The sequence below is a fragment of the Faecousia intestinalis genome (assembly GCF_040096185.1).
In the GTDB taxonomy this organism is placed as follows: Bacteria; Bacillota; Clostridia; order Oscillospirales; family Oscillospiraceae; genus JAZOXB01.
This window is the reverse complement of the sequence record NZ_JBBMFF010000187.1, coordinates 1-47,008: the sequence shown is the minus strand read 5'-3', so window position 1 is coordinate 47,008 and position 47,008 is coordinate 1. Positions and strand designations below refer to the sequence as shown.

Below are 47,008 nucleotides of genomic sequence, written 5' to 3'. Positions count from 1 at the left end.
ATGAAGCATCAGATCATTGTGCGCTATTCCAACCGCGCAGACCGCAGCCTGCCGCTGACGCTGCACCTGCGCAAGTGCATCGCCGCTGCGCTGGAGGCCGAGCATGTGAACGTTCCCTGCGAGATCAACGTGCTCGTCACGGATGACGCGGGCATCCGCGCCATCAACCGCGCCATGCGGAACATTGACCGCGAGACAGATGTGCTGTCTTTTCCGATGTTCCAGTTCACGCCGGGGCAGTTTCCGGAGGACGTGCAGGAGGACATCGATCCGCAGACCGGTCTGCTGCCGCTGGGCGATATGGCTATCTCGCTCGAGCGTGCGCGGGATCAGGCCAAGCGCTTCGGCAATTCGCTCCGCCGCGAGACGGGCTATCTGACGATCCACTCCATCCTGCACCTGCTGGGCTATGACCACATGGACGAGGGCGAGATGAAGCGCCAGATGCGCACGCGCGAGGAGATCATCGCCGGGCAGCTCGGTCTGCAGCGATGAGCGTCGTATTCCGCCGCGCCAGCCCGGAGGACGCGCGCCTGCTGGCCGAAACGCGCCGCCGCGCGTGGGATACGACCTACCGCGGCATCTATCCCGATGCCATGATCGACGAATATGACCTCGAGGCCCATACGGCGCGCGACGCTGCCCGCATCGCCGACCCGGCGAACGCGGTGTTCCTTGCCATGGACGGGGCGGAATGCGTGGGCTATTTTACATACGGACCGTACACCTACGGACGCTATAAGGACTTTGCACTCTGCCTCAACTCGCTGTATTTTTTGCCGGGCTACCGGCGGACGGGCCTTGGCAGGCGCGCCTTTGCGCAGCTGACCGAATTCTGCCGCGAGCGCGGCATCCAGAAGTTTTTCTGCGGCTGCAATTGCCACAATCTGCCCGCGCAGGCATTTTACCGCGCCCTGGGCGGCGTGGTCGGCGCAGTGCACGGCGGCCATGCGGACCGGGCCGAGGACCAAATGTATTTTGAATTTCAGACTGTCAAAAAACCTGCCCAGCCGAAAGTTTCGGAGGGAAGGAAAGTGTGAAAGAAAACCGTCAGGGTGTCCTTTCGCGTTCAATCACCCGCCGCAGCGGCAGAATTGCAAAATCATGCTGCAAAATTTGATTTTGCAATTCTGAAAGCAGCTTGGCGGAAATGTCCGAAAGGACATTTTAACAAGCTGATTTTGAATTTACCATAGGAGAAGAACCATGAGCCAGAAATCTGCCATGATCACGATCGTGGGGCGGCCGAACGTCGGCAAATCGACGCTCATCAACCACCTCGTGGGCGAAAAGATCGCCATTGTTTCCCACAAGCCGCAGACGACGCGCAACCGCATCTGCGGCATCGTCACGCACGATGACACGCAGCTCGTGTTCGTCGACACGCCGGGCTTCCATAAGCCGCGCACGCGCCTCGGCGACTATATGAACAATGTCGTGCACGACTCCGTCGCCGATGTGGATGCCGCGCTGCTGCTCGTCGAGCCCGTCGCGCACATCGGCCCGCAGGAGGAAGAGCTGCTCGGCCAGCTTCGCGCCGCGCATGCGCCGGTCATCCTCGTTATCAACAAGATCGACACGGTCGAGAAGGAGAATCTGCTTGCCGTCATCGCGGCCTATGCCGCAAAATTTGAGTTCGACGCCGTCGTTCCGGTGTCCGCGAAGTTCGGCGACGGTATCCCTGACCTGCTGCGGGAGTGCGCCCGCCACGCGGCCGACAGCCCGTTCCTGTTCCCGGATGATATGACGACGGACCAGCCGGAGCGGCAGGTCATGGCGGAGATCATCCGCGAAAAGCTGCTGTGGAACCTCGAGCGTGAAATTCCGCACGGCACGGCCGTTGAGATCACGAAATTTTCGGAGCGCGACAGCGGCGTCATCGACATCGACGCGACGATCTACTGCGAGAAGGCCAGCCACAAGGGCATCATCATCGGCAAGAACGGCTCCATGCTGAAAAAGATCAGCACGGAGGCGCGCGAGGACTGCGAGCGCTTTATGGGCACGAAGGTCTTTTTGCAGACGTGGGTCAAGGTCAAGGAGAACTGGCGCGACAGTCAGACCATGATCCGTAACTTTGGCTACGAATAATTGCGCAAAGCAGGCTTATCCTAAGGACAGCCCGTTTGCAAAAAACGGAGCACCGATGACAGGAGGCCTGCTGCATGACGAGAGAACAGCTTTGGAGCATATTTTGGGAGACGGGCGCGCCGGAGGCATGGCTGCTGTATCGGCAGGAGCCGGCGCGCGGCGAGGCCTCAGCGGGGCGGTGAGCCGTCCCGCAAAGCCTTGCAGGAGGTCGGAGCATGTACATCAAAACAGACGGCATCGTCCTGCGCGAGGTCGCCTATCAGGACAGCGATAAGCTGCTGACCGTGCTGACGCGCGAATACGGCAAGCTGACTGTGCGGGCGCGCGGCGTCCGCAGCAGCCGCAGCCGCAGCAAGGCGGCCTGCCAGCTGCTGGCCTATTCCGAGTTCACGCTGCTTGAGCGCGGCGGGCGCTATGCCGTTACGGAGGCCACGGCAAAGGAGATGTTTCCGGAGCTGCGGAACGATCTGGAGCTTTTGTCGCTGGCGTCCTATTTTGCGCAGGCCGCGGACGTGCTCAGCCCGGAGGGCGAGGAGAATCCGCCGTTCGTATCACTGCTGCTCAACGCTCTCTATGCGCTCGGCAGGCTCGGCCTGCCGCAGAAGCTCGTCAAGGCGGCCTTCGAGCTGCGCGCCATGTGCCTGAGCGGCTATGAGCCGGACCTGCGCGGCTGCGCCGTGTGCGGAGCGCCGGAGCCGGACCGCTTCAATATCTCACAGGGCGTGCTGCAGTGCGCTGCCTGCCGCACGGAGGAAGAGAACGACATCCGTCTTCCCATGAGTGCCGGGACGCGTGCCGCCCTGCGTTATCTGGACTCTGCGCCGCCTTCGCGCGTATTCTCGTTCCGGCTTGCGGAGCCGTCGCTCTCTGAGCTGGGGCAGATCACGGAGAGCTATCTCTGCACGCGATTGGAGCGCGGCTTTTCCACGCTGGATTTCTATAAATCTCTATTTCTTTGAATCCATATCTGAGGTACCTGTACCATGACAGAACTGTACGAAAAATCCCTGCGCAAGCTGGAGCTGGACAACGTGCTGGCCCAGCTTGCCGACTGCGCGAACTCCGAGGACGGTAAGGACCGCTGCCGCGCCCTGCTGCCGCTGGACGATGCGGAGGAGATCTGCCTGCTCCAGCAGCAGACGACGGCGGCCTGCGGCATGATCGTCCGCAAGGGCGCGCCGGGCTTCCATGAGCTCAAGCCCGTGGCAGCCAGCCTCGAGCGCGCTGACCGCGGCGGCTGCCTGACGCCGGTGGAGCTGCTGCGCATTGCGGGTGTGCTGCGCTGCATCCGCAATGTCAAGGCCTATTACAGCGAGGACGGCGAGCCGACCGTGCTGGACGTCTATTTTCAGGAGCTTTCGCCGAATCGCTATCTTGAGGAGAAGATCACGAACTCCATCCTCTCCGAGGAGGAGATCGCCGACGCGGCCAGCAGCGAGCTGGCGGATATCCGCCGCCATATGCGCATCCAGAGCGCAAAGGTCAAGGATTCGCTGCAGAAGATCATCTCCTCGCCGAGTTTTTCCAAGTATTTGCGCGACCCGATCATCACGCTGCGCGGCGACCGCTATGTCGTGCCGGTCAAGAGTGAATACAAGAGCGAAATTCCCGGTCTGGTCCACGATGTGTCCTCGACGGGCAGCACGTTCTTCATCGAGCCGATGTCCGCCGTCAATGCGAACAACGCCCTGCGTGAGCTGCTGATCCGCGAGAAGAAGGAGATCGAGCGCATTCTGGCCGCACTGTCGGCCGAGGCGGCCTCGTTCCGCGAGGGCATCTGCCACAGCTATGAGATGCTCGTGCAGCTCGACTGTATCTTTGCCCGCGCGCGCCTGTCGCACAAGATGGACGGCATGGAGCCGGAAATTCGCACGAACGCCAGTCTGGAGCTCGTGCGGGCGCGCCATCCGCTCATCGACCGCAAGAAGGTCGTTCCCGTCTCGCTGCGGCTCGGCTCGGATTTCGACACGCTCATCATCACCGGCCCAAACACCGGCGGCAAGACCGTCACGCTCAAGACCATCGGCCTTCTGACGCTGATGGCGGAGTGCGGCCTGCACATTCCGGCGGACCACGGCAGCGCCATTTCCGTCTTCCGGCAGGTGCTGGCGGACATCGGCGACGAGCAGTCCATTGAGCAGTCGCTGTCCACCTTCTCCGCCCACATGAAGAATATCGTCGACATCGTCGCTGACTGTGACCGCGACACGCTTGTGCTGTTTGACGAGCTGGGCGCGGGCACGGACCCGGCCGAGGGTGCGGCGCTCGCCAATGCGCTCATCGAGTTCTGCCGCCAGTGCGGCAGCCGCGTGGCTGCCACGACGCACTATGCCGAGCTGAAACTCTATGCCATGCGCACGGAGGGCGTCATGAACGCCTCGTGCGAGTTCGACGTGGAGACGCTGCGGCCGACCTACCGCCTGCTCATCGGCATCCCCGGCAAATCGAACGCCTTTGCCATTTCCCGCCGCCTCGGCCTGCCGGAGCCGATCATCGACAAGGCAAAGAGCCTTGTGAACGAAAACGACCGCAACTTTGAGGACGTCCTGAACCAACTCGAGCAGCAGCGCCAGCAGATGGAAGCCGCAAAGCTCGAGGCCGAGCGCCTGCGCCAGGAAACGGAGCAGATGAAGGAGAAGTCCGAGGCCTATTACGCCGAGATCAAGCGCGAACGCGAAAAAGCCGTGCGCGCGGCCCGCGCCGAGGCGCAGAGCATCATCGACGATGCCCGCCGCACCTCGAACGAGGTCGCAGACGAGCTGAAGCAGCTGCGCAAGCAGCTGCGGGAAAACGCGGACGTGCAGGGCTCGAACGCGAAGCAGACCGAGCTGCGCCGCAGACTCAACGAGGCAGAAGACCGCCTTGCCGGGCACGACGACACGCCGAAGCCGCGTCCGCAGGCGGCGCGTGCCATCCGCGTCGGCGACACAGTCGAGCTTGTCCGCTTCGGCACCCGAGCGAGCGTGCTGGCCATCAACAAGGACGGCTCTTATCTGCTGCAGGCCGGGATCATGAAGGTCACGGCGCAGCCGGACGAGGTATATCTCATTGAGGAGACGAAGCAGCAGGCCAAGAAGATCATCGAGCGCAGCCAGCGCGCCTTCCGCAGCGCGGGCGCCTCAACGGAGCTGGACCTGCGCGGCATGTCGGCTGACGAGGCCATTGCTACGCTGGATATCTTCCTCGATAACGCCATGATGGCCAATCTCGCCTCCGTGCGTATCATCCACGGCAAGGGCACGGGCGTCCTGCGCAAGGCCGTGCAGGACGAGCTGAAGCGCAATCGCTGCGTGAAGCGCTACCGCCTCGGCGTCTACGGCGAGGGCGAGGACGGTGTGACCATCGCCGAGCTGGCTTGACGGGAAATCCCGGTAAACTTGAGAAAATGGTTGACAAATGCCCCTGTTTTGTTATACTCTAAGAGAAGCATATCACCTCGCGCAGCCTCAAATTTGAAGGAGTGACACAGGATGTATACAGAAAAATCGGTGGTCAAGTGTGAGTCTGGTCTGCACAACAGACAGGCTACGTTTTTCATTCAGAAGGCCAATGAATTCCGTTCCAGCATCTGGATCGAGGTCGACGACCGGAAGATCAATGCCAAGAGCCTGCTGGGCGTACTCTCCATGGCCATCACCACGGGCACGGAGGTCACGCTGATCGCCGAAGGCCCGGACGAGGAAGCGGCAGTCAAGACGCTGGCGCAGATGCTCGTCAAGGATATTTTCTGATCCGCTCAACATGAACGGCTGCCCCAAACGCACGGAATCGGCGGCGTTTGGGGCAGCTTTCTCGTCAGAATGGAGCAAGCATGACCCGTGAGGAATTGAAGCAGGCCGCGCTGTCGCTGCCCTATGAGCCGGGCGTTTATCTGATGAAAAACGCCGCCGGGACCGTGATCTACGTCGGCAAGGCAAAAAAACTGAAAAACCGCGTCAGCCAGTATTTTCAGGATACGGCGGCGCACAATGCAAAAACGCGCAAAATGGTGTCGAATGTCGATCATTTCGAGACGATCGCCGCCGCGACGGAGTTCGAGGCGCTCGTGCTCGAATGCTCGCTCATCAAGCACTATATGCCGAAATACAACATCCTGCTCAAGGACGACAAGGGCTACCCCTACCTGCGTGTCGACCTGCGTGAGGCCTATCCCGTCATCACGCTGGCCACGCGCGTCACGGACGACGGCGCGCGCTATTTCGGCCCCTACGGAAGCCGAGGGCGCACGCAGCAGGTCATCGACGCTCTGCGTACGACGTTCCGCCTGCCGGGCTGCTCCAAAAAATTCCCGCGCGACATCGGCAGGGAGCGGCCCTGCCTGAACTATCAGATGGAGCGCTGCGACGGCTGGTGCAGGCCCTGCATGCAGCAGGCGGACTATCACGCGCGGCTGGAGCAGGCCGTCCTTCTGCTCGAGGGCAAGCACCAGAGCCTGTGTCAGGAGCTGCAGGAGAAGATGGAGACTGCAGCCGAGGAGCTGCGCTTTGAGCGTGCTGCGGAATACCGCGACCGTCTGCGCGCCATTGAGCTGCTCGGGCAGAAGCAGCTCGTCACGGCAGGCACGATGGCGGACACCGACGTCATCGGCTGGTACCAGACGGAGGCGAAAGCCTGCTTCGCGGTGCTGCACTTTATCAAGGGCAACCTCATGGATAAGGACTATGAGGTCCTGCCTGTGCCGGAGGAGCCGGACGACGCGCTGTCGTCGCTCGTCAAGCAGTACTATCTGACGCGAAAGGCCGCGCCGCGCCGCATATTCCTCCCGGCGGAGATGGACGATGCCGCACTGTTCGAGGAGCTTCTGCTGCAGGAGCTCGGCAAGCATGTGCTCATCCGCACGCCGCAACGCGGCTACGGCCGCAGGCTCGTGGAGCTGGCGGAGAAAAACGCCCGCGAGGAGGCCGAGCGCGCTACCTCAAAGGCAGAGCGCCTGAGCGGCACGCTCGTGCTGCTGCAGAGCATGCTCGGTCTGCGCGAACCGCCACGCCGCCTCGAGGCCTATGATATTTCCAACATTGCCGGGACGGATATCGTCGCCTCCATGACGGTCTTCGAGGACGGCAAGCCGAAAAAGAGCGATTACAAGCGCTTTCAGGTGCGCGGCCTGACGGATCAGGACGACTACGCCTCCATGCGGCAGGTGCTCTGCCGCCGCTTCCGTCATTATCTCGACGGCGACAGCGGCTTTTCCGAGCGCCCGGACGCCCTGCTCATCGACGGCGGTGCCGTGCACGCCGAGACGGTCCGCGCCGCCCTGTCCGAAATGGGTGTTTTTCTGCCGATCTTCGGCATGGTCAAGGATAACCGCCACCGCACGCGCGCCCTTGTTACGCCGGACGGGCAGGAGATCAGCATCCAGAGCAATCCGGCGGTGTTTGCCCTCATCGGCCGCATCCAGGAGGAGACACACCGCTTCGCCATTACCTATCAGCGCACCCTGCGCAGCCGCCATGTGCGCGGCTCGCAGCTCGACGCCATCCCCGGCATCGGGGAAAAGCGCCGCAATCAGCTCCTGCGCCGCTTCCGCTCGCTCGCGGCCATCCGCGCCGCCAGCCGGGAGGAGCTGCAGGAGGTGCTGCCCGCGCCGCAGGCGCAGGCGGTCTATGACCATTTTCACGGACAGGAGCAAACACAGCCATGAGAGTTATCACCGGAACGGCGCGCGGCACAAAGCTGAAAACGCCGGAGGGCATGCTCACGCGCCCGACGACGGACCGCGTGAAGGAAGCCCTGTTCAACATCATCCAGTTCGACATCGCGGGCGACGTGCTCGACCTGTTCGCCGGAACGGGTCAGCTCGGCATCGAGGCGCTCAGCCGCGGAGCCTCACGCGCCGTTTTTGTCGACCACCGGCAGGATGCCGCGGCCCTTGTGCGCGAGAATCTGCGCCGCACGCATTTTGAAGACAGGGGAGAGGTCGTCTGCACGGATTTCACACAGTATCTTGCGCGGTGCAGGCGGAAATTCCGCCTGATCTTCCTCGACCCGCCCTATGCAGAAAAATCCCTCGAAACAGCGATTCAGCGCCTATCGGAAATTGACATTTTGTCGGATGGTGGTATAATTATCACAGAAAGACCCCTCGGCAAACCGCTTGCGGAGGAATTTCCGGGCTTGACCCGCTCAAAAGACTATCATTACGGAAAAACGACCATCACCCTGCTCCGCAAGACCGGGGCGGGCGGCGGCAACGATTAGGAGGCAATATCATGAACGAACACGGCATTGAAGAATTGATCGGCACCCTGTATGAAATGGTGCAGGACGCACGCTCCGTGCCGTTCAGCAGCGATAAGTGCGCTGTTGAGCGCGAAAAGGTCCTCGACCTGCTCGACGAGATCAGCAACCAGCTCCCCGGCGAGCTGAAGCAGGCAAAGACCATCGTGGACTCCCGCAGCGAGCTCATTACGAACGCAAAGCGCGAGGCAGAGAATATCATGAAGTCCGCGCAGGCACAGGCCCGCCAGCTCGTCTCGCAGGAGGCCATCTATCTCGAGGCCAAGAATCAGGCCAACGATATGGTGCGCGCCGCGCAGGATAAGATCAAGGAGCTCAAGAAGGTCACGAACGACTACGTCGACGATTCCCTGCGCCGCACGGAGGAGGCCGTCGCCGAGGCTCTGAGCGAGATCCGCAATTCCCGCTCGAAGTTCCGCGCCCTCGTCAATCCGCAGGCCAAGAACAACTCCGCGATCATCGAAGACGTGTAAACCGGCGCCATGAGCCGGAACCGTATTCTCATTACCGCCGTCGCGGCTGCGCTCCTTGTGGTCTGCGGCATCGGCATTTTCTTCGCATCCAACCGCGACCATGCGGCAGAGCGCGCCGACGAGTGGACCATGCAGGGCATGACCCTCGCACCGGACGGCTCGGCCACGCCGTGCACCGTGCGCATCGCGGGCACGTCCCGCTCCTATTTGCTCGGCGGCAGAGTCGGCGCGTTCGAGACGGGGACGGACGGCGGCATCTATGTCGACGGCACGCGCATCTGCTCCGGCGTCATCCTGCCGGACGACGCCTTTGACCCGTGGCTCACGATGCAGGCGGATACCGATCCGTTCTGGATCGCAGCCGACGGCAGCACGCTCGTCCTGCCGCTTCCCGGCATGCAGTCGCTCGTCGTCGCTCCGGCAGAGTCAGAGCAGGCGGCGCAGGAGCTTTTACAGTCGCTGCAGGAAGCGCTCCCGGATGAGACAAAAAACGCGATCTCCCCTTATCTCAAGTGACCCGTGGTTAACGATTACCCGTTTTATGCTGAAAGGGAAGGTGCTATATGAAAACCTCAGAAAACAGAAAGCATGCAGCTGCCATTGCCGCAGCCTGTATTGCGCTTGCCGCGCTCGTGGTTCTCGGGACCGTGATCATTTCGTATTGGAACACGCCGATTGCAAAGACGGAAAGCCGGACGATGCAGGCGATGCTTCTGCAGGAGGATGGCTCCGCGGAGCCTTGTACCGTCCTCATCAGCGGCATTTCGTATCACTACCTTTTCCGGAATCACGCGGATTCCTTTGAAGCTACCGAGCCGGGCGGCGTATTCGTAAACGGCAGCCGCATCATGGACAGCCTGATCCTGCCGTCGGACATCGACTCGGATTGGATGTTCTGGCAGGACGATATGCTCTGGTGCGACGCGGCCGGAGAGCAGTTCATCGCACTGCTGCACCGCGGCGCGGAGGGCGGGTTTGCAGAGACCGGCACGCCGGTGCTCGTCATCGCCCCGGCGGAGACGAAGCAGGAAGCGCAGGCCCTTCTGCAGTCCCTGCGGGAGACGCGTGCAGACGATGCGGAAACGCAGCGCCTGATCGAACCGTTTTTGAAATAACCGGACGACACAGCGCCCCGTCCCATTGGGGCGGGGCGTTCGTGAGCTTTCCCGGTCGTGTTATTCCGAGGAGCGAAGCGACGTGGGAATCTCGTGAAGCAGGCTTCGGATTCGCCCCGGCTTGCCAAAATCCGCAGCCGATCCTGCGAGATTGCCACGGCCCCTCGCGGGGCCTCGCAATGACAAATTTGACAGTCTGAGCTTATGACTTTAATTCCATATTTTAGGAGGCTGAAATGACGGAACTGGAACGTTATCAGCAGTGGTGCGAGCGGGCGCCGCTGAATGAGGCCGGGCGCGCTGCGCTGGCCGCCATGCAGAACGACGAGACGGAGCGCAAGGGCTGCTTCGGCGCGGAGCTGCAGTTCGGTACCGCGGGCATCCGCGGCATTATGGGCATCGGCACGAATCGCCTGAACGACTTCACCGTTCGCCGCACGGCGCAGGGCCTTGCCGCATGGCTGACCTCGACGGAGCTGCCGCAGCGCTGCGCCATCGGCTATGACTCCCGCCACAACTCCCGCCGCTATGCGGAGCTGTGCGCCGTAGCCCTCGCGGAGCGCGGCGTGCATGTCTATGTCTATCATGAGCTGGCCCCGACGCCGATGCTCTCGTTTGCCGTGCGCCAGCTTGGCTGCGGCTGCGGCATCGTCGTTTCCGCCAGCCACAATGCGGGCATCTACAACGGCATCAAGTGCTACGGCCCGGACGGCTGCCAGATGACGGACGAGCCGGCGGCCCGCGTGTTTGCCGAGATCGAGAAAATCCCGTATTTCCTCCCGGCGGAAAAGAGCTTTGAGGACTTCCTTGCGGAGGGCGGCGTGGAATTCATCGCGCCGGAGCTGTGGGAGCGCTACTATGAGACCGTTCTCGGCGAGCGCCTTGCCACTGTCCCGTCCGATAACCTGAATCTGCTCTACACGCCGCTGTGCGGCACGGGCAACAAGCCGGTCCGCACCGTGCTCGGCCGCATCGGCGTGAACGTCGCCGTCGTCCCCGCACAGGAAAAGCCGGACGGCGATTTCAAGACCTGCGAATATCCGAACCCGGAGACGGACGCCGCGCTGAACGAGAGCTACAAGATCGCGCGCGAGACGCACCCGGACCTCATCCTCGGCACGGACCCGGACTGCGACCGCGTGGCCGTGGCCGTCCCGGTGGAAGGCGGCTTCCGCAAGCTCAGCGGCAACGAGCTGGGCTGCCTGCTGCTGGACTACATCCTCGGCACGATGCAGAAGGCTGGCACGCTCCCGGCAGACCCCGTCGCCGTGCGCAGCATCGTCTCGACCCCGATGGCAGACAAGATCGCCGCAAGCTACGGCGTGAAGATGCGCAGGGTCCTCACGGGCTTCAAGTACATCGGCGGTGAGATCCTCGCCCTCGAGCAGAAGCACGAGGAAAACCGCTTCGTCTTCGGCTTTGAGGAGAGCTGCGGTTACCTCAAGGGAACGTATGCCCGCGATAAGGACGCCGTCGTTGCCTCCATGCTGACTTGCGACCTCGCCGCCGCGCTCAAGCGTGAGGGAACGAATCTGGCCGAGCACATGGACGCGCTCTACAGCCGCTTCGGCTGGCATGAGGCGCGCGTGCTGAGCTGCGAGCTGCAGGGCCCGGACGCCATGGAAATTTCCGCTGGCTTTATGGCGCAGATGCGCCGCGAGCTGCCGAAGGCCGTGTGCGGCATCGCCGTCACGTCCGTCACGGACTATCAGGCGCGCGTCACGCGCGATCTCGTCCACGGCACGGAGGAAGCGGTCACGCTGCCGAAGTCCAATGTGCTCGTGCTTCAGCTCGGCGAGAAGGGTACGGTCATCCTGCGTCCGTCCGGCACGGAGCCGAAGGTCAAGATTTATCTGACCGCCGTTGACACCGACCGCGCGGCAGCCATGAAGCTGCTGGACGATATGGCCGCCGAAATGAGCGGCTATCTGCCCAAAAACGCTTGACAACCGGCCGGTTTTCGGCTATCATAACCGCATAGTGAAAACGCATGGAAGAAGAGGAGTATCCCATCCGCGCGCTGCAGAGAGGGGGCGGCTGCTGAAAGCCCCTGCGCAGGTCGGGAGAAGGTCGCTTCGGAGCGGGCGTGCCGAACCTGCAGTAGGCCGCACGGGTGCTCCCGTTACAGAGCCAGAGTGCCCGCCCATGGCGGGAATTCAGGTGGTACCACGGTAATCTGCATCGCCCTGAGCATATTATGAAGCTCAGGGCGATTTTTATCGTCAAAAAGGAGAAGACTATGAAAGAACTGCCAAAGACCTACGAGCCGCGCGACGTTGAGGACCGGCTCTACAAATTCTGGGTAGACAACGGCTATTTCCATGCCGAGCGCGACCCGGACAAGAAGCCCTTTACCATCGTCATGCCGCCCCCCAATGTCACAGGCCAGCTCCACATGGGCCATGCCATGGAAGCCGCCATGCAGGACGTGCTCATCCGCTTCAAGCGCATGCAGGGCTATTCCGCCCTCTGGATCCCCGGTGTGGACCATGCCGGTATCGCCACGCAGATCCGCGTGGAGGAGGAGCTGCGCAAGGAGGGCAAGACCCGTTATGACCTCGGCCGCGAGAAGTTCCTCGAGCGCGTCTGGGCCTGGAAGCATCAGTACGGCGACCGTATCGTCGAGCAGCAGAAGCGCCTCGGCGCGTCCTGCGACTGGGACCGTGCCCGCTTCACGATGGACGAGGGCTGCTCGAAGGCCGTCCGCGAGGTGTTCGTGAACCTGTATGAGCAGGGCCTTATCTACAAGGGCAGCCGCATCATCAACTGGTGCCCGCACTGCGTCACGGCCCTGTCCGATTCCGAGGTCGAATATGTCGACAAGCCCGGCCATCTGTGGCATGTGCGCTATCCGCTGGCAGACGGCTCCGGCGAGGTCATCATCGCGACGACCCGGCCCGAGACCATGCTCGGCGACTCCGGCGTGTGCGTCAATCCAAATGACGAGCGCTACAAGGACATCGTCGGCAAGAACGTCATCCTGCCGCTCGTCGGCAAGGAGATCCCCGTCGTGGCGGACGACTATGCCGAAATGGACTTCGGCACCGGCTGCGTCAAGATGACGCCGGCTCACGACCCGAACGACTTTGAGGTCGGCCAGCGCCACAACCTCGAGGTCATCCGCGTCCTCGACGACAAGGGCGTCGTCAACGAGAACGGCGGCAAATATCAGGGCCTCGACCGCTATGAGGCGCGCAAGCAGATCGTCGCTGACCTCGAGGCGCAGGGCTACCTCGTCAAGGTCGAGCCGTATAACCACAATGTCGGCACCTGCTACCGCTGCCACCGCGACGTCGAGCCGATCATTTCCGCTCAGTGGTTTGTAAAGATGAAGCCGCTGGCCGAAGAGGCGCTGCGCGTCGTGAACGACGGCGAGACGAAGTTCGTGCCGGAGCGCTTCACGAAAATTTATACGAACTGGATGGAGAACGTCCGCGACTGGTGCATCTCCCGTCAGCTGTGGTGGGGCCATCAGATCCCGGCGTGGTACTGCGCCGACTGCGGCCATATGACCGTTTCCCGCGAGGATGCGACCTGTTGCGAAAAGTGTGGCAGCAAGCATATCACCCGCGATGAGGACGTGCTTGACACCTGGTTCTCCTCGGCGCTTTGGCCGTTCGAGACCCTCGGCTGGCCGGACACGAATGCGGAGGATTTTCAGTATTTCTATCCGACGGACGTGCTCGTGACGGGCTATGACATCATCTTCTTCTGGGTCGCGCGCATGATCTTCTCGGCCTGCAAGCAGACGGGCCGCCCGCCGTTCCACACCGTGCTGATTCACGGCCTTGTCCGCGACGACAAGGGCCGCAAGATGTCCAAGTCCCTCGGCAACGGCATCGATCCGCTCGAGATGATCGACCGCTACGGCTCGGACGCCCTGCGCATGAACATGCTCACGTCCAATTCGCCCGGCAACGACATGCGCTTCTATATCGAGCGCTGCGAGGCCATGCGCAACTTTGCCAATAAGCTCTGGAACGCCAGCCGCTATGTCATGATGAACCTCAGCATCGACAAAAACGAGCTGCCCGCCCTGTCCGAGCTCGAGACGTCCGACAAGTGGATCCTCTCGAAGCTCAATACGCTCATTGCCGACGTTACGGAGAACCTCGACAAGTATGAGCTCGGCGTCGCCGTCCAGAAGATCTATGACTTCATCTGGGACAGCTACTGCGACTGGTATATCGAGCTGACGAAGGCCCGCCTCTATGGCGAGGACGAGGCTCAGAAGCGCTCTGCCCAGCAGGTGCTGCTGTATGTGCTCGACCAGATCCTGCGCCTGATGCACCCGTTCATGCCGTTCATCACAGAGGAAATCTGGCAGGCCATCCCGCACGAGGGCGAGGCGCTGATCGTCGCCGCTTGGCCGAAGTTCCGCGAGGATCTCTGCTTCCAGGCGGAGGAGGATGGCATGGAGAGTATCATGCAGGCCATCCGCGCCGTGCGCAACCGCCGTGCCGAGATGAACGTGCCGCCCGCGCGCCGCACGACGCTTTATATCGTCACGGAGAAGCAGGACCTGTTCTCTGCCGGTATCCCGTTCATCACCCGTCTGGCCTATGCCGAGCGCGTCGTCGTCCTGGCTGAGGAGCCGGAGGGGCATGGCTCCATGGTGTCCTGCGTGACGCACGACGCCAAGCTGTTCCTGCCGATGGAGGAGCTTGTGGATGTGGACAAGGAGCTTGCCCGCATCGCCAAAGAGAAGGAGAAGGTTCAGAAGGGCCTTGCCGGTGTGCAGGCCAAGCTTGGCAATCCGGGCTTTGCCGCAAAGGCACCGGAGCAGGTCGTCCGCGCAGAGCAGGAGAAGGCCGAAAAGTACGCCGCCCTGCTGCGTCAGCTCGAGGAGAGCGAAGCACGGCTGAAGGATCTCTGATTTTTATCGACCGCCATTTCGGGGCTGCCGCATGGATTTGCGGCAGCTCCGTTTTTTGGGCTTTATTTCTGGAACGAGTTGGTGTATAATTTATCCTGAATGAATGGCGGCCTGCCGCCAGACAGGAAGGATGACGTTGATGGAGAATTTCGACGCGGAGCAGCCGATGGAGGACCTGCAGGAGCAGACTCCGAAGAAGGAACCGAAAAATCCGCTCTATGACTGCTACTCGCTTTTGCATGACCTTGTCTATATTCTGGCCGCGATCACGATCGTGTTTGTGTTCTTTGTCCGTCTCGTCGGCGTGGACGGACCGTCCATGATGCCGACGCTGCAGGACGGCGACTATGTGGCACTGCTGAGCAATCTGTTTATGGGCGACCTCGAGCAGGGCGACGTCATCGTCGCGCGCAAGGAGAGCTTTGAAAACGGCGAGCCGATCGTCAAGCGCGTTATTGCAACGGAGGGTCAGACTGTGGATATCCTCTACGACGGCAACGGCTATGGCACGGTCTACGTCGACGGCGAGCCGCTGGACGAGCCCTATATCTTGGAACCGATGGTGCTGCCCTACTATGACCGCACGAGCTTCCCCGTGACCGTGGACGAGGGCTGCCTCGTCGTGATGGGCGATAACCGCAACCGTTCTGCCGACAGCCGCTATGCCTCCATTGGGCAGATCGAGGAATCACAGGTCATCGGCAAGGTGCTGTGCATTCTGTTCCCAGGCTGCGGCGAGAGCAGCTCGCGGGACTTTGGACGGATCGGAGCGGTGGACAATGGATGAACGCATGAATATCCAGTGGTATCCGGGCCACATGACCAAGACGCGGCGGAATATGGAGGCTGACCTCAAGCTCGTGGACGCCGTCTGCGAGATCGTGGACGCGCGCATCCCGTTTTCCAGCCGGAACCCGGACATTGACGCTATCTGCGGGCAGAAGCCCCGCATGATGATCCTCAACCGCATCGATCTGGCCGATCCGGCCGCTACGGACGTCTGGCAGAATTACTGGCAGGCGCAGGGCATGACCGTTGTGCGCACGGACTGCAAGAGCCGCCGCGGCATCGACCGCTTCGTGCCCGCCGTCCGCTCCATGCTGGCGGAGAAGCTGCAGCGCTATGCGGACAAGGGTCAGACCGGCCGCGCACTGAAGCTGATGATCGTCGGCATCCCGAACGTGGGAAAATCGACCTTCATCAATCAGATCGCCGGGCGCAAGGGCGCAAAGGCGGAGAACCGCCCCGGCGTCACGCGCGGCAAGCAGTGGGTCACGGTGGACAGCGGCCTTCTGCTGCTCGACACGCCGGGCATCCTCTGGCCGAAATTCGACGATGAGGAGGTCGGCCGCAGGCTGGCCTATACCGGCGCGGTCAAGGACGACGTACTGGATGTGGAGACGCTGGCCTGCCATCTGGCGGCCATGCTCTGGGCGCGTTACCCCGAGGCCATGCGCGCCCGCTATAAGCTCGACCCGCCGGAGGACGCCTCCGGCTATGATCTGCTGACCGAGGCGGGCCGCCGCCGCGGCTTCCTGCTGGCGCGCGGCGAGATCGACACGGAGCGCATGGCGCGTGTGCTGCTGGAGGAATACCGCAGCTGTAAGATCGGCCGCTTTACGCTGGAGGACCCTCCGGAAAGGACAGAGGCATGCGCTACGAACTGATTCGCGAGATCTTCAATCTCTGCAGCAACAACCAGATGCGCGACGTGTTCGTCAGTGAGGTGGAGACCTCGGACCCGGAGGCCGTCGCGCGGACATACTGCCGCGGTAAGGACGTCACGATGGACCGCACGGACAACGAAGACGGCAGCATCATATTCGACGTGGTGGCGGACGGCCTGCATCAGCGCCTGAGCTTCACACCGGATGACTAAGGGCAACACTGCATCATTCTCCTTCGGCCTTCGCCGGACATTTTTCGCCGAATGCACTTGCTGAATTGTGCGGTATTGCCTAAGATAAATGAGGAATTGGCATGACGGAACTTTGGAATTACGAAAACCGCTGCTGGGAGGCGGGTTATGAGACGGTCTGCGGCGTGGATGAAGCCGGGCGCGGCCCTCTGGCCGGGCCGGTGTGTGCTGCGGCGGTCATCCTGCCGCGCGGGCTGGACATTCCCGGCCTGAACGACTCGAAAAAGCTGACGGCCAAGCGCCGCGAGGCGCTGTATGACATTATCACGGAGCAGGCGCTCGCCTACGGCATCGCGTTTGCCTCCGAGCAGGAGATCGACGAGATCAACATCCTGCAGGCGACGTTCCTCGCGATGCGCCGCGCCATGGACCAGCTCCGGGTGCGGCCGGATATCGCCCTGATCGACGGCAACCGCGAGACGGACTTCGGCCTTCCCGTGCAGACGATCGTCAAGGGCGACAGCCTGAGCGCCAATATCGCGGCTGCGTCTATTCTGGCCAAGGTGACGCGGGACCGCTTTATGCTGGAAATGGATGAAAAATATCCGCAGTACGGCTTTGCCACGCACAAGGGCTACGGTACGCGCGCGCACTATGCCGCGCTGCGCGAATTCGGTCCGTGCCCCATCCATCGCCGTACCTTCCTGAAAAACCTCCATGCGGAATGACCTGACGGGCCGCTGGGGCGAGGAGACTGCGGCGGCCTATCTGCGCCGCAGGCACTATACCATCGTGGCGGCGAATTACCGCTGCCGCCTCGGCGAGATCGACCTGATCGCGGAAAACCGCGACTATCTCGTCTTTGTCGAGGTCAAGCTGCGCAAAAGCGCCGCATTTGCCGAAGCGCTGGAATTTGTCGACCGGCACAAGCAGGAACGCATCCGTCGCACGGCGGAGCTGTACTTATGTGAGCACCCGGAACAGACGAAGCAGCCGCGCTTCGATGTGATCGAGGTCTACGCGCCGAACGGCACGCAGACGAAGCGGCCGGAGATCCGGCATCTGGAGGATGCATTTTCATGAAGCTGTTTGACGGACACTGCGACACCGCCTATGAGCTCTGGACGCGCGGGGAGGGGTTGGAACGGAATTCCTGCCACATCGACCTGCAGAAGGCGGCCGGACTGGAGGCCTATGCCCAGGTCTTTGCGTTCTGCAGCAACGCCGGCCGGCCCGGCGGCGGGACGGAGCGCCTGCTGACGGAGCCGCTGGCCCTCCTGTGCCGCGAGGTGGAGAAGAACCGCAGCCGCATCGGCTTTGCCGCAAACGGTGCGGAGGCCCTGCGCCTGACGGAGCAGGGGAGGACCGCCGCGCTGCTGTCCGTGGAGGGCTGCGAGGTCATCGGCTGCGACCCGGGCAGACTCGAATGGCTGCGGGAGCAGGGCTTCTGCATGCTCACGCTGACGTGGAATGCCGACAACGCGCTTGCGGGCTGGCACGGCTCCGCGCTTGGCCTGACGCCGCGCGGGCGCGACTTTGTCCGGGAGGCGCAGCGGCTCGGCCTGCGGATCGATGTGAGTCATCTGTCCGAAGCTGCGTTCTGGCAGCTCATGGACTGCACGCAGGCCCCCATTCTGGCCAGCCATTCCAACTGCCGCGCTTTGTGCGACTATACGCGGAACCTGACGGACGATCAGCTGCGCGCGCTGGCGCAGACCGGCGGCACGGTCGGCCTGAACCTCTATCCGCCGTTCCTCGGCGGGAGAGCGGATTTCGACACGCTGCGCGCCCATCTCGAGCACATGCTCACGCTCTGCGGCGAGGACCATGTGGCCCTCGGCGGCGACCTCGACGGCTGCGACGAGCTGGCGCGCGGCTTTACGGACGTCTCCTCGTGGGCTTCGTTTTATGCGTATTTACAGGCTGCGGGCTATCCCGCGGACCTGCTCGACCGGATCTTTTTCCGGAACCTTCTGCAACTGCTGCAATGAAAGGAGCGTGAGGGATGGCCCTTTACGCGATTGGAGACCTGCATCTTTCCCTCGGCAGCGACAAGCCGATGGACGTCTTCGGCGGCGCGTGGGTCGGCTATGTGGACAAGCTCCGCGAAGGCCTGTCCGTCATCGGGCCGGAGGACACGACCGTCCTGCTCGGGGACCTGTCCTGGGCGCTGGACCTGAACGGCGCGCGCGAGGATTTTGCCATGATCGCCGCCATTCCGGGGCGGAAGATCATCGTCAAGGGAAATCACGATTACTGGTGGACGACGGCCGCGAAATTCTACCGCTTCTGCGAGGAAAACGGCTTTCCGGACCTGTATCTGCTGAATAACAACTGCTATTTCTATAACGGCATCGCCCTGACCGGCACGCGCGGCTGGTTCTTTGAAGAGGACGCGCCGGACGGCAGTCATAACGATAAAATTTTCAAGCGGGAGCTGCTGCGTCTGGAGGCCTCGCTCCGCGCGGCGGGAGATACGCCCGAAAAGCTGTGCTTTCTGCACTATCCGCCGCGCTACCGCGGCTACGAATGCCCGGAAATTCTGGCGCTCCTCGAGCGCTACGGCGTGAAGGAATGCTGCTACGGCCACCTGCATGGCAGCAGCCACCGCCTTGCCATCGAGGGCGTGCACCACGGCGTGACCTACCGGCTCTGCGCTGCGGATTATACGAATTTTGCCCCGATCCGGCTTCGCTGAATATTTTCCCTGTAATTTTCCTGCGGAAAAACCGAAAATTCACAAAATCGACTTGTTTTTTTGTGAATAGTCTGATAAAATAGTGCGGATTCATCAATGTATCAATGCGCGCCGACCGGCGCAGCACATAGGAGGATGTTAGAAATGAATGTCAAAAGCGTAGAGAAAGAAGCGACCCGCGCATCCGTTACGGTGGAACTGACCCGTGAGGAGCTGGAGCCTGCCCTGAACCGCGCCTATCTGAAGTACCGCAAGGATATCATGATCCCCGGCTTCCGCAAGGGTCATGCTCCGCGTATGGTCATCGAGGCTGCCTATGGCAAGCATGTCTTCTTTGAGGACGCTGTCGAGGATATGTTCCCGGATATCTACAAGGATGCCGTCCTGACGCAGGACATCCGTCCCGTCGGCCGCCCGAGCGTTTCCAAGATGGACATCGCCGACGACGGCGCCGTCACGCTGACGATCGTGACGGATCTGTATCCCGTTGCTGAGCTTGGCGAATATAAGAATCTCGAGATCGAGAAGGCCGAGGTCGAGGTCAAGGAGTCCGAGGTCGAGGCCGAGCTGGACCGCATGGCCCAGAACGTTGCCCGCATCACCACGGTCGACCGCCCGGCACAGGAGGGGGACACCGCCGTGATCGACTTCGAGGGCTTTGAGAACGGCAAGGCCTTTGCGGGCGGCAAGGGCGAGAACTACGAGCTGAAGCTCGGTTCCCACACCTTCATCCCCGGCTTTGAGGAGCAGGTCGCCGGCATGAGTGCCGGTGAGGAGAAGGACATCGACATCACGTTCCCGGCTGACTATCACGCCGAGGAGCTTGCCGGTAAGCCTGTCGTCTTCAAGGTCAAGGTCCATGAGGTCAAGGAGACCGTCGTTCCCGAGAAGGACGACGAGTTTGTCAAGGACGTCTCTGAGTTCGACACCGTCGCCGAGCTGCGCGCCGACATCGAGAAGCGCATCCGCGACGAAAAGCAGGCCGGGATCGACCGCGCGTTCGAGAACGCCGCCGTCGAGAAGGCTGCCGCCAACATGACCGTCGAAATCCCGGACAGCATGGTCGACGAGGAGCTCGATCAGGAGATGGAGCGCATGGACTATGAGCTCCGCTCCCAGGGCGCTTCCCTGCAGGCCTATGCCCAGATGATGGGCGGCGACATGAACGCCATCCGAAACAGCCTGCGCCCGTCCGCTCAGGCCGCTGTCCGCACGAACGTCCTGCTGGACGCCGTTGCTGCCGCTGAGAACATCGAGGTCAGCGAGGAAGAGTGCGAGGAAGAGTACAAGAAGCTCGCCGAGAGCTACAAGATGGAGCTGGACGACGTCAAGAAGGCCCTGAACGCCGACGGCCTGAAGAGCGATCTCAAGCTGCGCAAGGCTGCCCGTCTCATCGCCGAATCCGCTGTCGCCGTTGCACCCAAGGCCCCCGAGGCCGCCGAAGAGGCTCCTGCCTCCGAGGAATAATCCGCCTGCAGAGCGGTTAGAATGTTTCTGATTCCTGCTGCGGCAGGCGATCCGCACTCCCGCCGGTGACCCCGGCGGGAATGCACGCAGAAAGGAGCATGATTATGAGTTTGGTTCCCTATGTCGTCGAGCAGACGAGCCGCGGAGAGCGTTCCTATGACATTTTCTCCCGCCTTCTGAACGACCGCATCATCTTCCTGTCGGAGGAGGTCAACGACACGACCGCCAGCCTGATCGTCGCCCAGCTTCTCTATCTGGAGGCGCAGGACCCCGACAAGGACATTCAGTTCTACATCAACAGCCCGGGCGGCGTGGTAACGGCCGGACTTGCGATTTATGACACCATGCAGTATATCAAGTGCGATGTTTCCACGATCTGCATCGGCATGGCCGCGTCCATGGGCGCGTTCCTGCTGTCGTCCGGCACGAAGGGCAAGCGCCTCGCCCTGCCGAACGCGGAGATCATGATCCATCAGCCGTCCGGCGGCGCGCAGGGTCAGGTCACGGATATCGAGATCCACGCCCAGCGCATCGCGGATGTGAAGCGCCGTCTGAATGAAATTCTGGCGAAGAACACCGGCAGACCCGTTGAAGAAGTCGCCCGCGACTGCGAGCGCGACCATTTCCTCACGGCCGAGCAGGCGAAGGAATACGGCATTGTGGATAAGGTGATCTATCAGCGCTAAAGCCCAGAGGAGGAAGTAAATTTGGCAGAAAAACTCATCCGATGCTCCTTCTGCGGCAAGACACAGGCACAGGTCAAGCGGATCATGTCCGGGCCGAATGCCTATATCTGCAACGAATGCGTGGAGCTGTGCAGCACGATCCTGCACGAGGAGATGTATGAGACCGGCAGCTCCGAGCTGGCCGTTCCCGATCATCTGCCCACGCCGAAAGAGATCAAGGAATATATGGACGGTTATATCATCGGTCAGGATGAGGCGAAGATCGCCCTGTCCGTGGCGGTGTATAACCATTACAAGCGCATTTTCTACGGCGGCGACTCCGATGTGGAGCTGCAGAAGAGCAATATCCTGCTCATCGGCCCGACGGGCTGCGGCAAAACGCTCTTTGCGCAGACGCTCGCCAAAATCCTGAACGTTCCGTTCGCCATCGCCGATGCGACCACGCTCACCGAAGCGGGCTATGTCGGCGAGGATGTCGAGAACATTCTCCTGCGCCTGCTGCAGGCGGCAGACTTCGACGTTGAGCTGGCGGAGCGCGGCATCATCTATATCGACGAGATGGATAAGATCGCCCGCAAGAGCGAGAACACCTCCATCACGCGCGACGTGTCCGGCGAGGGCGTGCAGCAGGCACTGCTGAAAATTCTCGAGGGCACGACGGCGAACGTGCCGCCGCAGGGCGCCCGCAAGCACCCGCAGCAGGAGTTCATCCAGATCGACACGACGAACATTCTCTTCATCTGCGGCGGCGCCTTTGACGGCCTCGACAAGATCATCGAGCGCCGCGTGGACCGCAGCAGCCTCGGCTTCGGCGCAGAGCTGAAGAGCCGGAAGGAGCAGGACGTCGGCGAGCTGTTCCGGCAGGTGCAGCCGCACGATCTTCTGAAATTCGGCATCATCCCGGAGCTGGTCGGCCGTCTGCCGGTCGTCACGACCCTCGGCAGCCTGAAGAAGGAAGAGCTCGTGCGCATCCTGACCGAGCCGAAGAACGCGCTGTGCCGCCAGTACCGCAAGCTGCTCGAGCTGGACAACGTGACGCTGGAATTTGAAAATGCGGCGCTCGACGCCATTGCGCAGAAGGCCATCGACCGCAAGATCGGTGCGCGCGGTCTGCGCGCCGTGCTGGAGAGCGTGATGACGAAGGTCATGTATGACATTCCCTCGGATCCCACGATCTCCGAGGTCCTGATCACACGCGCCTGCGTGGAGGACGGAAGCGAGCCGGAGATCCGGCACAAGGCCGGCGCTGCGCGCCGGAAGCGTCCGAGCGCAGGATAACAAGACACAGAAGGGGGCGTTGCGGACACTTGGGTGTCTGTGCGCCCCTTTTGTGGTCCGTCCCCGCATCCGGCGGGGAGGAAGGAGAACTATGAACGAACTGATTTTGTCTGAACGGATGCCGGTGCTCGCCATGCGCGGGCTGGTCCTTTTTCCGCAGGCAACCATGCACTTTGATGTGGGGCGGGAGAAGTCCGTTCGCGCGCTGGAGGCGGCGATGAACGCCGACCAGCACATTTTTCTGGTGACCCAGAAGGAGATCGAGCAGGATGATCCCGGCTTCGGTGATCTCTATGAGATCGGCACGGTCGCCCATGTCCTGCAGGTCCTGAAGATCCCCGGCGACACCGTGCGTGTGCTGGTGCAGGGCGAATACCGCGCCCGTGCCACGCAAATGCTGCAGACGGCGCCTTGCATGATGGCGCGCGTCGAGTCGATCCCCGAGGAGGAGACGCCGAGCATTACGCCGCGCACGGAGGCCCTGCTTCGGCAGGCCATCGAGCTGTTCGGCGAATATGCGGAGCTGTCGCAGCGCCCGATGCAGGACATCATGCTCCATTTGCTGTCCGAAAAGGATCCCGGCTCTGCGGCCGACATGACGGCGCAGGCGGCATCCTATGACTATAAGGAAAAAATGCGCGTTCTGTCCCAGCTTGCACCGGTGCGCCGTCTGGAAACGGCGAACCGCCTGCTTGCGCGGGAGCTGGAGGTCCTGCGTCTCGAGGCCCAGCTGCAGGAGAAGACGCAGCAGAGCATTGACAAGGGCCAGCGCGATTATTATCTGCGTGAGCAGCTCAAGGTCATCCGCGGCGAGCTCGGCGAAAACGACGAGGACGCGGAGATCGATGAATACCGCGAGAAGATCGAGAAGCTCCACCTGCCGCAGGAGGCCGACGAGAAGCTCCACAAGGAGCTGCAGCGGCTGGAAAAGCAGCCGTATGGCTCCGCCGAGGCCAGCGTCATCCGCAATTACCTCGACGTCGCTCTCGAACTGCCGTGGAATACCCGCACGCGCGAGCGCACGGACATCCGCATCGCCCGCCGCATCCTCGATGAGGACCATTTCGGCCTTGAGAAGGTGAAGGAGCGCATTCTGGAAATTCTGGCCGTGCGCCAGCTTGCCCCGGAGCAGCCGGGGCAGATCATCTGCCTCATCGGCCCTCCGGGCGTCGGCAAGACGTCCATCGCCATGAGCGTGGCCCGCGCCCTGAACCGGAAGCTCGCGCGCATCTCGCTCGGCGGCGTGCACGACGAGGCCGAGATCCGCGGCCATCGCAAGACCTATATCGGCGCGATGCCCGGCCGCATCCTGACCGCCATGCAGCAGGCAGGAACGCACAATCCGCTCCTGCTGCTCGATGAGATCGACAAGCTCGGCAGCGATTACCGCGGCGATCCGTCATCCGCCCTGCTCGAGGTGCTCGATGCGGAGCAGAACGCAACGTTCCGGGATAATTTCCTCGAAATTCCGTTCGACCTGAGCGAGTGCATGTTCATCACGACGGCCAACACGGCCGACACCATCCCGCGTCCGCTCCTCGACCGTATGGAGGTCATCGAGCTCGGCTCCTATACGGACGAGGAGAAGCGCAGCATCGCGCGCGACCATCTGCTGCCGCGCCAGCTCGCGAAAAACGGCCTGAAGAAATCGCAGGTCCGCGTGACGGACGATGCCCTGCGCGAGATCATCCGCTGCTACACGCGCGAATCCGGCGTGCGCAATCTCGAGCGCAAGCTCGGGGAGCTCTGCCGCAAATGCGCCGTGCAGCTTCTTTCAGACGAGGCCCCGCGCCGCGTGACCGTGACGGGCACGAATCTGGAGAGCTTCCTCGGCCCGCGCCGCATCCTGCCGGATAAGCTGCCGGAGACCGATCCGATCGGTCTTGTGACCGGCCTTGCTTGGACTTCCGTCGGCGGTGAGACTCTCGAGGTCGAGTGCAATGTCATGGACGGCAGCGGCAAGCTCATCCTGACCGGAAACCTCGGCGATGTGATGAAGGAGTCCGTGCAGGCGGCCGTGAGCTATCTGCGCACGCGTGCTGAGCAGCTGCACATCCCGTCCGACTTCTACAAGACGCGCGATATCCATGTCCACTTCCCGGAGGGTGCCGTGCCGAAGGACGGTCCGTCCGCCGGTATCGCCGTATGCACGGCGTTGGCCTCCGCGCTCAGCGGGACGCCGGTCCGCCGTGATATCGCCATGACGGGCGAGATCTCCATCCGCGGCCGCGTGCTTCCCATCGGCGGCCTGAAGGAGAAGACCATGGCAGCGCTGCGCCACGGCGTGAAGACCGTCATTATTCCGCACGAGAACGAAAAGGATCTGCAGGAGATCGATCAGACGGTGCGCCGCGCGCTCAACTTCCTGCTCGTCGACCATGCCGACGCCGTGCTGGACGCCGCGCTCGTCCGCCCCGTGCAGGAGGAGCCTGCGGTGCGCAAGACCACGGAGCGCGTCCTCCCGGTCGCGCAGCATGACACGGCCCAGCCGAATCAGGGGATCCGCCAATGATGAATTTACAGCGAGTGGAATTTGTAAAATCTGCGGCGCAGGCCGGTGCGTTCCTGCACGACGGCCTGCCGCAGATCGCCTTTGCCGGAAAATCAAACGTCGGCAAATCCTCCGTGCTGAACTGCGTGCTGCAGCGCAAAAATTTTGCGCGCGTCGGTCAGAAGCCGGGCAAGACCGTCCACATCAACTATTTCCGCGTGGACGGCAAGGCGCACTTCGTCGATCTGCCGGGATATGGCTATGCGCAGGTCGCTGAATCGGAAAAGGAACGCTGGGGCAAGCTCATGGAGGCCTATTTTGCCGAGCCGGAGCCCATCGCCCTCGGCGTGATGATCGTCGATGCCCGCCACGCACCGACGAAGCTCGACTGCGTCATGGCGGACCTGTTCCGCAGCACCGGGCGGCCGTTCCTCGTCGTTGCCAACAAGCTCGATAAGCTGAAGGCACGCGAGATCGAGCCGAACCTTGCCTGCATCCGCGAAACGCTGCGTTTGGGCGAGCAGACACCGCTGCTGCCGTTCTCCGCAGAGAAGGGGACCGGCCGCGAGGCCCTTGTGCGCGCCATATTTGACGCGGTCGGCTAAGGATTGTGGGTTGCCATTTTCCTAAAATAATGGTATACTCTAAAGTGAAAGGAGCCGGAGGCGCATGGAAGAACCAACCTATCATCTTGCGGGCGTCATGCACACGCGCGATGAGCTGCCCGCAGATTTTGACGGTCCGCTGAGCGTCATCCTGCTTCTGCTGAGCAAAAACAAGATCGAAATTCAGGACGTCAGCATCACGTCCATTCTGGAGCAGTATCTGGCCTATCTCGACGAAATGAAGCGGCTGGATATGGAGATCGCCAGCGAATTCATCGCCATGGCGTCCCATCTCATGCTCATCAAAACAAAGATGCTGCTCTCCGCCGCCGAGCGTGAGGAGGCCATGAGCGAGATGGAGCTCCTCATTCGCTCCCTCGAGGAAAAGCAGCGCGCGGAGGCCTATGAGCAGATCCGCACGGCTGTGGCCTTCCTTGAGCCGCGCAGCGACATCGGCAACGGTTTTTTTCCGCATGCGCCGCAGCCGCTCCGTCCGGACGCGACCTATCGCTACCGCCACGAGCCGCAGGATCTTCTGCGCGCCATGGCGGCCATGGCAGAGCGCAGCGAGCGGCGTCTGCCGCCGAAGCTCTCAAATTTTCAGGGAATCGTCGGCGTAGAGCCGTATCCCGTGACAAAAAAGGCCGCACAGGTGCTCAAGCAGCTGCTGATGCGCGGCGTGGAGAAATTCTGCGCGCTGTTCCGCGGCAGCCGCTCGCGCAGTGAGATCGTTGCGACGTTCCTCGCCGTTTTGGAGCTTTGCCGCGTGCATTCCGTCAGGCTGGAGGACGGCGACGACGATCTGAACATCCGCTTTTGCAAAATGCCGGAGGAAAGGGTAGAACATGGAACAGACGGAGCTGGAACGGGTAGCTGAGGCCATCCTGTTTGCGGCGGGCGAGCCGGTCGAACTCGAACGCATTGCCATGGCTGCAGAATGCGACCCGGACGAGGCCGAGCAGGCCGTGCGTTCGCTGATGGACCGCCTGTCCTACGAGCGGCGCGGCATCCGTATCCTGCGCCTCGAGTACGCCTATCAGATGTGCTCCTCGGGTGAGATGTCCTCCTATGTGACCCGCGCATTGGAAACGCGCAAGCCGCCCCGGCTTTCGTCCGCGCAGCTGGAGACCCTGACGGTCATTGCCTATTATCAGCCCGCAACGCGGGCCTACATCGAGCAGATCCGCGGCGTCGACAGTGCCTATTCCGTCGGCGCGCTGCTCAATAAACACCTCATCGAGGAGTGCGGCAGGCTGAATGTGCCTGGCCGGCCCATTCTGTATCGCACGACACCGGATTTCCTGCGCACGTTCGGTCTGGAATCGCTGGACGAGCTGCCGGAGATCGAAAAAATGCAGTTCGGCAAACAGGAACTGCCGCAGCAGGAGGAGGAAACAGAATCATGAGTCAAAATGTTTCGGAGCTTCTCGGCGCCTCTATGGCGAAGGTGCGCGAGATGGTCGATGCCAACACCGTTGTCGGTACGCCAATTTCCACTGGCGACGGCACGACGCTCATCCCGATCTCCAAGATCAGCTTTGCCATGGCTTCCGGCGGCAGCGACCTCAAGCCGAAGGCAGCCGCCTCTGCACTCCCGTTCGGCGGCGGTGCGGGCTGCGGCGTGAAGATCGTCCCGGTTGCCTTTCTGGTGCTGCAGGGCGAGCGGGTGCGTATGCTCCCGATCACTGAGCCTGCGACCTCGACGGCTGACCGCCTCATCGAGCAGATCCCGGAGCTGGTCGACCGCATCAACGAGATGATCTCGCAGTACCGCGCGGAGAAAAAGGTCGACGTCGACCTCGCATGAACCGCGCCTCACCGGGCATACTAGGCCCGGTGAGGAAGAATGAAACGAATGCTTCGGGCGGCGGCGCTTCTGATCGCTGCCGCCCTTTTGTCTCCGTGCGCGTCGGCCCTGTCGGCCTGCCGCGCCGCCGTGCTGGACGCGGACACCGGAGAGGTCTGCTTTGCACGCAATGCTTCAGAGCACGCGCTCATCGCCAGCACGACAAAGATCATGACGGGTCTGCTCATCGCAGAGGACTGCGATCCGGATGCCGTTGTCACCGTGCCGCAGGAGGCAGTCGGGATCGAAGGCTCTTCGCTCTATCTCAAGGCGGGGGAGCAGCTCACGGTCCGCGCTCTGCTCTACGGCCTGCTGCTGCACTCCGGCAACGATGCCGCCGTCGCGCTGGCTCTGGCGCACAGCGGCTCGGTCGGGGCCTTTGTGGAGGCCATGAACGGACGGGCGCGGGAGCTTGGCCTGCAGGACACCCATTTTACGAACCCGAACGGTCTGGATGCGCCGGAGCACTATTCCACGGCGCTCGACCTTGCGCGCCTGACGCGCGCCGCGCTGCAGGTCCCGGCCTTTGCCGAGGTCGTCGCCACGCGGCAGATCACGATCGAGGGGCGCAGCTTTACGAACCACAACCGCCTTTTGTGGTCTCTGGACGGCGCGATCGGCGTGAAGACGGGCTATACCCGCGCAGCCGGGCGGACGCTCGTCAGCGCCGTGGAACGGAACGGACGGCGGCTCATTGCCGTCACGCTATGTGCGCCGGATGACTGGCAGGATCATGCCTGCCTGTATGACGAGGCGTTTGCCGCCTTTTCCGAGCGTGAAGCGGTGAAGGCCGGGGCGTGCGTCGCGTCCGTGCCGCTGCTGTCCGGCGGAAGCGCTGAGCTTATGGCAGGGGAGTCCGTCACTTATGCGCTGCGCGACGGGGAAACCGTTACCGTACGGCCGCTCTGGCCGCGTGTGGCCTTTTCTGCCGGAACGCCCGGCGAACCCGCCGGAGAGGGCGGCGTATTTCTCGGGACGCGCTGCATCGCGCGCATCCCGCTGCTCTGGGGAGAGTGTACCGATGAGGGAACGAATTCAGAAGATCCTTTCTGCGCGCGGCGTTGCCTCGCGGCGCGCAGCGGAGGAGCTGATCCGGCAGGGCCGGGTCACGGTAGACGGGGTGCCGTGTGCGCTTGGCGCATCGGCGGAGCCGGACTGCCGGACCATTGCGGTCGATGGCGTTCCCATCCCGCCTCCGCCGGAGCACGTCTATCTGATGCTTTATAAGCCGCGCTGCTATATCACAACGCTGTCGGATGAACGCGGCCGCCGAACGGCCGCCTCGCTCGTAGACTGCGGCACGCGCGTCTATCCGGTCGGGCGGCTGGACTATGATTCTGAGGGCCTGCTGCTCTTTACGAACGACGGCGCGCTGGCCGACCGGCTGATGCGCCCGCGCTGCGAGATCAGCAAGGTCTATGAGGTCACGGCCCGCGGCCCTCTGGACGGCGCGGCAGAGCGCCTGCGGCGCCCGCTCGTGCTCGACGGTTATCGCATCCGCCCGCCGGAGGTCGAGCAGACCGCGCCGGGCCGGTTTCTCATCACGATCCACGAAGGCAGAAATCGCCAGATCCGCCGCATGTGCGCGGCGGCCGGGCTGGAGGTTCTTCGGCTGCGGCGCATTGCAGAGGGACCGCTGCAGCTCGGAACGCTCGCGCCCGGCGCATGGCGTCCGCTCACCGAAGCGGAGCTTGCCGCGCTGCGGCAGGAAACAGAAGGGGGAGATCCTGTATGACGGCAGACATCCTGACGAACATACATAACAAGCTGACAACATTCTCCAAGGGCCAGCGCCGCATCGCGACCTATATTCTGGAGAGCTATGATAAGGCGGCCTTCCTGACGGCGGGCGCGCTCGGCAAGATCACGCAGGTGTCCGAGTCGACGGTCGTGCGCTTTGCGGCGGAGCTGGGCTATGACGGCTATCCCGCCATGCAGCGCGCGCTGCAGGAAATGGTGCTCAACCGCCTGACCTCCGTGCAGCGCATTGAGGTCACGGATGAGCGCCTCGGTGAGCAGGACGTCGTCTCGACGATCCTGCAGGCGGATATGGACCGGCTGCGCCATACGAACGAGCATCTCGACCGCGAGGCCTTCTCCGGCGCGGTGGAGGCCCTGCTGCAGGCGCGCTGCATCTATGTGCTCGGCGTCCGCTCCTCTGCGGCTCTCGCGAGCTCCCTGAGCTATTACCTGCACTATATGTTTGAAAACGTCCGACTCATCACGACGCCGTCGACGAGCGAGGTCTTTGAGCAGCTCGTCCGCATCTCGCCGCAGGACGCCGTCATCGGCATCAGCTTCCCGCGCTATTCCACGGCGACGGGCAAGGCGCTGCAGTACTGCCGCGAGGCAGGCGCGCAGGTCATTGCCCTGACGGACTCCGAAACGGCCCCCATCGCCCGCAGCGCGCACTATCTGCTCACGGCCAAGAGTGACATGGTCTCGCTCGTGGATTCGCTCGTCGCGCCGATGAGCGTTGTCAACGCCCTGATCGTCGCGCTGACGTCCCGCCGCAAGCACGAGACCGCGCAGACGCTCGACCGCCTGGAGCAGGTCTGGGATCAGTACCATGTCTATGAAAAAGTCCACATTTGACGCCGTGATCGTGGGCGGGGGAGCGGCAGGGCTGTTTGCCGCAGTTCAGGCCTCCGCGCGCGGGCGTAGGATCCTCCTGCTCGAAAAAAACAGCCGCTGCGGCAAAAAGCTCCTCATCACCGGCAAGGGCCGCTGCAATGTCACAAATGCCTGCACCGCCGAAGAGGCGCTGAAAAATATTCCGCGCAATGGGCGCTTCCTCTACAGCGCCATGGCGGCCTTCCCGCCGGAAGCGGCAATGGCCTTTTTTGAGCAGGGCGGCTGCCCGCTCAAGGTCGAGCGCGGCAACCGCGTGTTTCCCGTCTCGGACCGCTCCGCCGATGTTCTGAACGTGCTGGAGCGCGCGCTGCAGCGCGGCGGCGTCGAGCGGCGGCAGACGACGGTGACGGGCCTTTCGATCGCGGACGGCGCGATAAACGGCGTTCTGACCTCGGACGGCCCGGTCGCATGCAGCACGGTGCTGCTGTGCACCGGCGGCGCGTCCTATCCGCTGACCGGCTCGACCGGCGATGGGTACCGGCTGGCGGAGCAGGCAGGGCACACGATCCAGCCGCCGTGCGGCTCGCTCGTGCCGCTCGTGAGCCCGGATGAAGCCTGCGCCGAGATGCAGGGCCTGTCCCTGCGCAATACGGGCGTGCAGCTCCGCGACGAAAAGGGGAAAACGGTCTATCAGGACTTCGGCGAGCTGCTGTTCACACATTTTGGCGTCTCCGGCCCGACGGTCCTGTCGGCCTCGGCGCATCTGAAGCCGGGGAAGTCCTATTCCCTCGTGCTCGATCTGAAGCCTGCGCTGGACGAGGGAAAGCTTGATGCGCGCTTCCTGCGCGATCTCGAGGCCTATGCCAACCGCAGCATGGAAAATGCGCTGGCAGACCTCTTCCCGCACTCCATGATCCCCGTGCTGCTGCGGCGCGCCGGCATCGACCCGGCGCTGCGCGCCAATTCCCTGACCAGGCAGCAGCGGCGCGCCCTGCTCGAGGAGACGAAGCGCTTTGTGATCCCCATCTCCGGCACGCGGCCGGTGGAGGAGGCCATTATCACGCGCGGCGGTGTCAGCACAAAGGAGATCGATCCGCGGACGATGGCCTCGAAGCTCGTGCACGGCCTGTATTTTGCAGGCGAGCTCATCGACTGCGACGCCTATACCGGCGGCTTCAATCTGCAGATCGCATGGGCCACGGCGCATGCGGCGGCACAGGTACTGTAATAGAATAATGTGCGTAAAACAGGGACTGTGCAGCGAGCACTGCGCGGTCTCTGTTCACTTTTTTCAGTTTTTCCGCTGCGGAGACTGCATTTTTTGGACGTTTAGCAGAGAATCCGGCACAATTTGAAGTTGACAAGAATTTTATTTTCGAGTATAATATTTCTCAGTATTTGAATGGGAGAGCAGGATCCAACATGGAAAAGCAGCATTACAGCATCGCGATCGACGGCCCCGGCGGCGCAGGAAAGAGCACCATTGCGCGCAGAGCCGCGGCGGAGCTTGGCTTTGTCTATGTCGATACCGGCGCGATCTACCGCGCGGTGGCCTGCGCGGCCCTTTCCCGCGGCATCGATCCGTCGGACGAGGCTGCCGTTTCAGCCCTGCTGCCGTCGCTGCAGCTCGAGCTCCGCTGGACGGAGGACGGCGTGCAGCACGTCTGGCTGAACAGAGCCGATATTTCCTCCGAGCTCCGCACGCCCGCAGTCTCCACGGCGGCCTCCCGCGTTTCGGCCCTGCCGGTCGTGCGTCAGTTCCTGCTGGAGCAGCAGCGCGTGGTCGCCCGCACGCATGACGTGATCATGGACGGGCGCGACATCGGCACGGTCGTTCTGCCGGATGCCGATGTGAAGATCTTTCTGTCCGCCTCGCCGGAGGTGCGCGCGCGCCGCCGCTGGCTCGAGCTGCAGGAGAAGGGCGCGCCGGATACCTATGAGGCCGTCCTTGCCGATCTGATCGCCCGCGATGAACGGGATTCCAACCGCGCCATTGCGCCGCTCCGCCCCGCGGATGACGCCGTGCTGCTCGATACCTCCGGCATGACGCTGCAGGAGAGCATCGACGCGATCTTAAAGCTCATTCGGAAGAAGGTCACAGTATGAGCGGTTTTCCGCAGAAATTCTACCACGCAGTCTTCTGGCCCATCCGCATCCTCATGGGCTTCGCGCATCCGATCGTCCATGTCCGCGGTCTTGAAAATATTCCGGACGGCCCCGCCGTCATCTGCTGCAATCACAGCTCGTTTTCCGACGCGATCTGGGTGATCGTCTGCTCTCATCAGAAGCGCATTTTCCGCACGATGGCAAAAAAAGAGCTGTTTTCGCACCGCGTGCTCGGCTGGTTCATTACAAAGCTCGGCGCTTTCCCGGTCGACCGCGAGGCCAACGATATCCATGCCGTGAAAACGGCGCTCGGCGTGCTGCGCGAGGGGGACAAGCTCCTCATCTTCCCGGAGGGAACGCGCGTGCGCGAGGGCGATGTTTCCCACCCGCATGTCGGCGCCGTGACGTTCGCCTGCCGGACGGACGCGCCGATCGTTCCGGTGTTCCTGACGCGCAAGAAGCGCTTCTGGGCGCCCCTGACACTCGTGTTCGGCGAAGCCTATCATCCGCAGTTTGAGGGTCGCCGCCCGTCGTCCGATGAGCTCGAGCACCTGACGCAGGAAATGATGGATAAGTGCTATGCACTCGGAGGCATGCAATGTCCGTCCGCGTAGCTGCTTCGGCCGGGTTCTGTTTCGGGGTCGACCGCGCGGTCGGTCTGGTGGAGCAGACCGTGCGCGAAGGAAAGCGCGCCGTCACGCTCGGGCCGATCATCCATAACCACCACGTCGTGCAGCATTTTGCCGCGCTCGGCGTGCGGGAGATCGCCTCTCCCGAGGAGGTCCCGGCGGGAAGCGCCGTCATCATCCGCTCGCACGGCGTCTCGCGCGCCGTCTATGAAGCGCTGCAGGCGCGCGGGCTGGAGATCATCGATGCAACATGCCCGTTCGTCAGCCGCATCCACCGTATCGTACAGGAGGCTGAGGCAAACGGCCGCCAGCCGCTCATCATCGGCACACCGGAGCACCCGGAGGTCGTGGCCATCGCAGGCTGGTGCAGGCATCCGCTCGTCTTCCCGGACGGCGAAGCCCTGCAGAAATGGCTCGATGACGACCCAAAACGACACGATCTGCCATTTACCATGGTCTCACAGACCACAAGTACGCAGTTTTTATGGGATTCCTGCAAGAAAATCGCAAAAAAAGTGTGTACAAATCTTGAGTTTTTTGATACAATATGCAAAGCGACCGAAAATCGACAGGCAGAAGCCGCTGCGCTGGCTGCGCAGTGCGACGCCATGATCGTGGTCGGCGACCGGAAAAGTTCCAACACCGGGCGTCTGGCGCATATCTGCGCCGCGCATTGCCCGCAGGTCTTCCTTGTGGACAACGCGTCAGAGCTGGATCTGCCGAAGCTTCGGCAGGCCGGAACCATTGGCATCACAGCAGGAGCTTCGACGCCTGCGTGGATAATAAAGGAGGTCAACCACACTATGAGCGAAATCAATACTACCGTTGATGCAGCTGCGGAGGAGAGCTTTGAGGAGCTTCTCGGCCAGGGCATCAAGACTTTAAATACAGGAGATAAGGTGCTTGGCACTGTTACCGCAATCGGAAACACCGAGATCCAGGTAGACCTGGACACGAAGCATGCCGGTTACATTCCGTATGACGAAGTCAGCGCAGATCCTACCGTCAAGGCGGAGGATATCCTCAAGGTCGGCGACGAGATCGAGGTTTTCGTCGTTCGCGTCAACGATCAGGAGGGCACCGTGCAGCTCAGCAAGAAGAAGCTGGACGGCATGAAGGTCTGGGACGACGTTGAGGCCGCTGCCGAGAACAAGGACACGGTCGAGGGCGTTATCACCGAAGAGAACAAGGGCGGCCTCGTGGCCAATGTGAAGGGCGTTCGCGTCTTCATCCCGGCTTCTCAGACCGGTATCCCCAAGGGCGGCGACATGTCCGCGTTGAAGGGCCAGACCGTCAAGATGAAGATCACCGAGTTCAACCGCGCCCGCCGCAGAGTCGTCGGCTCCATCCGCATGGTCAATGCTGAGGCCCGTAAGGCTGCCGTTGAGAAGCTCTGGAGCGAGATCGAGGTCGGCAAGAAGTATCTGGGCACCGTCAAGTCCCTGACTTCCTACGGCGCGTTCGTCGACATCGGCGGTGTGGACGGCATGGTCCATATCTCCGAGCTGTCCTGGGGCCACATCCGCACGCCGGGTGAGGTCGTGAAGCCCGGTGATCAGATCGAAGTCTTCGTTCTGAAGTTCGATCCGGAGAAGAAGAAGATCTCCCTCGGCTACAAGACTCCGGAGATGAATCCGTGGAACCAGTTCCTCGCGAAGTACTCCGTTGGCGATGTCGTCACCGTGAAGATTGTCAAGCTGGTCGACTTCGGCGCCTTTGCCGAGATCATGCCCGGCGTTGACGGCCTGATCCACATCTCCCAGATCTCTGACCATCGTGTCGAGAAGGCTTCCGACGCCCTGCAGGAGGGCCAGGAGGTCGAGGCGAAGATCATCGACGTCGACACCGACCGCAAGCGCATCTCTCTGTCCATCCGCGCTCTGCTCGTTCCGCAGAACGACGAGGACTAAATTATTCCAATATCGCATTATATTTGGTGGAGCAGGTTTGCCTGCTCCACTTTTTTTCAATCGGGAAAGCCCTTCGGCCTTTCCCGGCAAAGGGATGCAGTCCGCTGCGCGCACGGCTGTCCGCTTTTGCGAACGAGCCGCACACTGACGGACTGAGCTGTATTTTCTCCGACGTACACGCCGCCGGAGAAAATGATTCCACTTGATTCGCCGCCTGCGGGCGGCGAACTCTGCGAGACTTTCGGACAATACAGGCTAAGCAGGTGAGCCTGCTCCACTTTTTTTCGTTTTGACGGAGAAAGACATGGATAATTAACCACGATATGCATCTTTTATGAGCCAACCGTGCGTGGAATATGCAGCTATCTCTGTGCAAAATAGACAAAAGTATAAGTTTTCTGTCCACATAGCAAAAACAAATGTACCAAAAAGAGAAGCCCTGTATTCCAGCTTCTTCCAACCGACGCTTGACGAATGCATGCGCATATGCTACACTACAAACGTACCACGAGCGGCCTTGCGCCCTCGGGGCATTCAAATTCCTGCCGGTGAGGAAGCCGGTCGGAAAATACTTTCAAAACAAAACCAGGGGTGGCATTATGATTCAACTTCATGAGAACAGCATCTATCTCGTAGACGGCCGTCCGGAGGAGAAGGCGTCCATTCCCCAAAACGAAGCGAGAAAGCAGACCATGGCATGGCAGATCCTGCAGGCGCACAACACGTCCGGCGACCCGGAGCGCCTGAAGATCCGCTTTGATGCCATGGTTTCGCACGACATCACCTATGTCGGTATTATCCAGCAGGCGCGCGCCTCGGGCATGAAGGAATTCCCGATCCCGTATGCGCTGACGAACTGCCATAACAGCCTCTGCGCAGTCGGCGGCACCATCAACGAGGACGACCATGTCTTCGGCCTGTCCGCCGCGAAGAAGTATGGCGGCATCTATGTGCCCGCCAACCAGAGCGTCATCCATTCCTATGCCCGTGAAGAGCTCGCGCGCTGCGGCGCGATGATCCTCGGCTCGGACTCCCATACGCGCTACGGCGCGCTCGGCACGATGGCAGTCGGCGAGGGCGGTCCGGAGCTTGCCAAGCAGCTGCTCAAGAACACCTGGGACGTCAACATGCCCAAGGTCGTTCTCGTATACATGACCGGTGCGCCGCGCCGCGGCGTCGGCCCGCACGACGTTGCCATTTCTCTTGTGAAGGAAACGTTCGCCAGCGGTTTTGTCAACAACTGCGTGCTGGAGTTCTGCGGCCCCGGCATCGCAAATCTGCCCATCGATTTCCGCAACGGCATCGACGTCATGACGACGGAGACGACCTGCCTGTCCTCCATCTGGGAGACGGACGAGATCACGCGCGGCTTCTTTGAGACGCACGGCCGCCCGCAGGACTATGCAGAGCTGCATCCGGGCAGAGAAGCCTGGTATGACAAGATGATCACCATCGAGCTGGACAAGGTCGAGCCGATGATCGCCCTGCCGTTCCATCCTTCGAACGCCTATCCCATCCGGGAATTTCTTGCCAATGCGAAAGAGCTGCTGGAGAAGGTCGAGCAGGATGCTGCCCGCCGCTTCCCGAAGGCCCATGTCAAGCTGACCGACAAGCTGCATGACGGCGGCGTCTGGGCAGATCAGGGCGTGATCGCGGGCTGCAGCGGCGGCCTGTTCGACAATATCACCGAGGCTGCCGACATTCTGCGCGGCGGCTCGACCGGCAACGGCGAATTCAGCCTGAACGTCTATCCGACGAGCGTCCCCGTTTCGCTTGCGCTCACGCGCAACGGCGCGACGGCACAGCTGCTCGAGGCCGGCGCGGTCATCAAGCCGAGCTTCTGCGGCCCGTGCTTCGGCGCAGGCGACGTCCCCGCCAACAACGGCCTGTCTCTGCGCCATACGACGCGCAACTTCCCGAACCGCGAGGGCTCGAAGCCCGGCGAGGGCCAGTTCGCCGCCGTGTGCCTCATGGACGCGCGCTCCATCGCCGCAACGGCTGCCAACGGTGGCCGCATCACGCCCGCGACGGACATGGACTATGTTGCGGAGCCGCAGCCCTATCACTTCGACCGTGCGGTCTATGACAACCGCATTTACTACGGCTTCGGCAAGGCCGATCCCTCCGTTGAGCTCGTCATGGGCCCGAACATCACCGACTGGCCGAAGATGTACCCGCTGACAGAGAACCTGCTCGTCGAGCTGGCCGCCGTCATCCACGACCCGGTCACGACGACCGATGAGCTCATCCCGTCCGGCGAGACGTCGTCCTACCGTTCGAATCCGCTGCGTCTGGCCGAGTTTACGCTCAGCCGCCGCGTGCCGGAATATGTCGGCCATGCGAAGGACATCGCCGCGCAGGAGGCCGAGCGGCGCGAGGGCAAGCTGCCGGAGCACCTGAAGGCTGTTCTGTCCGCCGTCGGCGACGCTGCCGCACTGGCCGGAACGACGCAGTTCGGCTCCGCCGTCTTCGCCAACAAGCCCGGCGACGGCTCTGCCCGCGAGCAGGCCGCCTCCTGTCAGAAGGTCCTGGGCGGCTTCGCCAACATCTGCTACAGCTATGCGACGAAGCGCTATCGTTCGAACTGCATCAACTGGGGCATCCTGCCGTTCACGATCGACGAGGGCACCCCGTTTGACTATGCCGACGGCGACTGCGTATTCGTCCCGGACGTCCGCCGCGCCGTGGAGGAGGCCCGCGAGGATATCCCCGCGAAGGTCATCCGCAAGGACGGCTCTGTCGAGGACCTGATGCTGCATATCCGCGGCCTGACGCAGGATGAGCGCGAGATCATTCTGGACGGCTGCCTGATGAATTATTACGCCGCGCGCATCGCGGACTGAATCCATAACATTCATAACTGACAGGAGGAGCAACAGCGTGGAAAAGATCAAAATGACGACCCCTCTGGTGGAGATGGACGGCGACGAGATGACCCGTGTCCTTTGGAAGATGATCAAGGACGAACTCATCCTGCCCTTTGTGGAGCTGAAGACCGAGTATTATGACCTCGGCCTGCTGCACCGCAACGAGACGAAGGATCAGGTGACGGTCGAGGCCGCCAACGCCACCCGCCGCCTCGGCGTGGCCGTCAAATGCGCCACCATCACGCCGAACAAGCAGCGCATGGTGGAGTATCCGCAGCTCACCGAAATGTGGAAGAGCCCGAACGGCACGATCCGCTCCATTCTGGACGGCACCGTGTTCCGCACGCCCATCTGCATCGACACCATCCATCCCGTCGTAAAGAACTGGAAAAAGCCCATCACCATCGCCCGTCACGCCTATGGCGACGTGTATAAGTCGGTCGACCTCTACACGACCGAGCCCGGCTCCGCCACGCTGACGTTCGTCGGCGAGAGCGGCGAGAAGAAGGAGCTTCTCGTGCAGAAGGTCGACGGTCCCGCCGTCTGGCAGGCCGCCCACAACAAGGAAAAGAGCATCCGCTCGTTTGCGCGCTCCTGCTTCCAGTATGCCATTGATACGAAGCAGGATCTGTGGTTCTCCACGAAGGACACCATCGCCAAGATCTATGACGGCGAGTTCAAGAAGGTCTTTGAGGAGGAGTTCGAGCACTACCGCGCGAAGTTCGAGGAGCTCGGCATTACCTACTTCTACACCCTCATCGACGACGCCGTTGCCCGCGTCATCCGCAGCGAGGGCGGCTTCATCTGGGCCTGCAAGAACTATGACGGCGACGTCATGAGCGACATGGTCTCCACGGCCTTCGGCAGCCTTGCCATGATGACGTCCGTGCTTGTCTCGCCGGACGGCACGACGGAGTATGAGGCCGCTCACGGCACCGTGACAAAGCACTATTACCGCCATCTGCGCGGCGAGGAGACCTCCACGAACCCGATGGCGACCATCTTCGCCTGGACGGGCGCCCTGCGCAAGCGCGGCCAGCTCGACGGCCTGACGGAGCTGGAGCAGTTTGCCGACAAGCTCGAACAGGCCTGCTTCACGACCCTGAATCAGGGCACGATGACGAAGGATCTGGTCGGCCTCGTGGACGAGGGCGTGCAGGCGCATGCCGTAACGTCCGCAGCGTTCCTCGCCGCCGTCCGCGGTAATCTCGAAGCCAGTCTCTGACCGGCTCATGCAGGAGGGTTATGCAATGGATTTGCACAAAGCAGCCACGGCGGGCACCATGGAGTCCAATGACATCATGGTCACGCTGGAGCCGGCGGAGGCCGGCGGCATTCAGATCGATCTGACCAGCAATGTTCTGCAGCAATTCGGCGCACAGATCCGCAGCGTCATCACGGAAACGCTCACGGAATACGGCGTGGAAAACGCCGCCGTGACCGCTGTTGACAAGGGCGCACTGGACTGCACCATCCGCGCGCGGGTCACGGCCGCGCTGTTCCGCAGCGCCGGCTCTGCCGCGTATCGTTGGGAGGTCAAGTGATGTATATCAAAGACAGACTGCGCCGCAGTATGATGTTCGTTCCCGGCAATAACCCCGGCATGATCCGCGACGCGCACATCTATGGCGCGGACAGCATCATGTTCGACCTCGAGGACTCCGTGGCCTACACGGAGAAGGACGCCGCGCGTCTGCTCGTCTACAATGCGCTGCGCTCCCTGAATTTCGGCTCGCGTGAGACCGTCGTCCGTATCAACGATCTTTCGAGCGGCCTCGGCATCGAGGACCTCGAGGCCGTCGTGCGCGCCGGTGTGCAGGTCGTCCGCCTGCCGAAGACCGACTCCGCACAGGACGTGATCGACTGTGAGCGCGAGATCGCCCGCATCGAGCGCGAGTCCGGCATCCCCGTCGGCACGACCGGCATGATGGCAGCTATTGAGAGCGCAAACGGCGTTCTGAACGCGGCCGAGATCGCCCGCGCCAGCAACCGTCTCATCGGCATCGCCCTCGGTGCGGAGGACTACGTCACCGATCTGAAGACGACCCGCTCTGACGGCATCGAGCTGCTGTTTGCCCGGTGCATGATTCTGAATGCGGCCCGCGCCGCCGGGATCGCCGCGCTGGACACCGTCTATTCCGACGTCAACAATGAGGAGGGCTTCCTCGCCGAGGCAATGCTCATCAAGAAGCTCGGCTTCGACGGCAAGTCCGTCATCAACCCGCGGCAGATCGAGCCGCTGCACCGCGTCTTCATGCCCAGCGAGAAAGATCTGAACAAAGCGCGCCTCATCATGGCCGCCATTGAGGAGGCCAACGCCCGCGGCAGCGGCGTCGCCAGCCTCAAGGGCAAGATGATCGACAAGCCGGTCGTCACCCGCGCGCGCCGCCTGCTCGACCTCTATGAGGCGGGCAGCAAGATCGATGAAGTGGAGGAGATTTGACATGCCGGACCTGCATCAAATTCCGCATCTGGACGAGATCGCGCACCACGGAGAATATCACGGCGTGGGCAAGCGCGTCACCGAGACGTTTGCCGACCGCTATCACCACCAGAACAAGGTCGTCCCCTCGCTGGAGGATGCCATTCGCCTGACGGGCCTGCGCGCCGGCATGACCATCAGCTTCCACCACCATTTCCGCAACGGCGACCATATCGTCAATATGGTGCTCGATAAGCTTGCAGAAATGGGCTTCCACGATCTTAAGCTTGCAGCTTCGTCGCTTTCAGCCATTCACGCTCCGCTCATCCGCCACATTCAGAACGGCGTTATCACGCACATCGAAACGTCCGGTATGCGCGGCGAGCTGGCGGAGGCCGTCTCCCGCGGCCTGATGGATTGCCCGGTCGTGTTCCGCTCTCACGGCGGGCGCGCCTCTGCCATCCGCACGGGTGAGCTGCACATCGACGTCGCCTTCCTCGGCGCGCCGTCGTGCGACCCCTACGGCAATGCCAACGGCTACAGCCGCGATGACGACGAGGGCATTGCCTGCGGCTCGCTGGGCTACGCCCGCCCGGACGCTGCCTATGCCGACGAGGTCGTGATCATCACGAACCATCTCGTCGCCTATCCGAACGCCCCCTGGGCCATTCCGGAGGACGAGGTCGACTACGTCGTCGTCACGGACGACATCGGCGACCCAAAGGGCATCATGTCCGGCGCAACGCGCTACACGAAGGACCCGAAGGAGCTGCTCATCGCCCGCAATGCCGCCAATGTTATCGACGCGGCGGGCTACCTCTACGACGGCTTCTCCATGCAGATGGGCTCCGGCGGTGCTTCGCTCGCCACGGCGCGTTTCCTCCGCCAGAAGATGCTCGACCGCGGCATCCACTGCAGGTTCGCCCTCGGCGGCATCACCGGCCAGATCACGGCCATGCACGAGGAGGGCCTCATCGACCGCATCCTCGACGTGCAGAGCTTTGATCTCGATGCGGCCAAGTCCCTGAAAAATAACCACTTCCACCATCAGATCGGCGCAACGTATTACGCGAGCTATCTCGTGGATTCCGCCGTCGATCAGCTGGACTTTGTTGTGCTCTCTGCGCTGGAGATCGACACTGACTTCAATGTCAACGTTCTGACCGGATCGGACGGCGTCATCCGCGGCGCTATCGGCGGCCACCCCGACACGGCCGAGGGCGCGAGCCTGTCCGTCGTTGTCGCTCCGCTGACGCGCGGCCGTATCCCGACCATCGTGAAGCACGTCAACACGGTCGTCACGCCCGGCGACGCCGTGGACGTCGTCGTGACGGATCATGGCATTGCCGTCAATCCGCGCCGCCCCGACGTGAAGGAGAAGCTTGAGAAGGCCGGGCTGCACGTCTTTACCATCGAGCAGCTCCAGCAGCGCGCCGAAAAGATCGTCGGCGTGCCGGAGCCGATCCGCTATAAGGACCGCGTCGTCGGCGTCGTGATGTATCGCGACAATACGATCATCGACGTCATCCGCCAGATCGACGAGGATGCCTGATCTGCTGCTTTGCACCGCTGTCCCGCCCGGTCTGCAGGCTGCCCATGCGCGCCTGTTGACCGGGGCCGGGCTGCGGCTCGAGGAGGCGGGGGAGTGCACGGCGCTGCTGCTGGCAGACGACGGTGCGCTCCTCGCCTGCGGCACCCGCAGCGGCAAGGTCCTGCGCCAGATCGCCGTCTCGCCGGAGGCCGAGGGCGGCGGAGCCTGTGCCGAGGTCGTTTCGGCCCTGCTGCAGGATGCCACAGCCCACGGCGTGCCGCACCCATTTCTGTTTACCGCGCCGGGAAAGAGCGGCCTGTTCCGTTCACTCGGCTTTACGCCGCTGGCGCAGACGCCGGACATGCTGATGATGGAGCATGGCCGCGGTGGACTGCGCCGTTTTCTGTCCGGTATTGCGGTCGGGCCGGAGCGGCCCGTCGGCTGCATCGTCTGCCATGCCAACCCGTTCACGCTGGGGCACCGGCATCTCATTGCCTATGCCGCCGCGCGCTGCGCGCAGGTCCTTGTCTTTGTCCTCAGCGACACGGACAGCCTGTTCCCACCGGAGCTGCGCCTGCGGCTGGTGCGCGAGGGGACTGCCGATCTGCCGAATGTCCGGGCCTATCCCGGCGGCGACTATCTCATCAGCCCCGCGACGTTCCCGGCCTATTTCCTCAAGGATCAGGCCCGCGCGCCGGAGGCAAAATGCGATCTCGACCTGACGCTGTTCGGCAGCGCGATCGCGCCCGCGCTCCATATCACGGAGCGCTTTGTCGGTCAGGAGCCGACGTGCGCCGTCACGGCACAGTATAACCGCCGTATGCAGGCCATTCTGCCCGCCTATGGCATCCACGTTACGGAGATCCCGCGTCTGAACGCGATCTCCGCCACCACAGTCCGTGCGCGCCTGCAGGAGGGCGATCTCGCCGCCGTGCGCGCGCTGGTCCCGAAAACGACCTATGAAGCCTGTCGAAGTCTCTTTGGAGCAGGTGCTCCTTGCCCGTGAAAACCGGGCCGGGCGGCAGCAGCGGCTGCTTGCGCAGTATGGCCTGCCGCTCGTTTCGTTTACGATGAATATGGCAGGGCCTGTCAAGGATACGCCGCTGTCGCGCTTTGCCTTTCAGGCAGGCGTCGCCGCCCTTACAAAACGCCTCGGCGGACCGGTTTCATGCTGCCTGACGGAAGCCGTGACCGGCTGCGAAGCCCTGCTGGTATATGACCGCCCGGCGCAGGCGCTCAAGGACGTCTGTATGGAGCTGGAGTCGACGGAGGTCGGGCGGCTCTATGATCTGGATGTGCTGGATGCCGCGGGAGAAAAGCTCTCGCGGCCCGAAATGCGCCGCTGCCTCGTCTGCGGCGGACCCGTTGCGGCCTGCTCCCGCAGCCGCGCGCATGGGCTGAAAGCTATCTGCACCGAGACGACCCGCAGGCTCGCAGAATTCGCCTGCACAACGCTCGGCAATTTGGCGGCGGATGCCCTTCGCGAGGAGGCGGCGCTTTCCCCGAAGCCCGGCCTTGTCGACGCACGCACGAATGGCGCACACACGGATATGGACCTTCTGCTCATGCTCCGCAGCGCAGAGACGCTCCGGCCGTGGTTTTGCCGGATGGTCCGCCTCGGGCTGGACGGTGCTGCACCGCTGCAGCTGCAGAGTGCAGGGCGGCAGGCAGAGGCAGAGATGCTGCAGGCGACCGACGGCGTGAACACGCACAAGGGCGCGCTGTATGCGCTCTCGCTGCTGCTGGCGGCGATGGGCAGGCATCTGAGCGGCGCGCAGGAGTCCATATTTTCGCTTGCCGCAGCCGATGCCGCAGCGCTGGCTCCGCCTGTCGGAACGCATGGCTCGCAGGTCCGGCGGCGCTACGGCCGCCCCGGCGCGCGTGAGGAGGCCATGGATGGCTTTCCTTCGCTGCAGGCCCTGCTGCAGGCCACGCGCAGCCAGCCGCCGCTCGGTGTGCTGCTGTGGAGCATGGCGCATCTGTCTGACAGCAACCTGCTCTACCGCGGCGGAGAGGCCGGTCTGGCCTTTGCGCAAAATGAAGCGGAGCGCATTCTCCGGCTCCCGCCGGCGCAGTGGGAGGCCGAGCTCACGGCACTGGACGCCGAAATGACGCGCCGCAACCTCAGCCCCGGCGGCAGCGCCGATCTGCTGGCCTTGACGCTGTTTTTCCGCAGTCTGGATTTCTGGACAGAGCTGTCCGTATAAAAATCGCTCCCTTCCCGCATTTCCGGGAGGGGAGCGTTTGTTTCGGGATCAGTTTTTGCCGAGGTAACGGTCGCAGACATGGCGGGCATTCTCGGCTGTTTTGGCCTCATCGATGCCGGTCAGTTTGCCGTGCGCGACGGTGATGCAGCCGTTGACCACGGTGTAATCCACCGGGGCGCGCAGGCCGACCGTGCCGAAGACGTTTTTGGGATCATAGCACGCGCCGACGAGCTCGAGCCGCCGAGAATCGACGAGGAACAGGTCCGCGCACTTGCCGACCGCAAGACAGCCGATGTCCTCACGCCCGAGCAGGGAGGCGGAGCCGCGCGTGGCGAGCTTCAGCACGTCGTAGCCGCTCGGCGCAGCGGCAGAGCAATGCAGGCGATGGAGCAGATAGCAGATGCGGATCTCCTCGAGCAGATCGGAGCCGTCCTGTGAGGCCGAGCCGTCGACGGCAAGGCCGACGTGGATGCCGCGCTGCAGCATCTCGGGGATGCGCGCCACGCCGGAGGAGAGCTTCATGTTGGAAACGGGGCAGTGCGCCACGCCCGTTCCGGTCTCTGCGAGAAGGTCGAGCTCCGCGTCTGTAAAATGGATGCCGTGCGCGAACCAGACGTCCGGGCCGACCCAGCCGAGCGACTCGAGATAGGCGAGGGGACGCAGGCCGTAGCGGTCAAGCGTGTAGCGCTCCTCGTCCTTCGTCTCGGCAAGGTGTGTGTGCAGGCGGACATGATACTGCCGCGCCAGCTTCGCACTCTGCAGCAGCAGCTCGCGTGAAACGGAGAACGGCGAGCACGGAGCCAGCGCGATCTGCCGCATGGAGCCATAGGACGGATCGTGCCAGCGCTCGATCAGCGCGGCGCTGTCCTCCAGAATGGCGTCCACGCTCTGCACGACGCTGTCGGGCGGCAGGCCGCCGTCCTTCACGGACAGGTCCATGCTGCCGCGCGAGGCGACCATGCGCATGCCGAGCTCGTCGGCCGCCGCAAACTGCGCGCCGAGCAGATCACCGCACCCGACAGGGAAGACATAGTGGTGATCGAAGCAGGTCGTGCAGCCGTTTTTCATCAGCTCGCCCATGCCGGTCAGCGAAGAAGCGTGCACGACCTCGGTATCGAGGTTTTTCCAGATCTCATAGAGCGCCTTGAGCCAGGGGAACAGTTCAAGATTCTGTACCTCCGGCAGATTGCGCGAGAACTGCTGATAAAGATGGTGGTGCGTATTGATGAGGCCGGGATAGCACAGCAGATGGGAGCCGTCCAGCACTTCGTCGGCCTGAACGGCAAGATCAGGGCCGATGGCGCGGATACGTCCGTCCTCGCAGTACAGGTCGACGTGCCGGAGCACGCTGTCCGCATCGTCGCAGGTGACCACGGTGTCAAGATCGCGAATGAGCAGGGAAGCCATGCGGGTTCCTCCTTTGTCCGGCGCGGGATGCGCCGCCTTTTCTCTTATTCTAGCATAGTTTGAAGATAAAGCCAATGCTGATTTGAAGCGGAATCGAAAGAAACTTCCAGCCAGGTTGATTTCCCTTGTCCTGTACGTAAAAGCATGCTATAATGAAAGAAAAGCACCGCATAATTCAGCAAGAGAACTCCGAGAAATTTTTTGTCGAGACAAGGCTTGAAAGGTGTGGATGTACTTTGTGTACCTCAACCTTATCAAGCCGATGGATCGGCGAAAAATATCCGGCGTAGGCTGAAGCTGCAATTGTGCAGTGTTGGTAAAGTAAAAAACCACGGAGGCACCATGAGAGTTCTTGCCATTGACTACGGCGACGCCCGGACGGGGATCGCCATTTCCGATGCGAGCGGCAGCATCGTCGGCCGCACGACCGTCATCCACAGCCGCCGCCCGCAGCAGACAGCGGAAGCCATTGCCGCGCTTGTGCAGGAGAGCGGCGCGGAGCGGCTCGTGATGGGATTCCCGCGCAATATGGACGGCACGGAGGGCCCGCGCGCGGCGCTGTACCGCGAGATGGCCGCCACGATCCAGGCTGCCTGCGGCATGGAGGTCGTGCTCTGGGACGAACGGCGGACGACTGTCGAAGCACACCAGATCCTGAGCGACTGCAATTATCACGGGAAAAAGCGCAAAAATACCGTCGACGCCGTCGCCGCCTCGCTGATCCTCGAGGGCTATCTGGCGTTCTTATCGCGCTGCTGACGGAAAAACAGCTCGCGCAGGCCGGTGAGCAGCAGGAAGCCGCCGAACAGGCGGCGCAGCAGCGAGACGTCCAGCCCCGTGGCGATCCATGCGGCGATCGCCGCAGTCACGCAGCCGCCCAATGCGGCCGGGAGCACGATATCCCAGCGGATCAGCTTGTTGCGGATATGAAAGATCAGGGCGCAGACAGCGGACGGCAGGAAATACAGCAGGTTGATGCCCTGCGCCGTCTGCTGCGGGAGGGCTGCAACGCCGGTCATCCAGACCATGAGCAGCGTGCCGCCGCCGATGCCGAGGCCGGAGAGCAGGCCGCAGACTGCGCCTGCGAGAGCTGCGGCCCACCACGCACTCATCGCAGCAGGAGGCGCAGTCCGCCCCAAACGATCAGCGCGCCGAGCGCGCGGTGCAGCCACACGGCGGACAGGCGGCGCAGCAGGAGTCCTGCCGCGATGCCGCCCAGCGCGCCGCCCGCAAGATAGGGGAGGGCCGCAGTCAAGAATTCACCGCCGCGCAGCCAGTAGACAACAAGAGAAACGACGGACAGCGGCAGCATCGTGCAGACGCTGCAGGCAAAGGCCTCATGCTCCCGCAGATCGGTCAGGCGATGGAGCAGGGGAAGCAGCAGCATGCCGCCCCCGGCGCCGAATAAACCGTTTACTGCCCCGGCCGCCGCGCCGGTCAGCCCGGCCCGAAGCCATGTTCCTCGTTTCTGCATTCGCGATCCCTCCGGATGATTCAAATCGGGACAGAAAAAGCCCGCAACGGAAGTGTTTCCGCTGCGGGCTGGTTTTATGTGCGTTTATACTAGAATCTGATAAAAAGCTTTAAAAGCTTTTTATAGCGCCGAGGGCGCGTCAGATTCTGCATGAGACGGC

Annotated in this window: 45 protein-coding genes, 2 pseudogenes and 1 other annotated feature; of the genes and pseudogenes, 44 read left to right on the top strand and 3 right to left on the bottom strand. The window is 62.5% G+C overall.

The window, feature by feature from the left end:
- From ybeY to citX, 43 genes and pseudogenes are all read left to right on the top strand, one after another.
- Positions 1–495 (top strand): rRNA maturation RNase YbeY (gene ybeY, locus WMO66_RS06030; protein ID WP_349135488.1); only part of this gene is annotated, 495 nt, incomplete at its 5' end.
- Entirely contained in the window at positions 492–1,040 is a 549-nt protein-coding gene (locus WMO66_RS06025; RefSeq protein WP_349135487.1) for a GNAT family N-acetyltransferase, read from the top strand. The genes ybeY and WMO66_RS06025, both read left to right, overlap by 4 nt.
- A gap of 166 nt (positions 1,041–1,206) precedes the next feature.
- Entirely contained in the window at positions 1,207–2,091 is an 885-nt protein-coding gene (gene era, locus WMO66_RS06020) for a GTPase Era (RefSeq protein ID WP_349135486.1), read from the top strand.
- 215 nt (positions 2,092–2,306) lie between these two features.
- The gene (gene recO / locus WMO66_RS06015) at positions 2,307–3,050 is read left to right on the top strand and encodes a DNA repair protein RecO (RefSeq protein ID WP_349135485.1); all 744 of its coding nucleotides are present in this window, start codon (positions 2,307–2,309) and stop codon (positions 3,048–3,050) included.
- A gap of 24 nt (positions 3,051–3,074) precedes the next feature.
- On the top strand, positions 3,075–5,450 hold the full coding sequence (locus tag WMO66_RS06010) for an endonuclease MutS2 (RefSeq protein ID WP_349135484.1): 2,376 nt from the start codon (positions 3,075–3,077) through the stop codon (positions 5,448–5,450).
- A gap of 111 nt (positions 5,451–5,561) precedes the next feature.
- Positions 5,562–5,822 carry an HPr family phosphocarrier protein gene (locus tag WMO66_RS06005; RefSeq protein WP_349135483.1) on the top strand — a complete coding sequence of 87 codons (261 nt, stop codon included), beginning with the start codon at positions 5,562–5,564 and terminating at the stop codon, positions 5,820–5,822.
- 80 nt (positions 5,823–5,902) lie between these two features.
- The gene (uvrC, locus tag WMO66_RS06000; protein WP_349135482.1) at positions 5,903–7,732 is read left to right on the top strand and encodes an excinuclease ABC subunit UvrC; all 1,830 of its coding nucleotides are present in this window, start codon (positions 5,903–5,905) and stop codon (positions 7,730–7,732) included.
- Entirely contained in the window at positions 7,729–8,289 is a 561-nt protein-coding gene (gene rsmD / locus WMO66_RS05995) for a 16S rRNA (guanine(966)-N(2))-methyltransferase RsmD (RefSeq protein ID WP_349135481.1), read from the top strand. The genes uvrC and rsmD overlap by 4 nt, the downstream gene beginning before the upstream one ends.
- A gap of 11 nt (positions 8,290–8,300) precedes the next feature.
- Positions 8,301–8,801, top strand: a complete 501-nt coding sequence (locus WMO66_RS05990) for a hypothetical protein (protein ID WP_349135480.1) — start codon at positions 8,301–8,303, stop codon at positions 8,799–8,801.
- A gap of 9 nt (positions 8,802–8,810) precedes the next feature.
- Positions 8,811–9,317 (top strand): hypothetical protein, encoded by a 507-nt coding sequence (locus WMO66_RS05985; protein ID WP_349135479.1) that lies wholly within the window; start codon positions 8,811–8,813, stop codon positions 9,315–9,317.
- Between the two features lie 47 nt (positions 9,318–9,364).
- Positions 9,365–9,916 carry a hypothetical protein gene (locus WMO66_RS05980; protein ID WP_349135478.1) on the top strand — a complete coding sequence of 184 codons (552 nt, stop codon included), beginning with the start codon at positions 9,365–9,367 and terminating at the stop codon, positions 9,914–9,916.
- 236 nt (positions 9,917–10,152) lie between these two features.
- Positions 10,153–11,862 (top strand): phospho-sugar mutase, encoded by a 1,710-nt coding sequence (locus WMO66_RS05975; protein WP_349135477.1) that lies wholly within the window; start codon positions 10,153–10,155, stop codon positions 11,860–11,862.
- A 36-nt stretch (positions 11,863–11,898) separates the two neighbouring features.
- Positions 11,899–12,108: a binding site (T-box leader), on the top strand.
- A gap of 47 nt (positions 12,109–12,155) precedes the next feature.
- Complete coding sequence (locus WMO66_RS05970) at positions 12,156–14,792, top strand: valine--tRNA ligase (protein WP_349135476.1); 2,637 nt, start codon at positions 12,156–12,158, stop codon at positions 14,790–14,792.
- Between the two features lie 139 nt (positions 14,793–14,931).
- Positions 14,932–15,579 carry a signal peptidase I gene (gene lepB / locus WMO66_RS05965; RefSeq protein ID WP_349135475.1) on the top strand — a complete coding sequence of 216 codons (648 nt, stop codon included), beginning with the start codon at positions 14,932–14,934 and terminating at the stop codon, positions 15,577–15,579.
- A complete protein-coding gene (gene ylqF, locus WMO66_RS05960) occupies positions 15,572–16,459 on the top strand; it encodes a ribosome biogenesis GTPase YlqF (protein WP_349135474.1) in 888 nt (295 codons plus the stop codon). Before lepB ends, ylqF begins: the two co-directional genes overlap by 8 nt.
- Positions 16,444–16,671, top strand: a complete 228-nt coding sequence (locus WMO66_RS05955) for a hypothetical protein (RefSeq protein WP_349135473.1) — start codon at positions 16,444–16,446, stop codon at positions 16,669–16,671. The genes ylqF and WMO66_RS05955 overlap by 16 nt, the downstream gene beginning before the upstream one ends.
- 101 nt (positions 16,672–16,772) lie before the next feature.
- Positions 16,773–17,378 carry a ribonuclease HII gene (rnhB, locus tag WMO66_RS05950; RefSeq protein WP_349135472.1) on the top strand — a complete coding sequence of 202 codons (606 nt, stop codon included), beginning with the start codon at positions 16,773–16,775 and terminating at the stop codon, positions 17,376–17,378.
- Positions 17,368–17,733, top strand: a complete 366-nt coding sequence (locus WMO66_RS05945) for a YraN family protein (protein ID WP_349135471.1) — start codon at positions 17,368–17,370, stop codon at positions 17,731–17,733. The genes rnhB and WMO66_RS05945 overlap by 11 nt, the downstream gene beginning before the upstream one ends.
- A complete protein-coding gene (locus tag WMO66_RS05940) occupies positions 17,730–18,641 on the top strand; it encodes a dipeptidase (protein ID WP_349135470.1) in 912 nt (303 codons plus the stop codon). The genes WMO66_RS05945 and WMO66_RS05940 overlap by 4 nt, the downstream gene beginning before the upstream one ends.
- A 14-nt stretch (positions 18,642–18,655) precedes the next feature.
- Complete coding sequence (locus WMO66_RS05935; RefSeq protein ID WP_349135469.1) at positions 18,656–19,348, top strand: metallophosphoesterase; 693 nt, start codon at positions 18,656–18,658, stop codon at positions 19,346–19,348.
- Positions 19,349–19,492: 144 nt separating this feature from the next.
- Positions 19,493–20,815, top strand: coding sequence for a trigger factor (tig, locus tag WMO66_RS05930; protein WP_349135468.1), 1,323 nt, complete (start codon positions 19,493–19,495; stop codon positions 20,813–20,815).
- Positions 20,816–20,919: 104 nt separating this feature from the next.
- Positions 20,920–21,501 (top strand): ATP-dependent Clp endopeptidase proteolytic subunit ClpP, encoded by a 582-nt coding sequence (gene clpP / locus WMO66_RS05925; protein ID WP_349135490.1) that lies wholly within the window; start codon positions 20,920–20,922, stop codon positions 21,499–21,501.
- A gap of 21 nt (positions 21,502–21,522) precedes the next feature.
- Positions 21,523–22,779 (top strand): ATP-dependent Clp protease ATP-binding subunit ClpX, encoded by a 1,257-nt coding sequence (gene clpX, locus WMO66_RS05920; RefSeq protein WP_349135467.1) that lies wholly within the window; start codon positions 21,523–21,525, stop codon positions 22,777–22,779.
- A gap of 91 nt (positions 22,780–22,870) precedes the next feature.
- Complete coding sequence (gene lon, locus WMO66_RS05915; protein WP_349135466.1) at positions 22,871–25,291, top strand: endopeptidase La; 2,421 nt, start codon at positions 22,871–22,873, stop codon at positions 25,289–25,291.
- Positions 25,288–25,875, top strand: a complete 588-nt coding sequence (yihA, locus tag WMO66_RS05910) for a ribosome biogenesis GTP-binding protein YihA/YsxC (protein WP_349135465.1) — start codon at positions 25,288–25,290, stop codon at positions 25,873–25,875. The genes lon and yihA overlap by 4 nt, the downstream gene beginning before the upstream one ends.
- Positions 25,876–25,939: 64 nt before the next feature.
- Positions 25,940–26,752 carry a segregation and condensation protein A gene (locus WMO66_RS05905; protein WP_349135464.1) on the top strand — a complete coding sequence of 271 codons (813 nt, stop codon included), beginning with the start codon at positions 25,940–25,942 and terminating at the stop codon, positions 26,750–26,752.
- Positions 26,721–27,281, top strand: a complete 561-nt coding sequence (scpB, locus tag WMO66_RS05900) for an SMC-Scp complex subunit ScpB (RefSeq protein ID WP_349135463.1) — start codon at positions 26,721–26,723, stop codon at positions 27,279–27,281. The genes WMO66_RS05905 and scpB overlap by 32 nt, the downstream gene beginning before the upstream one ends.
- Complete coding sequence (gene ytfJ, locus WMO66_RS05895) at positions 27,278–27,682, top strand: GerW family sporulation protein (protein WP_349135462.1); 405 nt, start codon at positions 27,278–27,280, stop codon at positions 27,680–27,682. The genes scpB and ytfJ overlap by 4 nt, the downstream gene beginning before the upstream one ends.
- A gap of 39 nt (positions 27,683–27,721) precedes the next feature.
- Positions 27,722–28,423 (top strand): annotated as a pseudogene (locus tag WMO66_RS05890) (D-alanyl-D-alanine carboxypeptidase family protein); the annotation flags it as partial.
- A 163-nt stretch (positions 28,424–28,586) separates the two neighbouring features.
- Positions 28,587–28,802: pseudogene (locus tag WMO66_RS05885) on the top strand (hypothetical protein); the annotation flags it as partial.
- Between the two features lie 135 nt (positions 28,803–28,937).
- Positions 28,938–29,456: a pseudouridine synthase gene (locus WMO66_RS05880; protein WP_349135489.1), complete on the top strand. Its 519-nt coding sequence runs from the start codon at positions 28,938–28,940 to the stop codon at positions 29,454–29,456.
- A complete protein-coding gene (locus WMO66_RS05875; protein ID WP_349135461.1) occupies positions 29,453–30,316 on the top strand; it encodes a MurR/RpiR family transcriptional regulator in 864 nt (287 codons plus the stop codon). Before WMO66_RS05880 ends, WMO66_RS05875 begins: the two co-directional genes overlap by 4 nt.
- A complete protein-coding gene (locus WMO66_RS05870) occupies positions 30,291–31,523 on the top strand; it encodes a BaiN/RdsA family NAD(P)/FAD-dependent oxidoreductase (RefSeq protein ID WP_349135460.1) in 1,233 nt (410 codons plus the stop codon). Before WMO66_RS05875 ends, WMO66_RS05870 begins: the two co-directional genes overlap by 26 nt.
- A 194-nt stretch (positions 31,524–31,717) precedes the next feature.
- On the top strand, positions 31,718–32,401 hold the full coding sequence (cmk, locus tag WMO66_RS05865) for a (d)CMP kinase (protein ID WP_349135459.1): 684 nt from the start codon (positions 31,718–31,720) through the stop codon (positions 32,399–32,401).
- Entirely contained in the window at positions 32,398–33,015 is a 618-nt protein-coding gene (locus WMO66_RS05860; RefSeq protein ID WP_349135458.1) for a lysophospholipid acyltransferase family protein, read from the top strand. Before cmk ends, WMO66_RS05860 begins: the two co-directional genes overlap by 4 nt.
- Entirely contained in the window at positions 33,000–34,940 is a 1,941-nt protein-coding gene (locus tag WMO66_RS05855; protein ID WP_349135457.1) for a bifunctional 4-hydroxy-3-methylbut-2-enyl diphosphate reductase/30S ribosomal protein S1, read from the top strand. The genes WMO66_RS05860 and WMO66_RS05855 overlap by 16 nt, the downstream gene beginning before the upstream one ends.
- A 599-nt stretch (positions 34,941–35,539) precedes the next feature.
- Positions 35,540–37,783, top strand: coding sequence for a hydratase (locus WMO66_RS05850; protein ID WP_349135456.1), 2,244 nt, complete (start codon positions 35,540–35,542; stop codon positions 37,781–37,783).
- 37 nt (positions 37,784–37,820) lie between these two features.
- Positions 37,821–39,032, top strand: a complete 1,212-nt coding sequence (locus tag WMO66_RS05845) for an NADP-dependent isocitrate dehydrogenase (RefSeq protein ID WP_349135455.1) — start codon at positions 37,821–37,823, stop codon at positions 39,030–39,032.
- A gap of 25 nt (positions 39,033–39,057) precedes the next feature.
- Positions 39,058–39,351 (top strand): citrate lyase acyl carrier protein, encoded by a 294-nt coding sequence (gene citD, locus WMO66_RS05840; protein ID WP_349135454.1) that lies wholly within the window; start codon positions 39,058–39,060, stop codon positions 39,349–39,351.
- Entirely contained in the window at positions 39,351–40,250 is a 900-nt protein-coding gene (gene citE, locus WMO66_RS05835; RefSeq protein ID WP_349135453.1) for a citrate (pro-3S)-lyase subunit beta, read from the top strand. The genes citD and citE overlap by 1 nt, the downstream gene beginning before the upstream one ends.
- Before the next feature lies 1 nt (position 40,251).
- Positions 40,252–41,781 (top strand): citrate lyase subunit alpha, encoded by a 1,530-nt coding sequence (gene citF / locus WMO66_RS05830; RefSeq protein WP_349135452.1) that lies wholly within the window; start codon positions 40,252–40,254, stop codon positions 41,779–41,781.
- Positions 41,774–42,766: a [citrate (pro-3S)-lyase] ligase gene (locus tag WMO66_RS05825; protein WP_349135451.1), complete on the top strand. Its 993-nt coding sequence runs from the start codon at positions 41,774–41,776 to the stop codon at positions 42,764–42,766. Before citF ends, WMO66_RS05825 begins: the two co-directional genes overlap by 8 nt.
- Positions 42,720–43,967: a citrate lyase holo-[acyl-carrier protein] synthase gene (gene citX / locus WMO66_RS05820; RefSeq protein WP_349135450.1), complete on the top strand. Its 1,248-nt coding sequence runs from the start codon at positions 42,720–42,722 to the stop codon at positions 43,965–43,967. Before WMO66_RS05825 ends, citX begins: the two co-directional genes overlap by 47 nt.
- A 48-nt stretch (positions 43,968–44,015) precedes the next feature.
- Here the strand turns inward: citX and WMO66_RS05815 are convergent, their stop codons facing one another.
- The gene (locus WMO66_RS05815; RefSeq protein WP_349135449.1) at positions 44,016–45,374 is read right to left on the bottom strand and encodes an 8-oxoguanine deaminase; all 1,359 of its coding nucleotides are present in this window, start codon (positions 45,372–45,374) and stop codon (positions 44,016–44,018) included.
- 342 nt (positions 45,375–45,716) lie between these two features.
- Between WMO66_RS05815 and ruvX the strand changes: the two genes are divergently transcribed.
- Complete coding sequence (gene ruvX, locus WMO66_RS05810; protein ID WP_349135448.1) at positions 45,717–46,133, top strand: Holliday junction resolvase RuvX; 417 nt, start codon at positions 45,717–45,719, stop codon at positions 46,131–46,133.
- On the opposite strand, the gene WMO66_RS05805 is transcribed toward ruvX, so the two are convergent.
- Both WMO66_RS05805 and WMO66_RS05800 read right to left on the bottom strand, forming a co-directional pair.
- Positions 46,106–46,486, bottom strand: coding sequence for a TSUP family transporter (locus WMO66_RS05805; protein WP_349135447.1), 381 nt, complete (start codon positions 46,484–46,486; stop codon positions 46,106–46,108). The genes ruvX and WMO66_RS05805 overlap by 28 nt on opposite strands.
- The gene (locus WMO66_RS05800; RefSeq protein ID WP_349135446.1) at positions 46,483–46,848 is read right to left on the bottom strand and encodes a TSUP family transporter; all 366 of its coding nucleotides are present in this window, start codon (positions 46,846–46,848) and stop codon (positions 46,483–46,485) included. Before WMO66_RS05800 ends, WMO66_RS05805 begins: the two co-directional genes overlap by 4 nt.
- Between the last annotated feature and the right edge of the window lie 160 nt (positions 46,849–47,008).

Excerpts from the sequence above, each read along its gene's own strand:
- clpP (WP_349135490.1), top strand. The coding sequence starts at position 20,920 with ATGAGTTTGGTTCCCTATGTCGTCGAGCAGACGAGCCGCGGAGAGCGT.
- WMO66_RS05855 (WP_349135457.1), top strand. The coding sequence starts at position 33,000 with ATGTCCGTCCGCGTAGCTGCTTCGGCCGGGTTCTGTTTCGGGGTCGAC.
- citX (WP_349135450.1), top strand. The coding sequence starts at position 42,720 with ATGAAGCCTGTCGAAGTCTCTTTGGAGCAGGTGCTCCTTGCCCGTGAA.
- WMO66_RS06025 (WP_349135487.1), top strand. The coding sequence starts at position 492 with ATGAGCGTCGTATTCCGCCGCGCCAGCCCGGAGGACGCGCGCCTGCTG.
- WMO66_RS05955 (WP_349135473.1), top strand. The coding sequence starts at position 16,444 with ATGCGCTACGAACTGATTCGCGAGATCTTCAATCTCTGCAGCAACAAC.
- WMO66_RS05980 (WP_349135478.1), top strand. The coding sequence starts at position 9,365 with ATGAAAACCTCAGAAAACAGAAAGCATGCAGCTGCCATTGCCGCAGCC.
- cmk (WP_349135459.1), top strand. The coding sequence starts at position 31,718 with ATGGAAAAGCAGCATTACAGCATCGCGATCGACGGCCCCGGCGGCGCA.
- WMO66_RS05970 (WP_349135476.1), top strand. The coding sequence starts at position 12,156 with ATGAAAGAACTGCCAAAGACCTACGAGCCGCGCGACGTTGAGGACCGG.
- WMO66_RS06005 (WP_349135483.1), top strand. The coding sequence starts at position 5,562 with ATGTATACAGAAAAATCGGTGGTCAAGTGTGAGTCTGGTCTGCACAAC.
- WMO66_RS05940 (WP_349135470.1), top strand. The coding sequence starts at position 17,730 with ATGAAGCTGTTTGACGGACACTGCGACACCGCCTATGAGCTCTGGACG.
- WMO66_RS06010 (WP_349135484.1), top strand. The coding sequence starts at position 3,075 with ATGACAGAACTGTACGAAAAATCCCTGCGCAAGCTGGAGCTGGACAAC.
- WMO66_RS05945 (WP_349135471.1), top strand. The coding sequence starts at position 17,368 with ATGCGGAATGACCTGACGGGCCGCTGGGGCGAGGAGACTGCGGCGGCC.
- WMO66_RS05850 (WP_349135456.1), top strand. The coding sequence starts at position 35,540 with ATGATTCAACTTCATGAGAACAGCATCTATCTCGTAGACGGCCGTCCG.
- WMO66_RS05800 (WP_349135446.1), bottom strand. The coding sequence starts at position 46,848 with ATGCAGAAACGAGGAACATGGCTTCGGGCCGGGCTGACCGGCGCGGCG.
- tig (WP_349135468.1), top strand. The coding sequence starts at position 19,493 with ATGAATGTCAAAAGCGTAGAGAAAGAAGCGACCCGCGCATCCGTTACG.
- citD (WP_349135454.1), top strand. The coding sequence starts at position 39,058 with ATGGATTTGCACAAAGCAGCCACGGCGGGCACCATGGAGTCCAATGAC.
- WMO66_RS05905 (WP_349135464.1), top strand. The coding sequence starts at position 25,940 with ATGGAAGAACCAACCTATCATCTTGCGGGCGTCATGCACACGCGCGAT.
- WMO66_RS05825 (WP_349135451.1), top strand. The coding sequence starts at position 41,774 with ATGCCTGATCTGCTGCTTTGCACCGCTGTCCCGCCCGGTCTGCAGGCT.
- WMO66_RS05985 (WP_349135479.1), top strand. The coding sequence starts at position 8,811 with ATGAGCCGGAACCGTATTCTCATTACCGCCGTCGCGGCTGCGCTCCTT.
- lepB (WP_349135475.1), top strand. The coding sequence starts at position 14,932 with ATGGAGAATTTCGACGCGGAGCAGCCGATGGAGGACCTGCAGGAGCAG.
- ytfJ (WP_349135462.1), top strand. The coding sequence starts at position 27,278 with ATGAGTCAAAATGTTTCGGAGCTTCTCGGCGCCTCTATGGCGAAGGTG.
- rsmD (WP_349135481.1), top strand. The coding sequence starts at position 7,729 with ATGAGAGTTATCACCGGAACGGCGCGCGGCACAAAGCTGAAAACGCCG.
- recO (WP_349135485.1), top strand. The coding sequence starts at position 2,307 with ATGTACATCAAAACAGACGGCATCGTCCTGCGCGAGGTCGCCTATCAG.
- ruvX (WP_349135448.1), top strand. The coding sequence starts at position 45,717 with ATGAGAGTTCTTGCCATTGACTACGGCGACGCCCGGACGGGGATCGCC.
- WMO66_RS05935 (WP_349135469.1), top strand. The coding sequence starts at position 18,656 with ATGGCCCTTTACGCGATTGGAGACCTGCATCTTTCCCTCGGCAGCGAC.
- WMO66_RS05870 (WP_349135460.1), top strand. The coding sequence starts at position 30,291 with ATGTCTATGAAAAAGTCCACATTTGACGCCGTGATCGTGGGCGGGGGA.
- citE (WP_349135453.1), top strand. The coding sequence starts at position 39,351 with ATGTATATCAAAGACAGACTGCGCCGCAGTATGATGTTCGTTCCCGGC.
- uvrC (WP_349135482.1), top strand. The coding sequence starts at position 5,903 with ATGACCCGTGAGGAATTGAAGCAGGCCGCGCTGTCGCTGCCCTATGAG.
- ylqF (WP_349135474.1), top strand. The coding sequence starts at position 15,572 with ATGGATGAACGCATGAATATCCAGTGGTATCCGGGCCACATGACCAAG.
- WMO66_RS05815 (WP_349135449.1), bottom strand. The coding sequence starts at position 45,374 with ATGGCTTCCCTGCTCATTCGCGATCTTGACACCGTGGTCACCTGCGAC.
- scpB (WP_349135463.1), top strand. The coding sequence starts at position 26,721 with ATGGAACAGACGGAGCTGGAACGGGTAGCTGAGGCCATCCTGTTTGCG.
- WMO66_RS05805 (WP_349135447.1), bottom strand. The coding sequence starts at position 46,486 with ATGAGTGCGTGGTGGGCCGCAGCTCTCGCAGGCGCAGTCTGCGGCCTG.
- WMO66_RS05990 (WP_349135480.1), top strand. The coding sequence starts at position 8,301 with ATGAACGAACACGGCATTGAAGAATTGATCGGCACCCTGTATGAAATG.
- rnhB (WP_349135472.1), top strand. The coding sequence starts at position 16,773 with ATGACGGAACTTTGGAATTACGAAAACCGCTGCTGGGAGGCGGGTTAT.
- lon (WP_349135466.1), top strand. The coding sequence starts at position 22,871 with ATGAACGAACTGATTTTGTCTGAACGGATGCCGGTGCTCGCCATGCGC.
- WMO66_RS05880 (WP_349135489.1), top strand. The coding sequence starts at position 28,938 with ATGCTTTATAAGCCGCGCTGCTATATCACAACGCTGTCGGATGAACGC.
- WMO66_RS05975 (WP_349135477.1), top strand. The coding sequence starts at position 10,153 with ATGACGGAACTGGAACGTTATCAGCAGTGGTGCGAGCGGGCGCCGCTG.
- citF (WP_349135452.1), top strand. The coding sequence starts at position 40,252 with ATGCCGGACCTGCATCAAATTCCGCATCTGGACGAGATCGCGCACCAC.
- WMO66_RS05875 (WP_349135461.1), top strand. The coding sequence starts at position 29,453 with ATGACGGCAGACATCCTGACGAACATACATAACAAGCTGACAACATTC.
- yihA (WP_349135465.1), top strand. The coding sequence starts at position 25,288 with ATGATGAATTTACAGCGAGTGGAATTTGTAAAATCTGCGGCGCAGGCC.
- era (WP_349135486.1), top strand. The coding sequence starts at position 1,207 with ATGAGCCAGAAATCTGCCATGATCACGATCGTGGGGCGGCCGAACGTC.
- WMO66_RS05860 (WP_349135458.1), top strand. The coding sequence starts at position 32,398 with ATGAGCGGTTTTCCGCAGAAATTCTACCACGCAGTCTTCTGGCCCATC.